This window comes from Streptomyces sp. NPDC090499 (genome assembly GCF_044769305.1).
In the GTDB taxonomy this organism is placed as follows: domain Bacteria; phylum Actinomycetota; class Actinomycetes; order Streptomycetales; family Streptomycetaceae; genus Streptomyces.
The window spans coordinates 112763-167446 of the sequence record NZ_JBIVXP010000008.1 but is presented as its reverse complement, the minus strand read 5'-3'; the positions used below and the strand labels follow the sequence as shown (position 1 = coordinate 167446).

Sequence of the window (54684 nt, the reverse complement as noted above, 5' to 3'; positions counted from 1 at the left end):
ACGGCACGTGCGGCACGCCCGCACGGGCCAGCAGCTCCGCGAACTCCTCGTCCGGCGGGGCGCACACCCGGGCCTCGGCGCCCAGCTCGCGCAGCGCCACCGCGAGTCCCGCCAGCGGCTCGACGTCGCCGCGCGACCCATATCCCATCAACAGCACACGCATGTCGCGCATCCCCCAAATACCGCGGTTCCTGGCTACGGCCTGCGATTCTGCGGGACCAGGGGGGCCTTGCCGCAAGCCCCCCGGTGCGCTATACGTTAAGAAGGGAGAGGAGAAGAACTCCTCCCTCCTGAGTGTTCTGCGGGCCGCCGACGAGCGGCCCTTTCTGCTGTCACGGGGCTGTCACGGCGCGCTCAGCCAGGGCCGGACCTGCTTGCGGGCCTCGTGCAGCCGGGACTTCAGGGTGCCCAGCGGGATCCCCACCCGTTCGGCGACCTCGGCGTAGTCCAGCTGGCAGATGTCCCGGTAGACGAGCGGCGCGACCAGCTGCGGGTGCTCCCGCTCCAGCCGGTCCAGCGCCTCCAGCAGATCGATGCGGGACCCGGCGATCACACTCGTCGTGCGCGGGTCGACGTGCTCGGTGGGTTCGATGGTCGCCGGCTGCTCCGCCGCCCGGCGCTTGAGGTCCCGGTACTTCTGCCGGGAGCAGTTGGCGACGACCGTGTACAGCCAGGTGCTGAAGCGGCTGCGGCCCTCGAAGGTGGAGATCTTCCGGGAGATCTGGAGCAGCACGTCCTGGGCCGCCTCCTCGGCGTCCTCCCGGCACGGCAGGAACCGCCCGCAGCGCCGTACGACGTCCGGCCAGACCTCGGACAGCAGCTGGTTGAGGGCCAGCTGGTCGCCTGCGGCGGCCCGCCGGGCGAGGTCTTCGGTCAGCGCGGCGTCCGGCACGGGAGGTCCCCCTCGAAGTCGATCTCAGGACAGGCATGATAGTCGTATGCAACCCCTGGAGCGGATCGGCCGCTATCGCCTCGAACAGCGCCTGGGCACCGGTGCCTTCGGGACGGTCTGGCTCGCCCACGACGACCAGCTGGACGCCTCGGTCGCGGTGAAGGTGCTCGCCGACAACTGGTCCCATCGCCTCGACATCCACGACCGGTTCCTGTCCGAGGCGCGGCTGCTGCGGCGGGCCGACTCGAAGCGTGTGGTGCAGGTCTATGACATCGGCGAACTCCCGGACGGGCGGCCGTACTTCGTGATGGAGTACGCCGACGCGGGCACCCTCGCCGACCTGCTCGGCGGCGGCCCGCTCCCGATCTCCGACGCGCTGCGGCTGACCGCGCTGGCGGCGCGCGGCGCGGCGGATCTGCACGAGGCAGGGATCGTGCACCGGGACATCAAGCCGACCAACGTGCTGCTGCGCACCGCGCAGGACGGCACCCGGCGGGTGCTGCTGGCCGACCTGGGGCTGGCGAAGAGCCTGGCGCAGGCGTCGGGACTGACCCTGGCCGCCGGTTCGGCGGGGTACCAGCCGCCGGAGCAGGCCGAGCCCGGCGAGGGCATCGACGCCCGCGCCGACGTCTACGCGCTGGGCGCGGTGGGCTACGAGCTGGTCACGGGGACGGTGCCGGCGGCGCCGGGAAGGGTGATCCGGCCGGAGCGGCTGCGTCCTGACCTCGGGGAGGACGTGCAGCGGGCGCTGCTGCGGGCCCTGGAGCCGGACCGGCAGCGGCGCTGGCCGTCCGCGCAGGCCTTCGCGGACGAGCTGGACCGGCTGGCGGCGGCCACGGCGGGCCGGAGGGCGCGCCGGCCCCGGCGCCTGGACGGTGTCCGCAGGCGGCTCAACGCGGTCACGCTGACCGTCGCCGCAGTCCTCGCGGCAGGCGGCACCGCGCTGGCGGTCACGATGATCGACCGGAACGGGTCGGCGGGGGACGAGACCCGGGTCGCCGACTCCACCGGGCGGGTGGTGGCCCGGGTGCCGTCCGGGTGGGCGGGCGAGCTGCGGAACTCCGGCTGGAACCCGCAGGCCCTGGGGCTGGCCTCCGGGCACGAGCCGGGTCTGGAGGTCGCCGACGACGTCTCCGAGTGGCAGGACCTGACGACCGCGGTGAACGGCGTCTTCATCGGCGTGAGCGAGAAGGGGGACGTCACCGCGAAGGTGGACGCCCTCTCCCACTCCGGCTGCCACTACGACGGCAGCCGTGCCTTCACCGGCACCGACTGGAAGGGCAGCGTCCGGAGCTGGAGCGGCTGTTCCGGCGCGGGCGGCTCGATCCAGGAGGCGGCCCTGCGGCCGGCCGGCGGGGACAGCCAGCCGCAGGTGTACGTGCAGGTGCGGCAGAAGGGCGCCGTCGACAAGAGCACCACGGACGGCATCCTGCGGTCCCTTCGGGTCACCTGACTCGGGGAATCCCGGCGTGCCCCCGAACTTTTCCGGCGTTTCTCGCATCGGATGGGAGTGACGGCGCACGTCGCGCCTCGGGCACGCCGCACGGGCGGGTCACGACACATCCAGGAGTGGTGAGACACATGGCGCACACGTCCCAGTCCTTGCGGCGCGGGGCGGCCCTGCTCGCGAGCACGGTCGCCGCCCTGGGCCTGCTGACCGCCTGCGGCAACGGTGGTCAGGGCAAGTCCCCGGAGTCGGTGTCGGGCACGGCCGCGCCGGCGACCGGCAACGCGTCGAGCGCGGACAGCTCGGGCACCTCCGCCGTCCCGTCCGGCAACGGATCTTCGGCGGCCTCGCAGAGCGGCGGCTCGGCGACCGGCGGTTCGTCGACGGGCGGCACCACGACGAGCAGCGCCGCCGCGACGCGCTGCCACACCTCGGAGCTGACCGCCTCGGTGGGCGGCAACGACCCGGGGGCCGGCCAGGAGAACTTCCCGGTCGTGCTCACCAACAAGTCGGGCCGCTCCTGCACGGTGCGCGGTTTCCCGGGCGCCGCCTTCGTGAACGCCTCCGGCACCCAGCTCGGCCCCGACCCGCAGCGCGAGTCCGGCACCACCGCCACGACGGTCACCCTCAAGCCCGGCCAGAGCGCCTGGGCGGGGCTGACCTTCTCCAACCCGGAGATCAGCGGCGCCAAGACGGCGACGCCTGCCGCGCTCCTGGTCACCCCGCCGGACGAGAAGGACTCGCTGAAGGTCACCTGGAAGAACGGCGCGGTCCCGGTCTCCGGGAACGCCTCCTCGGTGCGCCTGGGCGTCTTCAGCGCCGGTACCGGCGCCTGACCGCCCCCTGACCGGACCCCGCCGCCCACTCCCCCGGGCGGCGGGGTTCGTCATGTCCGGACCACAACTGTCACAGGCGTGCAACACGCACAGCCGGCTCCGATCTTTTTCGCCCGACCGCCCATCGAACCCGTCGACCACACGGAAACGGGGCTCCGCAAGGGGCCGGGACGACGGAATCGGGGACGGACATGAGCGGCATCTCTCGCAGGCGGGTGCTGACGGCGGGCGCGACGGCGGGGGCCCTGGGTGCCCTCTCCGCATGCTCGAACGGCAGCTGGACGCTGGGCGGCAGCAGTCCGGCCGGCGGCGGCAAGGGCGGCGCCGACGGCAGCGCGCCGGCGAAGCCGCTGAAGCTCATCGGCGACGGCTCCACCGCCGACACCGGCGCACAGCCGCACCAGCCGAAGGCGACGCGGATGGCACCCGGCAGCAAGCCGCCGCAGTTCGTGGTGTTCTCCTGGGACGGCGCGGGCGAGCTCAGCAACAAGCTGTTCTCCCGCTTCCGCAAGGTGGCCGCGGACCACGGCGCGAAGATGACGTTCTTCCTGTCCGGCATCTACACCCTGCCCGAGTCGAAGAAGGACCTCTACCGTCCGCCGCAGCACGCGGTCGGCGCGTCCGCGATCGGTTACCTCTCGGACGGGCACATCCACAACACGCTCCAGCAGGTGCGCGCGGCCTGGCTGGAGGGCCACGAGATCGGCACCCACTTCAACGGGCACTTCTGCGGCAGCGACGGCGTGCGCAACTGGTCCTCCGCCGAGTGGCGCAGTGAGATCGACCAGGCCATGGACTTCGTCACCAAGTGGAAGACGAACACCGGCTTCACCGATCTGGAGCCGCTGCCCTTCGACTACCGCAAGGAGCTGATCGGCGGCCGTACCCCGTGCCTGGAGGGCCAGGCCAACCTGCTGCCCACCGCGGCCGCGCTCGGCTGGAAGTACGACGCCTCCTCCCCCGGCGGCCTGCAGATCTGGCCGGGCAAGGTGCAGGGCAACCGCATCTGGGACTTCCCGCTGCAGTCCATACCGTTCCCCGGGCACTCCTTCCAGGTCCTGTCGATGGACTACAACATGATGTACAACCAGTCCGCCGGCAATCCGCTGGGCGACAAGACCCAGTACGACGCCTGGCGCACCCAGGCCCGCGACAGCTACCTGGCGGGCTTCGAGCGGGCGTACAGCACCAACCGGGCGCCGTTCTTCATCGGCAACCACTTCGAGCGCTGGAACGGCGGCATCTACATGGACGCCGTCGAGGAGGCGATCGGCAAGATGGCCGAGCACGACGACGTGCGCTTCGTCTCCTTCAAGCAGCTGGTGGCGTGGCTGGAGGCGCAGGACCCGGCGGTGCTGCGGACGCTGCGCACGCTGAACCCGGGTCAGGAGCCGACCGGCGGCTGGGGCGAGTTCCTGGGCGCGGCGGGTACCCCGTCCTCGTAAGCCGGGTCCGTCTGCCTTCATCTGCTTTCATGGGCGGGCCGTACTTGATCACACCTGCGAGGGACCCGCCCTGAACACCCCGCTCGCCGAGACCCTGTCCGTCCTCCTGCTCGCCGCCGTGCTGGCCTGGGCCGTGATCCGGCCGCGCGGCTGGCCGGAGGCGGTGCTCGCCGTGCCGGCGGCGGGCATCGTCGTCGCCACCGGGGCGATCTCCCTCGACCACGCGCGGGCGGAGGCCGAGCAACTGGGGCCGGTCGTCGGGTTCCTCGCCGCGGTCCTGGTACTGGCCCACTTCTGCGACGTGGAGGGCCTGTTCCAGGCCTGCGGGGCGTGGATGGCCCGTTGGTCGGGCGGGCGGCCGGTGCGGCTGCTGACCGCGGTGTTCGCACTGGCCTCGGTGATCACCGCCGTACTGAGCCTGGACGCGACGGTGGTGCTGCTGACGCCGGTGGTGTTCGCGACGGCGGCCCGGTCCGGGGTGCGGGCGAAACCGCACGTCTACGCCTGTACGCACCTGTCGAACACCGCGTCGCTGCTGCTGCCGGTGTCCAACCTGACGAACCTGCTGGCGTTCGCGGCGAGCGGGCTGAGCTTCACCCGGTTCGCGGCGCTGATGGTGCTGCCCTGGCTGGTGGCGATCGGCGTCGAGTACGTGGTGTTCCGGCGGTTCTTCGCCCGTGACCTGTCCTCGGCGGCCCCGGGCGCCCGGGATCCCGGCGAGCCGCCCCGGCTGCCGGTGTTCGCGCTGGTGACGGTGGCCTGCACGCTCGCGGGGTTCGTGGTCACCTCGGCGGTCGGCATCGACCCGGCGTGGGCGGCGTGCGCGGGTGCGCTGGTGCTGGCCGGGCGGGCACTGCTGCGGCGGCGGGCGACGCCGCTGACGGTGGTGAAGGCGGCCGCGCCCGCGTTCCTGGCGTTCGTGCTGGCGCTCGGGATCGTGGTGCGGGCGGTCGTCGACAACGGGCTCGCGGACGCGCTCGGCCATGTGCTGCCGGGCGGGACCGGACTGCCGGCGCTGCTCGGCGTCGCCGCACTGGCGGCCGTCCTCGCGAACATCGTCAACAACCTGCCGGCGGTGCTGGTGCTGCTGCCGCTGGCCGCGCCGGCCGGGCCGGGCGCGGTGCTCGCGGTGCTGCTCGGGGTGAACATCGGCCCGAACCTCACCTACGCCGGTTCGCTGGCGACGCTGCTGTGGCGCAGGATCGTGCACCAGCACGACCACGGGGTGGACCTCGGCGAGTTCACCCGGCTGGGCCTGCTCGCCGTGCCGACCGCGCTGTGCGGGGCGGTGGTGGCACTGTGGGGGGCGCTCCAGGTGGTCGGGAGCTGAGCGGATCGCGGCACCTCCGGCGGAGTGCCCGGTCAGGAGTGGCTGGGAGGCCATGGACATGCGGGTGATCGTCTGGCTGGTCGAGGGGACCTGGCCGGCCTGTGTGGACGCGGTGCGCGGCTACGCGCCGGACGCGTCCGAGGTGGTGCTGCTGCACGTGGCCGAGCCCGGGGTGGCCGGGCTGGCGCACGGCGCCTTCGCGGGGCTGCTGGGCCGGGCCGGTTCGGAGCCGGACCCGGAGCGGCGGCTGGTGGAACTCGGCGACATGTCGGCGGCGGAACTGCTGGACGCGGCGGAGACCCGGCTGGGACGGCCGTGCACCCGGCTGGAGCGGGTCGGCCGGGTCGAGCGGGAGGTGGTGGCCGCCGCCGCGGACGCCGGTCTGCTGGTCCTGGCCCGGGACGGCGACCGGTCCCGGCTCGGGCCGCACAGCCTGGGCAGGGCGGCGCGGTTCGTGGTCGACCACGCGCCGTGCCCGGTGCTGCTGGTGTGGCCGGAGGGGGCGCCGGACCTGACGACGATGCCGCCCCCGCCGCCGCACCCCTGAGCCCGCGCGGGGTCAGTGCCCGTGGTGGCCCCCGCCGCCGTAGCCACCGCCGTAACCGCCGTCGCCCCAGCCGCCGCCGTACTGGCCGTCTCCGGAGCCGTAGCAGTAGCCCGGGTACTCGACGCACGGGTCGTAGCCGGCGGTGCTCGACGGCGTCGGCTGTGCGGTCGTCCTGGACGCCGACGGGGTGGGCGTCGGCGTGGCGGGCTTCGCGGCCTTGGTGGTCGGAGTGGCGGACGCGGTCGGGGCCGGGGTCGGCGTCGGGGTGGTGTCGGCGTCCCAGTTGACGATCTGCATCTGCAGGTCGGGCTGGGAGGTGTCCATCACCCACCGCTGGGCATTGGCGTTCGTCCGGTTCTTGACCACCAGGGCGCCACCGCCGTCGGTGGCGGCGGGGGCGAGCGCCAGGTCCTGGTCCCAGCGGGGCACCAGTGCGCCCTGGAGGGTGAAGTCGTAGTGGACGCTCTTGGCCTTGGTCCCGGCCGCCGACGTGCACGGGGCGAGCTGGACGGAGTAGCCGAGGTGCGAGTCGAGGCACAGGTCGGGGGCGGCCGCGTTGCGCAGCAGTCCGTCGCCGTCGTACGTCCACTGCTGGCTGGCGACCGAGGAGCACTCGGCGAGCTCGGTCTCGGCGCCCTTGACGGCCTTCTTGCCGACCACGCCGATGCACAGGCCGGAGGCGATGTTGTGCAGGCGGCCGCGCAGGGTGCCCTGGGTGGTGCGGCTGGTGCCGACCCAGGACGGACCGGAGGAGGCCGAGCCGGCCGGCGTGGCGGACGGCTTGGCGGTGGCCGAGGTGGAGTCGTCGCCGGAACCGAGCACGGACCACAGCACCAGCGGCAGCACGACCAGGCCGCTCACGGTGCCCACCGCCACGGCGAGGTTGCGGCGGCGGACCCGGCGGGCGGCCCGCTGCTTGGCGCGTCGGGAGGCGGCCGGGTGCACGACCAGGTCCTTGCCCGGGGCGCTGGGCGGCGCGAAGTCCTCGCCCCCCGCGAACCCGCCCGTGAAGCCGCCCGCGAACCCGTCGGCGGGTGCGGCCGGGGGTGCGGCGGGCTGTTCGGCGAGCGCGGCCCGGGACTCCATGTAGGCGCGGGCGCCCCAGCCGAGCACGGCCTCGGCGAGGGCGATGCCGAGCCCGCCGTTGAACTGGTGGAGCTGGTCGGCGGTGTACCGGCAGTGCTTGCAGCCGTTCAGGTGCTGCTGGAGGTCGCGGTCGACGTCGATGCCGCCACGGCGGAAGGTCACGTCGATCATCCGGACGTAGCGCTGGCACTCGTCCTCGTGGGCGAGTTCGCGGTGCACCTGGAGGCACTCCTCGCGCATCCGCTCGCGGGCCCGGCGCAGTTCGACCTGCGCGTCCTGCTCGTCCAGGCCCAGCAGTGCGGCGGGTGCCACCAGGGGCTCCGACTCGACCTCGGTGTGCCACAGCACGGTCCGCGAGGACGGGGTGAGCCGCTGGAAGGCCCGGGAGAGCAGCCGCCGGTTCGCGGGTGGCAGCAGCCGGGCGGCGGCCCGTTCGCCCTTGCCGGCGCGCAGCTGGGGGTGGAGCAGTTCGCCGCGGCCGTCGTTGTCCCATTCGGCCGCGATACGCCGCACGGTGACAAGGAGCTGGGGGCGCCAGGCAGCGGTCGGGCCGGCCTGGCGGAGGGATTCACCGAAGAGCCGGGTGAATGCGGCGGTGGTGAGCATTCCCGCGCCGCGTGTCCCGTCGGCGCACAGACGGGCGTAGGCGAAGGCCGCTTCCCAGTGCCGGTCGAGGAGTTCACCGACGGGGTGCAGGGCGGGTGCCGTGCCCGTCCACTGCTTGAGCTCGGCGCTGAGCTGCTCGTCGGTGACGTCGAACGGCCGGGCGGGGGTAGGGGAATTCCCCAGGCCTGCGTCATTCACGGCGGCATTCCTTCCAGACGCAACGCGGGATTCGGCCCATACCGTCTGGTATGCGACCGGTATGCGGCCCGGCCGACGCCAAGGCCGGATGGGCTTGTTGGGGGGTTCGGCACGCGGGGAGCGGCCTCGCGCACGCGGCGGTCGAAAATAATTGTCCGCATGCCGACACGCCACACCTTTGCACAGGCCAGCACGGCAGAACAAGAGATCCCAGGGTTTTGCGCATTGCCCGCCGCCGGCGATAATTTGACGATTCGTCAATGACCGAGACCGCGCTTTGTCGCCGTATCGACATCGCAATTGGCGCGGGGATTCAGGGCCTACCGTCCCGGTATCGACACCAACCATTGAACCATGCCCCGACCTGCACAAGCCGCCGGGCGCCCGGCGCCCGGGAACCAATGACCGGGCGCATTACAGACGTTCGCCGGAGCGGTAGGCACCGGGCGGGACACCGTATCGTTCTCGGAAAACCCGGTTGAAGTGGAACGGGCTGGGAAATCCGGACGCGGCGGCGACCCGCTCGACGGTCAGGTCGCTGCTCTCCAGCAGCCGGGCGGCGTGTCGCAGCCGCGCCTCGCGCAGCGCACGCATCGGCGGCACGCCGGTCCGGGCGGTGAAAAGGTGGGCGAACCGGGACGGCGACAGCGCGACACGCGCGGCGAGCGAGCGGACCGTGTGCGGAGCACCCGGATCGGCGGCGATCAACTCCTCGGCGCGGCGCACCCGTTCGTCCCCGGCGTCCCGGCCGGGCGCCGCCGGGTGCGCGCCGGCGGTCGCGAGCAGGATGACCTCCTCCAGTGCGCACAGGGCGAGTTCGCGGGCCGCGCTGCCGTGCGCGACGGCGACGGGGTCGCCACCGGCTGCCGGGGCGGGCGGCGCGCCGGTGCCGGTCCAGCGGGAGTCGGCGAGCACGCGCTGGAAGGCCGCCTCGATCCGGGCGCGGTTGCCGTCCGGGGCGCCGACGGCGTACACGCCGTCGCCCAGGGCGCGGGGAGCAAGCCACGGCATCCAGTGCGGGCGGACCTGGCAGTGCGTCCACCAGAACCGCCAGCGGTGCGCGCCGGGCCCGACGGCGTAGCCGTGCGGGACGCCGGGGGCCAGGACGACGAGGTCACCGGCGCGCGCGGGGGTCTCCACGGCACCCTGCCGGAGCAGGCCGCTGCCGTCCGTCGTCCAGGTGAGCAGCCAACTGCTCGCCCCCTCGGGGCGGTTGATCCGGTAGCCCGGTCCCTCGTCGTAGCGGCCGGTGACGACCATCCCGGGCGGCGGGGCCGGGACAGCAGTGCCGGGCAGCTCCGCAGCGCTCATGGGCATCCTCTCCGCGGTGGCGTCGCCCTAGCGTGGCAGGTCCAGGGCACCGGACCGAGGAGGGCGGGCATGACAGCCACGGGCATCGACACCACCGTCTCGCGGCAGTTCGAGGAGGACGGGTTCACCGTCGTGCGGGGGTTGTTCGGGTACGACGAGATCGACCGGCTGTGTGCGGAGTTCGCGGCGCTGCACGCGGCGGGACGGGTCGTGCCGGGCCACTTCGAGCCGAGGCCGGCGGGGGATCCGCTGCAGCGGTACCCGCGGGTGATGCAGCCGCACGAGATCAGTGCGCTCGCACGGCGTTTCCTGCTGGACGCCCGTCTGCGGGTGGTCCTGGAGGCGCTGTTCGGGGAGGAGGTGCTGGCCGCGCAGAGCATGTTCTACTTCAAGCCGCCGGGGGCCCGGGGGCAGGCGCTGCATCAGGACAACTTCTATCTGCGGGTGGAGCCGGGGACGTGCGTCGCCGCCTGGGTCGCCTGCGAGGCGATCGACCGGGAGAACGGCGGCCTGGAGGTGGTGCCGGGGACGCACCGGATGGACCTGTTCTGCCCCGAGGAGTCGGATGCGGAGCTGTCGTTCGCGCGGGAGTACGTGGCACCGCCGGAGGGGCTCGCGGCGGTGCCGGTCGACATGGGGCCGGGGGACGTCCTGTTCTTCAACGGGAGCCTGGTGCACGGGTCGCAGCCCAATCGCTCCGCCGGGCGCAGCCGACGGTCGTTCATCGGGCACTACGTGGGGCGCTCGGCGGAGCGGATCGGCGGGTACTACCGGACGTTGTCCATGGGTGGGGAACCTGTTCCTTTGCCGGAGAGCGAAGGGGGCGGTCCTTGCGGGACGTCGCGGTTGTGATTCGGGTGCGGGTGCGATGCGGTTGCTCGCGCCCACGCGGCGGAGCCGCAAATCGCAACAGCCCCGCGCCCCCGAAGGGGCGCCCTTCAGTGGCCGGAGATCGGATGGGGGCCGTAAGGCTCCTGGAGCTCTTCGAGTTCCTTGTCGCTGAGTTGCAACTCGACTGCTGCCACGGCGTCCTCGATGTGGTTCGGCTTCGAGGCGCCGATGATCGGGGCCGTCACCGTGTTCTGGTGCAGGAGCCAGGACATGGCCACCTGGGCGCGCGGGACGCCCCGGTCGTCCGCGATACGGGTGACCGCCTCGACGATCGCGCGGTCGCCCTCCTGGTAGAGGCGGCCGCCGAAGTTGTCGTTCGCGCTGCGCTCGGTGACCGTGCCCCAGTCGCGGGTGAGGCGGCCCCGGGCCAGCGGGCTCCACGGCAGTACGCCCACGCTCTGGTCGGCGCAGAGCGGCAGCATCTCGCGTTCCTCCTCGCGGTAGAGGAGGTTGTAGTGGTTCTGCATGGACACGAACTTGGTCCAGCCGTGCCGTTCGGCCGTGTACTGGGCCTTGGAGAACTCCCAGGCGTACATCGAACTCGCCCCGATGTAGCGGGCCTTGCCGGCCTTGACGACGTCGTGCAGCGCCTCCATCGTCTCCTCGACCGGCGTGGCGTGATCGTAGCGGTGGATCTGGTAGAGGTCGACGTAGTCGGTGCCGAGGCGGCTGAGGCTGTGGTCGATCTCGGTGAGGATCGCCTTGCGGGACAGCCCGCCGCCGTTGGGGCCGGGACGCATCCGGCCGTGCACCTTGGTGGCGAGGACGATCTCGTCGCGCTGGGCGAAGTCGCGCAGCGCCTTGCCGACGATCTCCTCGCTGGTGCCGTCGGAGTAGACGTTGGCGGTGTCGAAGAAGTTGATGCCCGCCTCCAGCGCCTGCCGGATCAGCGGGCGGGCGGCCTCCTCGTCGAGGGTCCACTCGTGGGTGCCGCGGTCGGGCAGGCCGTAGGTCATGCAGCCGAGGCAGATCCGGGACACGTCCATACCGGTTCGGCCGAGCTTCACGTACTCCATCGTTGTCTCCCACCGTCGAGATCACGTCGTACAGAGGCGAGCGTACGTCGGCCCGCCGTCCGGTCTCCCGCCGTGGCGGTGGTTATCGGACGTCGGCAGGGCGTCGTCAGGGGCGGTCCAGCAGGTCCAGCGCGCGCTCCCAGGCGAACTCGGGGCGGCCGCCGTCCGCGTCGGCCCCGCCGGCGTAGGGGTCGCCGAAGCGCACGCCGAGGGCGCGCAGCCGGGTCAGGCTCTCCTGGTAGGCGGGGTGTGCGGCGAGCGCGCCCGCGACGCAGGGCAGGACCGCGATCGGGACGTCGAGTCCCAGGGCCTCGCACAGCGTGCCGACGGCGAGGGTGTCGGCGAGCCCGGCGGCCCACTTGTTCACGGTGTTGAAGGTCGCGGGCGCGACGACCACGGCGTCCGGCGCGGGGAAGGGACGCGGATCGGAGGGGCGGCGCCAGGCCGACCGGATCGGGCGCCCGGTGCGCGCCTCCGCCTCCGCGGTGTCGAAGAAGCCGTTCACGGCCACGGGCGTGGCGATGATCCCGACCTCCCAGCCGCGTTCCTGGGCCGCGGTGACGAGTCTGCCGACGCCCGCGGCGATGCCGGCGGCGCAGACGACCAGGTAGAGGAAGGGCTTCCGGGGCTCGTCGGTCATCCGGGAACCCTATGCGGGGGGCTATCGGAGCGGGAAGGACAGGCCCCGCTCGGAGTCCGGGCGCGGACCGTGGATCCGGCGCTCGTGCTCCTCGATCCGCACGTCGTTGATGCTGGCCTCGCGCCGGGTCATGAGCCCGTGCCCGTCGAACTCCCAGAGCTCGTTGCCGTACGAGCGCCACCACTGGCCGTCCGCGTCGTGGCACTCGTACTGGAAGCGGACCGCGATGCGGTCGCCGTCGAAGGCCCACAGGTCCTTGCGGAGCGCGTAGTCGAGTTCGCGGGCCCATTTCGCGGTGAGGAACTCGACGATCGCGGCGCGGCCGGTGACGAAGGTGCCGCGGTTGCGCCAGACCGAGTCCTCGGAGTAGGCGAGCGCGACCCGCTCGGGGTCACGGGTGTTCCAGGCGTCCTCGGCGGCCTGGACCTTCTGGACTGCGGTCTCCCGGGTGAAGGGCGGCAGGGGCGGGCGGGCGGTCATGGTCTCCTCCTCGTCGAAGAGAGAACGTGCGTTCTCCGCGTCGCTGCTACCGTAGGAGAACGCACGTTCTCTCGTCAAGGAGTGGCCCATGGACAGCGCGGTCGCGCGTGAGCAGGCTCTGGACGCCGCCGAGCGGCTGTTCTACGGGCGCGGGGTGCAGTCCGTCGGCATGGACGACATACGCGGCGCCTCCGGCGTCTCCCTCAAACGGCTCTACCAGCTCTTCCCCGCCAAGGAGCAGCTCGTGGCGGCCTATCTGGAGCGGCGGGACGTGCGCTGGCGGCAGCGGCTCGCCGACCATGTCCGGCGGCACGAGGACCCCCGCGAGCGGATCCTCGCGGTCTTCGACTGGCTGGAGGGGTGGTTCGCAGAGGCGGACTTCCGGGGGTGCGCCTGGATCAACGCGTACGGCGAGCTCGGTGCCACCTCCCCGGGGGTGGTGGCCCAGGTCCGCGGCCACAAGCGGGCGTTCCGGGACTACCTGGCGGAGCTGGTGGCCGACGCCGGGATGGACGCCGCGCTGACCGGGCCGCTGTTCCTGCTCGCCGAGGGGGCGATGGTCACCGCGGGCGTCACCGGGAGCACGGAGCCCGCGGCGGAGGCCCGCGCGGCGGCCCGGGTGCTGCTGCGCGCCGGATGAGGTCAGGCCACGGCGGCCAGCCGGGACAGGGCGGTGCGGGCCCCGGTGAGGGAGGCGGCGGCCGCCTCCTCCTGACCGGCCAGGAAGGGCAGCACGTCGACGCGGGTCAGCTCGGCGGCCACCGGGTGAAAGTGCTCGGGCCGGACGCCGAGCCGGGCCGTCCAGGCCCTCAGGTACGGCAGCTGGAAGTCCAGGTCCGCCCGGCGGGTCTCCGGGCCGTAGGCACCGCCGCGCGCCAGGACGGCCACCACCCGGGTGCCGGACAGCAGGCTCTCCCCCGTGTCCGGGTGCACGAAGGCGCCGGGGAAGGTCACCCGGTCGATCCACGCCTTGAGGGCCGCGGGCACCGCGAAGTTGTACATGGGGACGCCGAGCAGCACCGTGTCCGCGGCGGCCAGCTCGGTGATCGGAGGCAGGGTCAGTTCCCACTCGCGGGCCTCGGCCCGGCTCTCGATCAGCGCGGGCACCTTGGCGGGCGGCACGAAGCCCTCGCGCTCCACCCGGCGGCCCAGGGTGGTGTAGGCGCCGGTGAGCGGGGCCACCGGGGTGGCGGTCAGGTCGCGGCGGCGGTACTCCCCCGCCGGGTGCCCGGCACGCCAGGCGCGGGCGAAGTCCGCGGTCAGGCGCCTGGTCACGGAGTCGGCGGTCGCGTCGGCGCTGGAGTCGATGTGCAGCAGCATGGGGTGGTCACCTCGGTCGGTCCGGATACGTCGACGGGGTGACGGAGCACGGAACGGAAAGGTGACCCCATGGACCGGCACGACGACCTGGCGGCGGAGTTCGAGGCGCGGCGCGCACGACTGCGGGCCATCGCCTACCGCATGCTGGGCTCGGCCGGGGACGCCGAGGACGCGGTCCAGGAGGCCTGGCTGCGGCTGAGCCGCGCGGGCAGTGCCGACATCGGCAACCTCACCGCCTGGCTGACGACGGTCGTCTCCCGCGTCTGCCTGGACTTGCTGCGCGCCCGCACCGCGCACCGCGAGGACCCGTACGGCGCGGACCTCCCGGAGCGCGCGGCCGGCGGCGGGCCCGAGGAGGAGGCCGTGCTGGCCGAGTCGGTGGGGCTCGCCCTGCTGGTGGTGCTGGAGACACTGAGTCCGGCGGAGCGGGTGGCGTTCGTGCTGCACGATGTGTTCGGGGTGCCGTTCGAGCGGATCGCGGCGATCACCGACCGTTCGCTGCCGGCCGCGAAGAAGCTCGCCAGCCGGGCCCGGCACAAGGTCCGCGGCACGCCCGCGCTGCCGGCCGCCGAGCAGGACCGGCACCGCGGGGTCGTGGAGGCGTTCCTGGCCGCCGCCCGAGGCGGTGACCTGGGCGCGCTGCTCGGCCTGCTCGCCCCGGACGTGGTCCGGCACGCCGACCCCGCAACCCTGCCGCCGGGGGTGGCGGCGGAGCTGCGGGGCGCGCGGGCCGTCGCGGAGGGCACGGTGCTGCTGCGCGACCGCGCCCGCTCGGCCGTACCGGCCCTGGTGGACGGCCGGGTCGGCCTCGTCGTCGCTCCGCGCGGACGGCTGCGGTACGTCCTGCGGTTCACCGTCGAGGGCGACCGGGTGGCGGCGTACGAGGTGGTCGCCGACCCGGTGCTGCTGCGGCGGCTGGAAGTGGCGGTGCTCGACGTGCCGGCGGCTGTCTGAGGCCGGCAGGTCGAGGCGGCCCAGCCCAGGCCTAGCCCGTCGGTTCCTTGACCGTGATGGCGTGCACCGGGCAGGCTCGGGCCGCCTCCTTGACCAGCGGGTCGCCGCCGCCGTCCTCCTTGCCGGGGAGCAGGGCGCTGAAGCCGTCGTCGTCCTGGGTGAAGACGTTCGGGGCGGTGAGGGCGCACTGCCCCGCGCCGATGCAGACGTCCGTGTCGATCTCGATGTGCATGGCAGGAGCCTCTTACCAGGTCACGGGGAGTTCCAGCATCCCCTGGATCGTGTCGCCGGGTTTGAAGGGGATCTCCTCCGGCGGTGCGGCGAGCCGCAGGTCCGGGAGCCGCTCCCACAGGGTGCGCAGGGCGATCTCCAGCTCGGTGCGGGCCAGGTTCTGGCCCAGGCACTGGTGGATGCCGAAGCCGAAGGCCACGTGGTGGCGGGCCGGGCGGTGCCAGTCGAGGGTGTCGGGGTCGTCGTACACGGACTCGTCGCGGTTGATGACCGAGGTGGCGAAGAGCACGCCGTCGCCCTTGCGGATGGCCGCGCCGTCCAGCTCGATGTCCTCCAGGGCGACGCGCAGCAGCCCGTCGGCGATGGACAGCATCCGCATCAGTTCCTCGACGGCGGCGGGTACCAGCGCGGGGTCGGCCCGCAGCTCGGCGAGCCGCTCGGGCTGCTGGAGCAGGGTGAAGGTGCCGAGCGAGATCATGTTGGCGGTGGTCTCGTGCCCGGCGACCAGCAGGATGAGGGCCAGTGAGACGACCTCGGCGCGGTCCAGGGCGCCCTCGCGCAGCCGCTCGTGGACAAGGTCGTCGAGGACCCCGTCGCCGGGCGCCCCGTCCCGGCTCTTGCGGTCGGCCAGGTCGCCCAGGTAGGCCTCCAGCTGGTCGCGCGCGTCCAGGGAGTCGGCCGGCTCCGGACCGCGCAGCAGCCGCCGGGACTGCGCCTCGAAGAACTCGTGGTCGGCGTAGGGCACACCGAGCAGGTCGCAGATGACCATGGACGGCACGGGCAGCGCGAAGGAACTCACCAGGTCGGCGGGCGGTCCCGCGGCGATCATCCTGTCGAGCAGATCGTCGACGATCCGCTGGATGGCCGGGCGCATCACGGTCGCCCGCTTGAGGGTGAAGTCCGGGATCAGCATGCGGCGCTGGGTCTGGTGCTCGGGGTCGTCGAGGCCGAGCAGGGCGACCTGGCGGCGTTCCCGGGCCGCCGCGAACCGGGCGTTCGGCATCGGGAAGTCCTCCCGCCGGCGGTCGCTGGAGAGCCGGGGGTCGGCGAGCAGTGCCCTGGCCGTGCCGTGGCCGGTGACCGCCCAGACGGTGCGGCCGTCGTAGAGGGTGACGCGGGACAGCTGGGTGCCGTCGCGCAGTGGGTCGTAGCCGGTGGGCGGGTGGTAGGGGCACGTGCGGTCCTGCGGCCAGGCAACGGGGTCGGCCCGGCCGCCGGGAGAGGTGGGTTCCGTCAGGTCCGTCAGTTCTTTCATGGAAGACCTCGCAGACGAGTGTCGTACGTCGTGCCGATCTTCATTAGATGCTCGGGGCACCTATGTGGCGACCTGAAGTTCGGCCAGATCGCCGCATCGGGTGATCTGGCCGAACCCCGTTCGGTCGGGGGACGATTCCGCGCCGAAATTCGCTTGCCGGTGCGGCGACGCGGACCCCAGGATCTGCGCATGAACTCTCCTGACGCCATCGTGCCGCTGACCACCGCGACCCTCCGTCGGGTGCGGGTCCAGCAGCAGCCGGGGCGTCCCCGGAGGCCCGAGCCCGCACGCGCGTGACGGCCGCGCTCGTCGCCGGCCTGCTCGCCGGGTACGGGATCGCCGTCCCGGTCGGTGCGGTCGGCACGTATCTAGTGTCCCTCACGGCTCGCACGTCACTGCGGACCGGCGCCTGCGCCGCGCTCGGTGTGGCCAGCGCCGACGGCCTGTACGCCCTGCTGGCGGCGGTCGGCGGTGCCGCGCTCGCGGCGGCGCTGGTACCGGTCCTCGGACCGCTTCGGCTGGCGTCGGCGCTGGTGCTGGTGGGGCTCGCCGTGCGCGGTGCGGCGGTCGCGCTGCGCCAGTACCGGGAGCGGCGGCTCGCGACCCGGGCCGCGCGGCCGGTACCCGGCCCCGGACGGGCGTATCTCGGCCTCCTCGGGATCACGCTGCTCAACCCCACGACGGTGATCTACTTCGCCGCCCTGGTGGTCGGCACGCGTTCCGCCGAGGCGGTACGGCCGCTGGAGCAGGGGGTCTTCGTCCTCGCGGCCTTCGCCGCGTCCGCGAGCTGGCAGCTCCTGCTGGCCGGCGGCGGAGCGCTCCTCGGCCGCGGCCTGACCGGCCACCGGGGGCGCCTGGTCACGGCGCTGCTGTCGAGCTGCGTGATGCTGGGGCTGGCGGCCCGGATGGTGCTGTCACCGGGCTGACGTCCGGCGACCTCGACGGGGGGCGAGATCCCGTCACGGGAGCGGTGTCGTACGGATGATCCGGGGCACTTCGCGTGTTGAATCATGACGTCAGTCTTGGAACCGACGAGGGGACGGACCTCATGCCTCTTGAGGGCGAGTACGAGCCCAGCCCGGCCGCCTGGGTGCGCGAGCAGGTCGAGTTGTACGAGAGCTCGGGCGGGAAGGAGGGCACGACCCTGATGGACACCGGGATGCCCGTCATCCTGCTCACCACCCTGGGGGTGAAGAGCGGGAAGATCCGCAAGACGCCGCTGATGCGGGTGGAGCACGGCGGGAAGTACGCCATCGTCGCCTCCCAGGGCGGCGCGCCCAAGCACCCGGTCTGGTACTTCAACGTCAAGTCCCACCCGCTCGTCGAGCTCCAGGACGGGGCGGTCAAGCAGGACATGACCGCTCGGGAGGTCACCGGCGCGGAGAAGGCCGAGTGGTGGGACCGGGCGGTCGCGGCGTACCCGCCGTACGCCGACTACCAGGAGAAGACCAGCCGGGAGATCCCGGTGTTCGTGCTGGAAGCGAAGTAGCCGAACCGCAGTAGCCGTAACCGGAGCAGTAGCAACCGCAGTAGCCGGAACCGGAGCGGTCGCAACCGCTGCGGCCGGAACCGCAGCACGGGGAATTGGCGGTTCCGGGAATTCATTCCGGCCGGGAACCGGCGGAATTTAGAAAAATCTGTTTCGGGGAGGCATGAACCGGCTTCGGGCCGGGCAGCCGAATATCAGGCCCCGCCGCGTTCCCCCGTCGCGGCGGGGCTTTCATGTGCCTCCTGCGCGGAGCGGTCGGTCACGTCCAGGAAGACCTGGTCGGTCTCGTGGAACGTCTCGTTGAGCGCGCTCTTGATGCGCACCAGGACCTCCTCCACCTCCTCGCTGTCGAGACCGGGCACCAGGTCGACCCGGGCCGCGACCAGGGTCGATTCGAGCCCCATCTGCATCGTGAAGAGCGCCTCCACGCTGTCGATCTCGGACTCCGCCTCCAACTGCTCCCGGATCCTGCCGCTGAGCTCCGGATCCGCGGCCTCCCCGATCAACTGGTCGCGGGCGTCGGCGCCCAGCCGGTACGCGACGAACACCAGCAGGGCGCCGATCGCCTGGGAGGCCGAGGCCTCCCAGGCCACCTGGCCGGTGACCATGTGCAGCACCATGCCGACGATCGCGAGGCAGACGCCGAGCACGGCGGTGCCGTCCTCGGCGACCACCGTGCGCAACGCCGGATCCCGCAGCCCGCGCGCCTCCCTGCGGGCCTGGTACAGGGCCCGGAGCAGGGACGCGCCCTCGGCGAGCAGGGCGACGCCCAGCACGATCAGGCCGGCCACATAGCCGCCGGGCTTCTCGTCCGCGCCGTCGCGCAGTGCCTCGATCCCCTGGAAGAAGGAGAAGCAGCCGCCCATGACGAAGATCCCGACGGCCGCGAGCAGGGCCCAGAAGAAGCGCTCCTTGCCGTAGCCGAAGGGGTGCCGGGCGTCGGGCGGGCGGCGGCTGCGGCGCAGGGCGGCCAGCAGGAACACCTCGTTCAGGCTGTCGGCGACGGAGTGCGCGGCCTCGGACAGCAGGGCGGGCGAGCCGGCGACGACTCCGCCGACGGCCTTGGCGACCGCGATCACCAGGTTGGCGGCGAGCGCCACGAACACGGTGACGCGGGTCCGGCGGTCGGCATGCGGCTGCTCCGCACCCTGCTGCTCCGCACCCTGCTGGTCCGGAGCCTTCTGCTCCGGACCCTCCTGCTCCGGACCCTGCTGCTCCGGACTCTCCTGTTTCAGATGCCTGTGCTGCTTCTGCGACGGTGTCCTGCTCACGACCGCCGACTGCCCCGACGCACGCTGATCACTCCGTGCGAGAGGCGGAAATGGGGGAACGCATTCCCTCAGGGCTGCCGGTCGACCGTGGCACGGCCCCCGGGCGAGGAGGACGCATGAGCAGCGGCGACGGCAACAGCGCGCTGGGACGCAAGGCATTCAAACGGTCCCCCAGTCACTTCGCGGACCGGATCACCGCGGACGGACGGGACGGCTGGCCGGTGGCGGCCGGACGCTACCGGCTGGTGGTCAGCCGTGCCTGCCCGTGGGCGAGCCGGGCGGTGATCTCCCGGCGGCTGCTCGGCCTGGAGGACGCCCTGTCGCTCGCCGTGACCGACCCGATCCAGGACGACCGCAGCTGGCGCTTCACCCTCGACCCCGGCGGCCGTGACCCGGTACTCGGCATCCGGTACCTCAGCGAGGCGTACGACCGCCGGGAGACCGGCTACCCCGGCGGGGTGAGCGTGCCCGCGGTCGTGGACGTGCCGAGCGGCAGGCTGGTCACCAACGACTACCAGCAACTGACCCTGGACCTGGCCACCGAGTGGACGGCACTGCACAGGGACGGGGCGCCGGACCTGTACCCGGCACGGCACCGGGACGAGATCGACGCGGTGACGGCGGAGGTGTACGAGGACGTCAACAACGGGGTCTACCGGGCCGGGTTCGCGCACGAGCAGGAGACGTACGAGGAGGCGTGCGCCGGGGTGTTCCGGCGGCTGGAGCTGCTCGCCGGGCGGCTGGCCGGGCGGCGCTACCTGGTCGGGGACACGATCACGGAGGCCGACATCCGGCTGTTCACCACGCTGGTGCGGTTCGACGCCGTCTACCACGGCCACTTCAAGTGCAACCGCTACAAGCTCGCGGAGAGCCCGGTGCTGTGGGCGTACGCCAGGGACCTCTACCAGACGCCGGGATTCGGTGACACCGTCGACTTCGACCACATCAAGCGGCACTACTACCAGGTCCACACCGGGATCAACCCGACCCGTGTCGTGCCCCTCGGTCCGGATCCCGCCGGATGGCTGACGCCCCATCACCGGGCGGAGCTCGGCGGCCGGCCCTTCGGGGACGGCACGCCGCCCGGCCCGGTGCGGGCGGCCGAGGAGGTCGCGGTCGCCGGGCGGCCCTGAGAAGGCGGAGGCAGGCATGGCCAGGAGCAGGAAGAAGCTGAAACTCCCCCTCGTCTACGCGCCTCTCGGTTTCCTGCTGAGCTGGGCCGGCGGGGCGCTGGGCGCGCTGGCCTTCCGCCGCACCTGGAAGGCGCTGCGTGGCGAGGACGACGCGCCGGACGCCCTGGACCGCGACCGCGGCTGGGGCGAGGTGCTCCTGGCCGCCGCGGTCCAGGGCGCGGTCTTCGCGGTGGTGCGCAGCGCGGTGGACCGTACCGGCGCGACGGCCATAGAGCGCTCCACCGGGGTGTGGCCGACGGCCGGCAGGGGCGGCCGGGACTGAGCGGTCTCAGCCCTGCTTGGGCGCCGGTGTCGGCACCAGGCGCAGGGTGAAGGAGTGTCCGGCCGGGTCGGCGTACCCGCGTTCCTCGTACGGCCCGGCCGCGTCCTTCGTCTCGATCGGCCGTCCACCCAGGCCGATCACCCGGCGCTCGGCCTCGTCGAGGTCCTCGACCACGAAGTCGAGATGAGCCTGGAGCGAGTTCTCGGGCCGCGGCCAGCTGGGCGGGGTTGCGTTCACGTCGCGCCGGAAGGCGATCCGGAAGCCGCCGGTGGCCCGGACCTCGAACAGGTTGGCCGAGACCTCGCCGTCCTCGCCGTCCAGGAACTCCCGGTAGAACTGGGCGGTCTTCTCGGGCTCTGCGCAGTCCAGCACCACGACGGCCGCGGTCACCAGTGCCATGTTTCCTCCCTCGGCAGGTTCTCCCGGCACGTCTGTCCCCGATCGGCGGATTCAGTCGCCCACCGGCCGCTGCCCGACGCCCAGTTGTGCGAGCCGGGCCTCGGCCGCGGTCAGCAGCAGATCGAGGGCGGCCGGGTAGGAGCTGCCCCGCATCGAGGCCACGAGATGGCGGGCGGTGGCCGCGATGTTCGGGTGGCTGGTGGCGGGCAGCCGGGCGTAGGTCGCCCGCCACACGTCCGCCTCGGCCTCCCGGGCAGGCTCCGGCAGGGCGGTGTTGGCGGAGTCGAGGGCGCCGTACGCGAGGGCCTGGTCGACGAAGGCGTGGTAGACGCGGACCGCCTCGGCGTCCGGGAAACCGGCGTCGCGGAGTATCCCGAGGATGGTCTCGACGGCCTGGATCTCGTACGTCCGTCCGGTCACCCGGTGGGCGCTGAGCACCGCCGCCCGCGGCTGGGCGAGGGCACCGGCGTGCATCCGCAGGCCGAGGTCGCGCAGGTCGGTGCGCCAGTCGCCGGTGGGCCGCCAGACGCGCAGGGTACGGCCGATCAGTTCGTCGGCGACGGCGAGCATCAGGTCGTCGGTGTGCCGGAAGTAGCGGTAGAGGGAGCTGGGATCGGCACCCAGGGCGCGGCCGAGGCGGCGCACCGACAGGGCGTCCGCGCCGTGCTCCTCGATCAGCCGCATCGCGGTCTCGACGATCAGCTCCTCGGAGAGCACCACGCCCTGTTTGGTGGGCCGCCTGCGCTGCCGGGCGGCGGCCGGGACGACACGTTCGCTCAACGGACCTCCTCATGACGTGCGGGCACCTTATGACAACACCGTTGACCTGTGAAGGGCACCGGCAGTTTCATGTCCCGTCACCGGGGCCGACCAGTCCGGCCCCCTGGTGCGAGCGGAGTGTGCCGGCCATGACCGACCAGCCCTACACAGCGGACCCCCCTGAATTGCGCAGATCCCTCGGCGTCCTCGACGGCGTCGCGGTGGCCGCGTCCAGTACGGCGGCCACCACCAGCATCGGCATCGGTCTGGGGGTGACGGCCGGGGTGGTCGGGCTGCATCTGCCGGCCATCATGCTGCTGGCGTTCGTGCCGGTCCTCGGCATCGCGGGCGCCTACTCCCGGCTGAACCGGGTGGAGCCCAACGCGGGCAACGGCTACGTGTGGGTGGGCCGTTCGCTCAATCCGTGGCTCGGCTTCCTGGTCGGCTGGGTGAACATCGTGGCGACGGTGGCCTTCCTGGCGTACACCACGGCGGTCACCGGATCGGCGTTGCTGCAGCTGGCGGGCGAGGCCGGGGTGCACCGGATCGGCTCGCTCGCCCTCGACCCCGGCTCGACGGCGCAGACCACGGCCCTCGGGATCGTGGTCCTGGTCGCGGTCACCCTCACCGCCGTGACCGGCATCCGTACCGCCGCGCGCCTGCAGACCGGGCTGCTGGTCTTCGAGTACGCGGTCCTGCTCGGGTTCTGCGGCTACGGCATCGTCGAGGGACCGCACCCCTTCAGCCTGAGCTGGTTCGACCCGTTCGCGATCCCGTCGGCCACCGCGCTCGCCCAGGGCCTGCTGCTCTCGGTGTTCTGCTACTGGGGTTTCGAGGCCGCGTTCAGCGTCAACGAGGAGGTCCGCGACCCGCGGGACGCCTCCCGGGCCGGGCTGATCACCCTGGTGACCATGCTGGGCCTGTTCCTGCTCGGCTCGGTGGCCTTCCAGCGGGTGCTCTCGGAGCAGGAACTGGCCGGGCACGGGGCCGAGGGGCTGGCGTTCTTCGGCGACCGGCTGGCCGCGCAGCCGTGGGCCGCACTGCCGCTGGTGGCCCTGATGTTCTCGGCGGTGGCCTCGCTCCAGGCAGGGGTGATCCCGACGGCCCGCGGCATGTTCGCGATGAGCCGGGACCGTACCCTCGGGCCGGTGTGGTCCAGGGTCAGCGCCCGGTACGGCACCCCGGCGGCCGGCACGCTGCTGATCGGCGCGCTGGCCACGGCGGTCGCCGGGCTCGCCCTGGTGATCCCGCGGCTCGCCGACATGATCATGGCAACGGTGAACGCGGTCGGCATCGTCGTCGCCCTGTCGTACGCGCTCACCGCGCTCGCCGCCGCCGCGCGCTTCCGCTCGCTGCTGCGCGAGGACTGGCGGCAGGGGGTACGGGCCGTGGTGCTCCCGGCGCTGAGCGCCCTCGCCCTGCTGGGTCTCGGCGGCTACCTCGGCTGGTCCTTCTACACCTCCGCCGACCACTTCGAGGTCAGTGCGGACAACGGATGGTTCCTGCTGGCCACCCCGCTGGCGATGATCGGGTCCGGGTTCGTCGCGGCAGGGTGGGCGAAGTACGTGCGCCGCTCGCCGTACTTCCGCACCGGCCGGGGCACCGACGCCGACGCGCCCCAGCTGCTCACGACCCCCAACTGAGGAACAGGAAACATGCACGCAGATCTGCTCTTCACCGGTGGCCGCGTCCTCACCTACGAGGACCCCGCGGCCACCGCCGTCGCCGTCACCGGTGAGCGCATCACCGCCGTCGGCTCCGCGGGGGAGCTGCGGGAGCTCGCCGGGCCGCGCACCGAGGTGGTCGACCTCGCCGGGCGGCTGCTGCTGCCCGGGTTCCAGGACGCGCACGTCCATCCGGTCCCGGCGGGCCTCGAACTGACCCAGTGCGACCTGTCCGGGCTGCGGACCGCGGCGGAGACCGTGGCCGCCGTGGGCGCCTACGCCGACGCGCATCCGGAGCGGGCGTGGATCCTGGGCGGCGGCTGGTCCATGGAGGCGTTCGAGGGCGGTACGCCGACGAAGGAGCTGCTGGACGCCGTCGTACCGGACCGGCCGGTGTACCTGCCCAACCGGGACCATCACGGGGCGTGGGTCAACAGCCGGGCGCTGGAGCTGGCCGGGATCGGCCGCGACACGCCCGACCCGGCGGACGGGCGGATCGAGCGGGACGCCTCCGGCGCGCCGGGCGGCACGCTCCAGGAGGGCGCGATGCAGCTGGTCGGCCGGCTCGCCCCGCCGGCCGGCCCGCCCGACCGGCTGGCGGCGCTGCTGCACGCGCAGCGCCATCTGCACGCGCTGGGCATCACGGCCTGGCAGGACGCGCTGATCGGGGACTTCCTCGGCATGGACGACCCGGCGTCGGCGTATCTGGCGGCGGCCCGGGACGGTTCGCTGACCGCGCGGGTGGTCGGGGCGCTGTGGTGGGACCGGGAGCGCGGGGCCGAGCAGATTCCCGAACTCGTCGAGAGGCGGGCCGCGTTGAGCCACGGCAGGTTCCGGGCGGGCACGGTGAAGCTGATGCTGGACGGGGTCGCCGAGAACGGCACGGCGGCGCTGCTCGACCCCTACCTGGACAAGTGCGGCTGCGCGACGCGCAACCGGGGCAAGAGCTTCATCGACCCGAAGCAACTGCCCGAGTACGTCACCGAGTTGGACGCGCTCGGCTTCCAGTGCCACTTCCACGCGCTCGGCGACCGGGCCGTACGGGACGCGCTGGACGCGGTCGAGGCGGCACGGGCCGCCAACGGGATGAGCGACACGCGGCCCCACCTGGCGCATCTCCAGGTCGTGCACCCCGCCGACGTACCGCGTTTCGCCCGGCTCGGCGCCACCGCCAACATCCAGGCGCTGTGGGCCGCGCACGAGCCGCAGATGGACGAGCTGACGATCCCCTTCCTCGGCTCGGAACGGGCCGGACGGCAGTACCCGTTCGGGTCGCTGCTGCGCTCCGGGGCGCGGCTCGCCGGCGGCAGCGACTGGCCGGTGAGCAGCCCCGACCCGCTCCAGGGCATCCATGTCGCGGTGAACCGGGTCGAACCGGGCGGCGACGCGCCGGTGTTCCTGCCGGCGGAACGGCTGGAACTCGCGGCGGCGATCAGGGCGTACACGGCCGGTTCGGCGTACGTGAACCACCTCGACGACACCGGGCGGGTGGCCGTCGGCATGCTCGCGGATCTGGTGGTCCTGGACCGCGACCCGTTCGCCGGGCCCCCGGAGCGCATCGCGGACACACGCGTCGCGCACACATACGTCGGGGGCGCGCGAGTGTACTCGGCTCAGGAGGTATGAGCAGTAACACACGTCACGGCCAGGTCACGCGTAGATCATTTACGCTCTGGGCAGCCTCGTAGCGCTTCACGGCTCAACTTTCGAGCCACGAAGGCCAGTTCGAGTGCACGGGTGGCTGACAGGCCACCCGTTCGCAGGGACGGGGGGACTCTGCGCACTGTCGCCCGAAAGGAAACACATGCCTCAGGACGTCACCTCCGACCTGCCCTTCGAGTCCCCCGTCGGTGAGCATCCGGAGTCCGCGCGCCCGTCATCGGCGCCGGCTCCGGGACATGGACCTGGTGCGCAGCCTCATCAGCACGGCTGAGGCGGCGCACCAGGTCCTCGTCGTGTAGCAGGAGCGCTGCGGGGAGGCCGGGCCGTTCACGGCAGACCGGCGGCCCCGAGGACGCATCCGCCGCGGACCAGCGCCCCGCCGGGCGACCCGCACCGCTTCCCCGGCCCGCCACCTCGGCCTGCGCGCCCCTCCCGGTCGTCCGCGCCAGGAGCCGGAACCGGTCGTGCGCGTCCGGCCGCCCGGCGAGGCCGTCACGGAGGGGGCCGCCCCTTCCCCGGACACGGCTGCCGGCGACCGCAGCCGACCGAGTCCATTGTCATGACCACAACTTGAAGGAGATCGCTGTGAATTCCCGAGGCGCAGGTGCTGTTCCGAAGGCGTCCGCCGACAGCCTGCTCCCGGCGCAGCCGAGCGCCCAGTTGCAGCCCACGGAGGCGGGGAACGCCCTGGCCGGCCTCTTCGTGAAACGCGTGAACGGGAGCACGGACCAGTACCGGACCTTCCAGAACGCCGCGCGGCAGCGACTGGACGCGCTCGGATCCCGGCATTCCGGCACCACGCTGCATCTGGCGGGAGCCCTCCATCAGGCGCCGCGCGAGTTCCTCCCGCCCGACGAGGAGGGCCGTGCCAGGCTGAGGCACCTCGACACCAGCCTGCGCATGATCGAGGCGGCCTTCCCCGAGGTCGGCACCGACGCCGAGATCTGCCGGCTGACCTGCGCGATGCTGGAAGGAGCCTGGCGGAGCCGGGCCCTGGCCCCGCCGCGTGCGGAGGAGCAGGCCACCGCCTGCACCTGCCCGTTGTGCCGTCGGCTGCCCGCACCCCCCGCGCGCACGCTGGACGACTACCGCTGGCGGCAGAGCGCCGGCCGTCCCCTCGCCGTCAAGACCTGGCCGTACCGCCGGGAGCTCGACAGCGTCCTGACCGGTGGCTGGTCCTGGACCCGTCAGATGAACGACCTGGAACACGATCTCGGCCACCGCCACCGCTTCGAGGACGACATCCTCGTCTTCCACGAGTACAAGCGCGTGATCGAGACCATCGACACCACGCGCCTCACCCAGCACGTCGAAGACCGCCTGGCCGAGAGTTTCAGCACCAACAGCGCACGGGCCCTGGTCTCCGGACTCTTCGCAGCCCACAAGCGGTCCGTCGACGAGTACTGGCTCCGCCAGCACGACGCGGGCAGCGTCACGCTGCCCCAGACCAACCCGCTGGACCACAGCTCCTACTCGGCCCTGCAGATGCTGGACTGCCTGTTCTGGCACGTCGCACCCGACACCGAACTGTGGCAGGAGGAGAACCTCGCCTCCCTGCTGCTGTGCCGCGTCATCGACGACATGGCCGACGTCCGGGCCGACGCCCTCACCGGCGAGATCAGCAACTTCTGGCTCGCCGAGATGCCCGCCCACACCAAGGCCTTCTACGCCGCCTGCGCGATAGCCCTCGTCAAGTACGGCTGCACGCCCGAGGCGCATCGCCCGATGTGGAACACCTGGCTGCTGACCACCACCGTCGTCTGGATGGGGCTCACGGGACGGCACGCGCTGTGGTTCGACGGCATCACCGAGGGTCTCCCCCCGGCCGCCGGGTGCCCGCTGTGCGACCTCCAGCCCAACGCCTGCACCGGCATCCTCACCCGCGGCACGACCCTCACCATCGCCCCGCGGCCCACCGTCGCGGCGCTGAGCGCCCGGACCGCCGAGCTGTCCGCCCGCTGCCGGGCCCAGCACCCCGGCGCATGGCCCCTTTTCGACGCCGAGCTGCATGCCTTCGAGGCGGTGCACGGCCCTTGGCACGGCGACACCGACAACGCCTGGGAGATCCTGCGCCGCACCTACGTCGCCGCCGTGGAGGCATCCGGCGCCGAGCCGTCCCCGGACCGCGCTCGTCAGGTCCAGCAGGACGCCGGTGTGGTGGGATCCGAAAGGTTCCACGCCCTGCACGACCCGCTGACCGGGCGGGAGGACACCACGCTGCTCGCCTACATGTTCGGCTGCGCGCACCCGCATTTCCTCTGGAACGCCACGGGCTACCGTCCCACGGACGTCGCGGGCGACTGGCTCGACGGCTGACGCACGGACACGCCGTTGCCCGGTCGGACGACCCGACCGGGCAACGGCGTGTGCGGACCTACGCCGCGAACTCGACCGGCAGGCTGTCCAGCACGGACATCCAGGTGGACGCGGTCGAGGTGAGTTCCTCCGCGGGCACCGCCAGACGCAGGCCCGGCAGCCGGTGCAGCAGGACGTCCACCGCGATCTGGATGATGGACAGCCCGATGCTCTGCCCGGGGCACTCGTGCGGGCCGGCGCTGAAGGCCAGGTGCGACTCGTTGCCCTGCATCGAGACGTCCGGGTCGGGCCGGACCTCGGGGTCGAGGTTGCCCGGTGCGAGACCGAGGACGAGCAGGTCGCCCTCCTCGATGCGGTGCCCGCCCAGTTCCACGTCGCTGACGGCGAAGCGGCCCGGCAGGACGGACAGCGGCGGGGAGTTCCACATGACCTCCTCCACCAGCGCGGTGATGGTCACCTGCCCGCTGGTCAGGCCGGCGAGCCGCGAGGCGTCCGTGAGGACGAGCTGCAGCACCCGGGCCAGCAGATTGCTGGTCGTGCTGTGCCCGGCCATCAGCACCAGGCGCAGGTGGCTCACGACCTCGTCGTGGTCGAGGGCCGCGTGATGGTCCAGCAGGCCGGTGGTGAAGTCGGAGCCGGGCTCGGCCCGCTTGCGGTCGACGAGTTCGCCGAGGATCTCCCGGATGATGCCGTCGTGCAGGATCGCCTCCTCGCCGCCCCGGAACACCATGGCGTTGGACTCGACGAGCCGGCGGCCCTCCGCCTCGGTCAGGCCCAGGACGCGGGCGAGGATCAGCATCGGCAGGTAGCCGGCGTAGTCCGCCACCAGGTCGGCGCGGCCCGTGTCCGCGAACGCGTCGATCTGCTTGTTGGCGAAGTGCGTGGCATGGCGCCGGATACCGCGGCCCACGGCGGCCTGGAGCCCGTCGTTGACGGCACCGCGCAGCCGGCGGTGTGCCTCGCCGTCCTGGGAGACGCAGTCGGGGCGCCAGGCGACCATCGGAACCAGCGGATGGTTCTCCGCGACCCGGCCCTCCTGCCAGTCCCGCCAGATCCGCGCGTCCCGGGCGAACTGGCGGGGATTGTCGAGCACCCGCCGGCCGTCCCGGTAGCCCAGCACCAGCCAGGCGTTGATGTCGCCCTCCAGCAGCACCGGCGCGACGGAACCGTGCTCCTTGCGCAGCCGTTCGTAGATACCGGCCGGGTCGGTCGCCGCCTCCGGCCCGTACAGCCGGGTCAGTTCGGCCGAACCGTGCGCGACCGGGCAGCCGCGCGGGGCGTCGGAGCTGTCGGCGTTCTGGTCGTTCATCGGGACTCCAGTACGACGGCGGACCGTTCCTTCAAATGACGGATCAGGGCGATCAGTACGTCACGGCTGGAGGCCCGGTCGCGGGCGTCACAGGCCACGATGGGGGTGTGCGGGGAGATGTCGAGGGCGTCCCGGATCTCCTCGATGGGGTGTTCCTTGCAGTCCGGGAAGACGTTCAGGGCGATGACGAAGGGCACGTTCTGCCGCTCCATCTCCTCGATCGCCCGGAAGCTGGAGGCCAGCCGGCGCGTGTCCACCAGGACGATCGCCCCGAGCGCCCCCTTGAACAGGCCGTTCCACAGGAACCAGAACCGCTCCTGTCCGGGGGTGCCGAACAGGTACAGCATCAGGTTCTCGTTGATGCTGATCTTGCCGAAGTCGAGGCTGACCGTGGTCTCGGCCTTGTCCGCGACGCCGATGAGGTTGTCGACGCCGACGGTCGCCTGGGTGAGTGTCTCCTCGGTGGTGAGCGGCTTGATGTCGCTGACGGAGCGGACCATGGTGGTCTTCCCGGTGCCGAACCCCCCGGCGATCATCACCTTGACCGAGCGGGTCCCCCCGGCACCGGGGTCGCCGGAATGGTCAAAGCCTTTCAAGTCCACTGAGTACCTCCTGGAGGAGCGCGAGGTCAGGCCCGCGTCCGGCGTGGTGCGCCGGAATGGGATCACGGGCTTCAATACGGCCTGCGTCCAGCAGATCCGCCAACAGCACCGCGAGAATGTTGAAGGGCAATCCGAGATGGGCGGTGAGTTCGGCCACCGACAGCGGATCACGGCAGCGCCGGACTATCTCCTCGTACTCGTGCTGCATCCCCGGGACGGGAGCGGTGCGGGAGACGACGAGGGTGGCCACGTCGAGGCTCGACGCCGACCCGCCCGGTCCGCTGCGCCCCCCGGTGAGGACGTAATAGCGTTCGAGACCGGACGGATCCGACGGTCGGCGGGGAGCACTCATCCAGAGTGCTCCTCCAGGCGCGGAGAGGTGCCGAGCAGCTCGCCCATCCGCCTGGACAGGTCCCGCATCTGATGGCCGAGCAGCCCCTGGTCGAGTCCCTCGCGGGCGAGGACCCCGAGATACGTCTCCACACCGGCCCGTACGACGAAGAGGTGACCGCCGTCGACCTCGATCATCGCCAGCCGCAGCTGCCCCGCGTACTTGGGGAACTGCTCGGCGACCGGCTGGGCCAGGGCCTGCAGCCCGGCCACCACGGCCGCGAAGCGGTCCACGTCGTCGGGGTCCTCGGCGCCGAAGGAGGTGATGGCCTTGCCGTCGCTGGAGGCCACGAGGGCGAAACGGATCTCCGGGATGCTCTCCACCAGATCACGGAGCGCCCAGCTCACGTCGGTTCCCTGTTGCGTCATGTGGACTAGTCGCTCTCTTCAGTGCGGTGCTCGGCGGACTCGCGTCCGGCGGCGGCGTCATCGGCGCCGGCCGGGGTCGCGGGTGCCGCGTCGTCTACGTCTCCGGTCAACTCGGCCTCGCTGTCCGCCTCTTCGCCCGCAGCAGGCACGCGGCCCGCGGTGGCGAAGGCGGCCAGACCCGCGAAGGACTCCTCGGGCGGGACCGCGGGGAACGCGGTGCCCTCCGTGCGCTCCGTGCGGGCGGTGCGCTCCTCGGGCTGGTCCTCCTCGCGGCGCCGGCTGCGCCGCCGGGGCAGTCCGCCCGGGGTGGTGTCCAGGGCCTCGCCGGACTCCGGCTGAGCAACGGTTTCGACGGCGACCGGGCCGTGCGCCTGCACCGGGGACGCGGCGGCGGGGGCGGCCGTCACGGGGACCGGGGCGGCGGGGGCCGCGGGCAGCGGGCTGAAGAACTTGTGCGGGACCACGACGACCACCGAGGTGCCGAGCCAGGGCGAGTCCGCGAAGGTGACCCGGATGCCGTAGCGGCGGGCGAGGATGCCGACGACCCGCAGGCCGATGTTGGCGTCCTCGGAGATGCCTCCGATGCCGGGTCCGGCGTCGGTGCCGGCCAGGGAGTGCTCGGCCTCGCGCTTCTTCTCCTCGCTCAGGCCCTTGCCGGAGTCCTGGATCTCGATGCCGACGCCGTTGGGTACCTCCTTGCCGGAGACGACCACCGGCTCGGTGGGCGGCGAGTAGCGGGCCGCGTTGTCCAGCAGGTGGGCGAAGATCAGCGTGAGGTGGTCCACCAGACCGCCGTCGACGCCGAGTTCGGGCAGATGCCGGACCTCGACGCGGTGGAAGTCCTTGATCCGGCCGATGCCGCCGCGCACCACGCTGAGCAGACGCTGCGGCTCCTGCCACTGACGGCCGGGGCGGTCCGAGCCGCCCAGTACGCCGATGCTGCCGGCGAGCGAGTCGGCGGGGCCGAGCTCCTGGTCGAGCTCCATGAGACCGCGGGCCACGGCGGGCAGCCGGCCGTGCTCACCCTGCATCTCGTGCAACCGGCCGCGCAGCTTGCTGGTCAGGACGTGGATGCGGTTGCCGATGCTGATCACGGCCTGCTCGGCGGAGGTGGAGCGGTTGAACTCCTCCTCCACACCGATCAGCGACGTGCGCAGGATGCGGCGCAGGTCGGCCTGGACGTCCTTGTCCACCTTGGCGCACTGCTCGGTGGCGGGCAGCAGGTCGTCGATGGCGTCGCCCGCACGCAGCCGGTTCAGCGCGTCGGGCAGCTGCTCGTCGGCGAGCCGGGAGATCGCGGCCCGCTGGTGCGTGACCTGCTCCTGCCAGACCTCGGCCTGGTCGGTGAGCTGTGCCTCGGAGGCCCTCAGCTGGTCGGCGAGCCGCTCCTCGTACGCCCGCGCCTGTTCGGCCAGTTGGGCGTCGTAGTGGGCGGTCCGGTCGGCGAGCCGGCTCTCGAAGGCGGACACCTGCTCGGTGAGCTGGGCGTCGAACGCGGCCGACTGCTCGTCGAGCCGGCCCTCCAGGGTGGCGCGCTCGGCGGAGAACTTCCGCTCCAGACCCGAGACATGCTGCTGCCACTGCTGGGAGTGCTCGGCCTGCGAGCTGTGGAACGACCCTTCGGCGCTGCGCAGTTGGCGCTGCGAGCGGATCAACAGGCGCACGCACACCGAGCTCGCGACGGTGGCCGCGGCACCGGCGACGGCCGCGGTTATTCGCTCCGAACTCATGAACGTGGCGGCGACCGTCCCTCCCCCTAAGGCCAGCGGCATCAGCCACCAGCTGTACCAGGCGACAGGGGCCCGCGCCGCCGGCGGCGGAGTGGCGAGTTCCATCTGCATCCCTCGAAGCAACACGATCGAACAACAGCGAACAGGGGCGGTGTGCGAAGGCCGCACTCACACGTACACACGGCGGGACGGACCCACCTTGGGGTACGTCAACTCGCTGTGACGGAAGGGAGCTTATCGGGTTTGAACCCGAAAGGATCAACCTCGGTGAACAGAGGAAGTGAGGGTTCCGTCACGCTCCGCCAGGTGGCGGCAAATCAACAAATACCCATTCCTGCCCCTGACTTCCGGACATGCCCCCCGCGCCCCGACCGAAGGGCCTCTCGACTTCATGGACAGCCGTCCAGCTATAGTGGACACCTGTTCAAGAGATGGGGAGAATCACCGATCATGGAAACCCTGGCGAACGTGCTGGTCGGACTGGTGGCCGCGCTGCACGCGTACATCCTGGTGATGGAGATGTTCCTGTGGCAGAAGGGCCCCGGGATGCGCTTCCACGGCTTCGACGCGGAACTGGCCCGGCGGACCGCGCCGCTCGCCGCCAACCAGGGCCTCTACAACGGTTTCCTGGCGGCCGGCCTGGTCTGGGGGCTGGTCGCGGCCGACCCGACCGGCTTCCGGGCCCAGGTGTTCTTCCTGTCGTGCGTGGTGGTCGCGGGGGTGTACGGCGCGGCCACCGCCAACCGGCGGATCCTGTTCGCACAGGCGCTGCCCGGCGCGCTCGCCCTGGCCGCCGTCCTGGCCGCCCGATGACCGGCCGCCCGGCCGCGGAGGACCCGCGGGCCGCCCGCACCCGGGCACGGCTGCGGGCGGCCCTGCTGGCGGAGTGCGCCGAACGGCCGCTCGCCGAGGCCGGGGTGGCCGCGGTGGTCCGCCGGGCCGGGGTGGGCCGGGCCACCTTCTACGTCCATTACGACGGCCTGGAGGCGCTGGCGGTCGACGCCTGCGCGGACGTCGTACGGGAGGCCGTCGACGCGCTGCACGCCTGGCGCGGCCGGCCGGACCCGGTGCACGCGCCCGATGCACTGCGGGAGTTCTTCGCCGGGCTGGTCCCGCACGCGGCGCTGTACCGGGAGCTGCTCGCACCGGGCGGCGGGGGGCCGCTGGGCCGGGTGCTGCACCGGGACCTGCGGGCGCGCAGCCTGGCCGAGCGGGAGCTGGCGGGCGCGGCGGACGCCCCGCTGGTGGCCTCGGCGGTCGCCGCCACCTTCGCCGGGGTGCTGGCCGACTGGCTGCACGGCCTGCTCGACGCCGGGCCGGACCAGGTGGCCGACCAGGTCTGGCAGTTGCTGGTCGCCCTGCACATGAGCCGCTGAGCCGTCCGGGGGCCGCCGGGCCGTCCGCAGGCAGGGCTGGCACGATTCCATCGAAGCTTGGCCATCGTGCCATTTTCCTGCCGGGCGCATCCCGGCAGGCTGGGTGACCATGAACGATGTGAACACGATGCGCGCGATCAGCCAGGACGTGCTCGGCGGCCCCGAGGTACTGAAGGTGATCGAGACGGCGCGGCCGAAGCCGCGCCCCAACGAGGTGCTGGTCCGGGTGCGGGCCGCCGGCCTCAACCCGACCGACTGGAAGCACCGGGAGACCGGCGGCTTCCTGGGCAGGCCGCCCTTCGTCCTCGGCTGGGACGTCTCCGGCACGGTCGAGGAGACCGGGATCGGCGTCGCCGCCTTCAAGCCCGGTGACGAGGTCTTCGGGATGGCGCCCTACCCGTTCGGGCACGGCACGCACGCCGAGTACGCGATCGTCCCCGCTCGGGCCCTGGTACCGAAGCCCGCCGTGATCGACCACGTGCAGGCGGGCGCGCTGCCGCTGGTGTCCCTGACCGCCTGGCAGGCGCTGGTGGAGAACGCCGACGTACAGCCGGGGCAGCGGGTGCTGGTCCACGCGGCGGCCGGCGGGGTCGGGCATGTGGCGGTGCAGATCGCCAAGGCGCGCGGTGCGTACGTGATCGGCACGGCGAGCGCCGGCAAGCACGGCTTCCTGCGCGAGATCGGCGTGGACGAGCCGGTGGACTACCGGTCCGTGGATGTCACCGAGACGGTGCGGGACGTCGACGTCGTGCTGGACACGGTCGGCGGGGACACGTCGGTCGGTTCGCTGCGGGTGCTGCGGCCGGGCGGGATCCTGGTGTCCATCCTGCCGGTGGGCTCGCCGGCGCTGTACGAGGAGGCCGAGCGGCTGGGTGTGCGGGCGGTGCGGATGCTCGTGGACGCCGACCGGGCCGGGATGCGGGCCGTCGCGGACCTGGTGGCGGCGGGGCGGCTGCGGGCGACCGTCGCGGGGACCTTCCCGCCGGCCGATGCCGCCAAGGCGCACGAGCAGGGCGGCACCGGCCGGACCACCGGGAAGCTGGTCCTGGTCATGGACTGACCTGACCGGCGCGGTCAGAAGGTGAGCACGGGCTTGATCGCCTTGCCCGTGCTCATGTCCCGCACGGCCCGGTCGATGTCGGCGAACGGGTAGGTGCTGATCAGCCGGTCCAGCGGCAGCCGCCCCTCGCGGACCAGCCGGACCAGGGCCGGGATGAAGGCCTGGGTCTCGCTGTCGCCCAGGGTGAGGCCGACGATCCGCTTGCCGGCCAGCAACCCGTTGACGTCGAGGGGGACTTCGGCGCCGAAGGGCGGAGCGCCGACGACGACCAGGGTGCCGCGGGCGGCGAGCGCGTCGACGCCCTGGCGGAGGACGCCGACGTTGCCGGTGGTCTCCACGATGCCGTCGGCACCGGCCCCGTTCGAGATCCGGCGCAGAGCCTCGGGCACGTCCTCCCGGGTCGCGTCGACGGTGTGGGTGGCGCCCACCTCCCGTGCCAGCTCCAGGCGTTCGGGCACCCGGTCGACGGCGACGACCGTGGTGGCGGGGGTGAGCGCGGCGGCCATGACGGCCGAGAGGCCGACCGCTCCGGTGCCGAGGACGACGACCGTGCTGCCGGAGGCCGGCTCCAGGACGTTCCACACGGCGCCGACCCCGGTCTGCACCCCGCAGCCCAGCGGGGCGATCGACTCCAGCGGCACGTCCGGGTCGACCTTGACCAGGCTGCGCTCGTCCACCAGCGCCCGTTCGGCGAAGGAGGACTGGCCGAAGAAGTGGCCGCCGAGCGGCTCGCCGTCCCGGCTGACCGTGGCGGTGCCGTCGGCGCGCCGGCCGCCGATCAGGTTGAGCGGCAGCCAGGTGGTGCAGTAGGCGGGGTGGCCGCCGCGGCAGTTGCGGCAGGTGCCGCAGGAGGTGAAGGACAGGACGACATGGTCGCCCGGGGCCACGCCGGTCACGGCGGAGCCGACGGCCTCGACGACGCCGGCGCCCTCGTGGCCCAGGACTCCGGGCAGCGGGAAGGGCAGTCCGCCGCTCGCCACGCTGAGGTCGGTGTGACACAGGCCGGCGGCGACCATGCGGACGAGCGCCTCGTAGGGCCCCGGCTCGTCGAGTTGGACGTCGCGGAGGGTGAAGGGGGCGCCGCCGGACTCGACCACGGCGGCTCGGGTGGTGAGGGACATCGTACGAACTCCTGGTCTGCGGGGCTCAGTCGAGCGAGACGACGACGGACTTGGTCTTGGTGTAGGCGGCGAGGGACTCGGGGCCGTACTCGCGGCCGAAGCCGGAGGCCTTGACCCCGCCGAAGGGGACGGCGGGGTCGAGCAGCGCCCAGTCGTTGACCCAGACGATCCCGGCCTGGAGGCGGGCGGCGACCCGGTGCGCGCGGGCCAGGCTGCCGGTCTGGATGCCCGAGGCGAGGCCGTACGGCGTGGAGTTGGCGAGAGCGACCGCCTCGTCCTCGGAGTCGAAGGGCTGCACGGTGAGGACCGGGCCGAAGATCTCGTCCTGGACCACCCGGGAGTCGTTGGGCAGGTCGGCGACGACGGTCGGCCGGTAGTAGAACCCGCCGTTCAGGTCGAGGCGTTCGCCGCCGCAGACGATGCGGCCGCCCTCCTTGCGGGCGAGCTCGACGTACTCCTCGACCTTGCGCAGGTGCTTCTCCCCCGCCATCGGGCCGACCACGGTGGCGGGGTCGCGCGGGTCGCCGACCGGGACGCCGGGGACGGCCTCGGCGAGGATGCCGAGCAGGGTGGCGAGAACCGGTCGGGCGACCAGGAGGCGGGGGCCGCCCATGCAGAACTGGCCGGTGTTGAAGACGAAGGCCTTGATGACGGCGGCGACGGCCTTCTCCAGGTCGGCGTCCTCGAAGACGAGGTGGCCCGCGTTGCCGCCGAGTTCCACGGTGACCGGCTTGAGCGCCTCCCCGGCCGTGCTCGCGACGTGCCGGCCGACGGCGGTGGAGCCGGTGAAGGCGACCTTGTCGACGCCCGGGTGGCGCAGCAGGGCCTCGCCCGCGACCGGTCCGGCGCCGGTGACGACGTTCAGCACGCCGTCGGGGAGCCCCGCCTCCTGGAACAGGCGGGCCATGTAGAGGGCGCTGAGCGGGGTCTCGTCGGCGGGCTTGTGGACGACCGTGTTGCCGGCGGCGAGGGCCGGGCCGATCTTCGAACCGGCCAGGATGAGCGGGAAGTTGAAGGGGGTGATGGCCGCGACCACGCCGATCGCCTCGCGCCGGGTGTAGGCGAGGGCGTTCATCGGTACGTCGCGGACGGCGCCGTCGAGCGAGTGGGCGAGGGCCGCGAAGTGCTCGTAGTCGTTGGCCGCGTTGGTGACGTCGACGGCACGGGCGAGCGTGATCGGCTTGCCGACGTCCAGGCTCTCCAGGGCGGCCAGTTCCTCGGCGTTCGCCCGGATCAGCTCGGCGACGCGGTGCAGCACGCGGCCCCGCTCCCGGCCGCTGAGCCCCGGCCACTCCCCCGCGTCGAAGGTCTCGCGGGCGGCACGTACGGCGGCGTCGGTATCGGCGGCGCCGGCCTCCGCGACGGTGGTGACCACCTGGCCGGTGGCGGGGTCGGTCACCTCCGTCCGGGCCCCGTCGGCGGCCTCCCGCCACTGTCCGCCGATGAACAGCTGCCCCGGTCCGGTCTCGAAGGTGGTCGTCATTGCCCACTCCCAGCGTCGATCGCCAAGCCTTCAACAAACAGGATTCCTGTTGGTTGCATCCCTGGACCGCAGTCTGATTACAGACAGGATTCCTGTCAATGGTCTAGGGTGATCGCATGGTCGGTACAAGGACACGCCCCTCGCTGCTGTACATGGTCAAGCAGGTGGAACTGGTGGTGCGCTCACACCTCGACGAGCTGGTGAAGCCCGCCGGGATCACCGCGCTGCAGTACACGGCCCTGACCGTGCTGGAGCGCCACGACGGTCTGTCGGCGGCCCAGCTGGCCCGGGACTCGTTCGTCACCGCCCAGTCGATGGCCGACCTCGTGCGGTCACTGGAGACGCGCGGGCTGATCCGACGGGAGCGCAATCCCCGCAACCGGCGCGAGCTGCTGATCCTGCTGACGGACGCCGCGCGCGAGCTGCTCGCCGAGGTGGCCGGGCCGGTGCGGGAGCTGGAGGAGCGGATGGTCCGCGAGCTCACCGGACACCAGGAGGAGCAGTTCCGTCAGGCGCTGAGCAAGGCGTGGCACGCACTCTCGTAGCCCGCGCCCTCGCAGGCCGCGCTCTCCCGGCCCGCTTTCTCCCTGCCGGGTGGTAGCGCTCCCACGTGCTCGTTCCCCGACTGTCGCGCACGCCACAGAAAATGGCGAGCCGAAGCAGCAGACATATGTCAATCGAACATGCTCAAATTCCCTCCATCGAGGGTAACTTGCAAGGCGGGGAACGGAATTGAACCGGCAGGGGTGGGAGGTGATGTCGCCGTGCGCCAGGAACCCCGGCAGGATCCCGCGCCGCTCTCCCGGCACCTGCGCATCCACCAGGACCGCGGCCACACGGTGCTGGAGCTGCGGGGCGAGATCGACATCGCGGCGGCGACGGAGATCGCGCCCCATCTGGACCGGGTGACCGCCCAGGAGAACGCCCGGGTGGTGATCGACCTGCTGCCCGTCGAGTTCTTCGACTGCTCGGGGCTGCGGCTGCTGTACCGGGCGCGCGGCCGGGTGCTGGAGCGCGGCGGGCAGCTGCAGCTGGTCTGCACCCACCCGCTGACCCTGCGGGTGCTGAAGGTGACCGGCCTGTCGCGGCTGCTGCCGCCCAGGCCGACGCTGGACGCGGCCCTGGGCCAGCCCGAGGCCACGTCCGGCACCTTATGACACCGTTGCCACCGTGCTCACCCCCGAGTCCGGTGCCACCGCGGTCACTTGAGGATCCTGGTCACCTGGCCGGCGCCGACGGTCCGACCGCCCTCGCGGATCGCGAACTTCAGGCCCTCCTCCATCGCGATCGGCTGGATCAGCTGGACGTGCACGGTGGTGTTGTCGCCCGGCATCACCATCTCGGTGCCCGGGGGCAGGGTGACGACGCCGGTCACGTCGGTGGTGCGGAAGTAGAACTGGGGGCGGTAGTTCTGGAAGAACGGGGTGTGCCGGCCGCCCTCGTCCTTGGAGAGGATGTAGGCGCGGGCCTCGAACTCCGTGTGCGGGGTGACCGATCCGGGCCTGATGACGACCTGGCCGCGCTCGACGTCGTCCCGCCTGACCCCGCGCAGCAGCAGCCCCACGTTCTCCCCGGCCCGGCCCTCGTCGAGCAGTTTCCTGAACATCTCGACGCCGGTGACCGTGGTCCGCGTCTTCTGCGGGTGGATGCCGATGATCTCGACCTCGCTGTTGACCCGCAGCACACCGCGCTCGATCCGGCCGGTGACGACGGTGCCCCGGCCGGTGATGGTGAAGACGTCCTCGATCGGCATCAGGAACGGCCGGTCCACGTCCCGCACCGGCTCGGGCACGAACTCGTCCACGGCGTCGAGGAGTTCGAGCAAAGCCGCGGTCCACTGCGGGTCGCCTTCCAGGGCCCTGAGCGCGGAGACCCTGACCACCGGGACGTCGTCGCCGGGGAACTCGTACTCGGTGAGCAGTTCGCGCACCTCCAGCTCCACCAGTTCCAGGATCTCCTCGTCGTCGACCATGTCGGTCTTGTTGAGCGCGACGACGATGTACGGCACCCCCACCTGCCGGGCCAGCAGCACGTGTTCCTTGGTCTGCGGCATCGGCCCGTCGGTGGCGGCGACCACCAGGATCGCCCCGTCCATCTGGGCGGCCCCGGTGATCATGTTCTTGATGTAGTCGGCGTGGCCGGGACAGTCGACGTGCGCGTAGTGCCGGCGTTCGGTCTGGTACTCGACGTGCGCGATGGAGATGGTGATGCCGCGCTGCCGCTCCTCGGGTGCCTTGTCGATCTGGTCGAACGGCGTGAACGGGTTGAGCTGGGGGAACTTGTCGTGCAGCACCTTGGTGATGGCCGCGGTGAGTGTCGTCTTGCCGTGGTCGATGTGCCCGATGGTGCCGATGTTCACATGTGGTTTCGTCCGCTCGAACCTGGCCTTCGCCACTGGGGCCTCCCGTTCGCCTCGGTGCCGCCGAGCGCGGTGCAGCGCTACAACTCCTCCTTCCTGTCTAGAGGTTGCGCGGCTCGTCGAACAGGGCGCTCACGGACTCACCGTTGTGAATACGGCGTACGGCCTCCGCCAGTGCCGGGGCGATGGACAGGATCCGCAGCTTGTCGGTGTGCTCCTCGGCGGGCACCGGTACGGTGTTGGTGCAGACGATCTCCAGTACGTCGGGCTGCTCGCTGAGCCGCTTGAGCGCCCCGGCTGCGAACAGCCCGTGGGTACAGGCGATCCGGATCGACCGCGGCGGTCCCAACTCCCTGATTTTTTCCAGGAGTTCGACGACCGTGCTGCCCTTGGCGATCTCGTCGTCGAGCACGATGACGTCCCGGTCGGCCACCTCGCCGATCACCGAGCTGATGGTGACCCGGTCGTCCGGGTACCGCTGCTTGGCACCGGCCGCCACCTGGGCGCCGATCAGCCGGGCGAAGGCCGCGGCCTCCTTGGCGTTGCCGAGGTCGGGCGAGACGACGGTGGTGCGCGACAGGTCGTACCGCCGGAAGTGCGCCGCCAGCTCGCGCAGCGCGTGCAGGTGGTCGACCGGCACCGAGAAGAAGCCGTGCACCTGAGGGGCGTGCAGGGTCATGGCGAGGACCCTGCCGGCGCCCGCGGCCACCAGCAGGTCGGCGACCAGGCGGCCGCCGAGCGAGATGCGCGGGGCGTCCTTCTTGTCGGAGCGGGCGTAGGAGTAGTGCGGCATGACGACGGTGATCCGGCCCGCGGAGGCGCCGCGGGCCGCGTCGCACATCAGCAGCAGCTCCACCAGGTGCTCCTGCACCGGCCGGACCAGGGGCTGGATCAGGAAGACGTCCCGCTCCCGGCAGTTGGCCTGGAGCTGCACCTCCAGGCAGTCGTTGGCGAACCGGCTGACCCGCGTCGGGCTGAGCGGCACCCCGAGGTGCGCGCAGACCTCCTCGGCCAGCTCGGGGTGGGCGCTGCCGCTGAAGACGGCGATGTCTCGCACGATCCGCTCCTCGCATGATCAATACGGGCTACGGGCTCATGCTACGGACCGTGCGGCTCTCACCACGGCACGGGTGTGCCGTCCCAGGAGAAGAATCCGCCGGTGGGGCCGTCGTCGGGCAGCAGCGCCAGCCGTACGGCCCCCCGCGCACCCTCGGCCGGGTCGCCGCCCCGGCCGGCCAGCCCCGGCACCAGTCCCGTCGACCGCGCTCCCGGGGCCAGCGCGTTCACCTTGAACCCGGCCTCGGCCAGCTCCTGGGCGTAAAGGACGGTCAGCGCGTTGAGCGCGGCTTTGGAGGAGCGGTAGGCGGCGGACCTGGGGACGCCCTCGGCGAACTGCGGATTGGGCCCGGTACTCCAGGCGAGGGACGCGGTACCGCTGGAGACGTTCACGACGCGCGGGTGGGCGGAGCGGCGCAGGGCGGGCAGGAAGGCGTTGGTGACCGCGACGACGCCGAAGACGTTGGTCTCGTATGTCTGCCGGAAGCCCTCGACGCCGGTCTCGGAGGGGGTGCCGGTCACCGGCTGGACGCCGGCGTTGTTGACCAGGACGTCGAGGCGGCCGACGCCGGCGGCGGCCCGCTCGACGCTGCCGGGGTCCGTGACGTCCAGGACCAGGAGCCGCGCGTTCGCGCCGATCTCCGCCACGGCCCGCGCACCGCGCTCGGCGACCCGGGAGCCGACGTGGACCTGGAAGCCCTCCTCCGCCAGCAGTCGGGCGACGTGGAATCCGATGCCCGTGTTGGCACCGGTGACGAGTGCTGTGCGATCGTTCATGACAGCCACGGTCCCCCGGCCGCGTCCGCCCTGCCAGGGACCGTCTGTACCAGGCGGACCGAGGAGGCGACGACGGCATGGCGAGGCAGGAACTGGCCCGCTTCCTGCGCGAGCGCCGGGCGGGGCTCCGCCCGCAGACGGTGGGGCTGCCGCCCGGCACCGACCGCCGCACCCCCGGACTGCGCCGCGAGGAGGTCGCCGAGCTGGCCCACATGTCGGTCGACTACTACATCCGTCTTGAGCAGGCCCGCGGCCCCCGCCCCTCCCCGCGCGTCCTGGACGCCCTGGCCGGGGCGCTGCGGCTGGCCCCCGCCGAGCGCAGCCACCTCTTCCGGCTGGCCGGCTCCGGCGCGCCGCCGCCCGGCACCGCGGCGGTACGGCGGGTCCGACCGCACGTGGCCCACCTGCTGGAGCGGCTTCCGGACACCGCCGCGATCGTCACCGACGCTGCCTACGGCGTGGTGGCCTGGAACCCCCTCGCCCAGCTGCTGCTCGGCGGGGATCTCGGACACGGCACGACCAACCTGGCGCGGCGCCGCTTCCTCGGCCAGGGGCGGACGTACCAGAGCTCCAGTGCCGAGGAGTTCGGGCACATCGTGGTGGCCCGGCTGCGGCGGGCCGCCGAACGCTATCCGCACGACGCGCAGCTCGCTGTCCTGCTGGACGACCTGCGCACCGGAAGCGAGGACTTCCGGCGGATCTGGGCGACCCATCCGGTGCACGCCCCCGGCCACCGCACCAAGGTCCTCGACCATCCCGAGCTGGGGCGGCTGCGCCTGAACTGCGACGTCCTGCTGGTGCCGGAGGACGACCAGGAGGTCGTCCTGGTCACCGCGGACCCGGGTTCCGCGTCGGCGCACCGGATCGCGGAGCTGGCCGCGGGGGCCTGACCGGCCTTCCGCGCGCGCTGCTCACGGGTGGCCGTCGAACACGTTTCGGCACCGCGTGTATCAGTCCTGACCCAGCTGTCTCAATCAGCCGACAACGCGGTCTGACAAGGCTGTTGGCGGGCATTCGTCTCGTTGGAAAGGAGGACCGTCACATGGCGAGTTCCACCAAGGAGAGCAAGGCGAGCTCCACTCAGGAGGCTCCCGTCACGGCCCGGCCCCGGCGCATGCCCGGCTGGGCGAAACTGGTCACCGCGCTGGTGCTGGTGCTCGTGGTGCTGTTCGCCGGGATCAAACTGGCGGTGCTGCCCGGGATCAAGGACCTGTTCGGCACGGAGACCCGCGACAACACCGGCCCGGCGCTGCTCAAGTCCATCCAGGACATGAGCCGTTACGACGCGGCCTCCGGCAACTTCCAGGTCGTCGTCGACCTGGAGAAGGACGCCAAGTACCTGCCCAGCGCGATCCGCGGCACCCGCACCCTGTACGTCGGCGCGGGCACCGTCGACTCCTACGTCGACCTCGGCAAGATCGCCCAGAAGGACGTGACGGTCAATGACGACCGGACCGAGGCCACCATCCGGCTGCCGCACGCGCAGCTGGGCAAGGCCACCCTGGACGCCGACCACTCGTACGCCGTCTCCAAGGAGCGCGGTCTGCTGGACCGGCTCGGCGACCTGTTCTCGGACAACCCGAACAGCGAACAGGCGGTACAGAAGCTCGCGGTGAAGCACATCTCGGACGCGGCCAAGAGCAGCGGGCTGACCACCCGCGCCGAGACCAACACCACCGACATGCTGGAGGGCCTGCTGCACTCCCTCGGCTTCACGGAGGTGCACGTGTCCTACGGGACGGTCTGACCGGCGCCGCACGGTCAGACCGATCGGCGCCGGGCGACGTGCGGTGCGATCAGCCGGGTGATGTGCCGGCTGATCAGCCGCCCGGCAGCACCCCGGCCGAGGCGACGAGCGCCGTAGGCCTGGTCATGCGCCGCCTCGGGCCTTGGCGCAACGAGATGTCCGCTTCGCCTCTTCTGTTGTCCGGGCGCCGCTCCGGGTGGCCGGAGCGGCGGCACGCGGGAGCGCTGCCGCAGTGCCCGGGGAGCGCGGGCGGAATCCGGCGGTGTGCCCCAGGGGCCGCCGGGAGGAGGGCATCTTGGGGCGCTTCGCGGGTAACAGCGTTACCACGCCGCCAAGTTCACGAGTGGAGGACCCGATGGCCAGCGCCGCCTCACGCCTGCGTACCACCAAGGGCGACCCGATCGAGGAGAGGGAGAAGGGCAGGGGTCCCGGCAGGAGCGCCGGGCTGTTCACCAGGGCCGCGGGCCTGGTGAAGGTCCGCCGCACCGCGGCGGGGGCCGCCGCGGGGAAGGGCGGCGCCACGAAGGCCGCGAGCACCGGCGGGAAGCAGGGGGCCACCGGGAAGAAGGGCGCCGCCGGGAAGGCTCGCGGCTTCGGCAGGAAGCCCGCCCCGGGAAAGGCGACGCCCGGCAAGACCTCCGCCAAGACCTCCGCCAAGGCGGGCGCCGACGAGCGCCGTCCGCTCCCCCTCCCGCTGCGGCTGCTGGCCATGACGTGCGCCTTCGTCGTGATGGTGGCGTTCGCGGTCGTCCTGGCCAAGCTGACCCTCGATCCGTCCCCCGCGTCGGTGTCGATCGCGCACACCAATCTGCACCCCGGCGCCACGCTCAGGATCTATCTGGACCAGCCGGCGTTCCGTGACGCGGTGAAGCAGATCGGCGGCAACGTCCTGCTCGGCGTCCCGTTCGGGATCCTGGTGCCGGTCCTCGCGCCCGGCGCCCGGGGCGTGCTGCGGGTGCTGCTGCTGACCGCGATCGTAATGCTGCTGGTGGAGATGGCGCAGGGTGCGCTGGTCACCGGCCGGGCGTTCGACGTGGACGACGTCATCCTCAACACCACGGGGGCGCTGGTCGGTTGGCTGCTGCTGGGCCGCCGGCTCGGTCGCGCGGTGCACGCCCGCAGGCGCAAGGCCTGACGGCCGGACGGGCGTCCGGTTCCAGCCATCGGATCGTCCTGTACTGGTCCGTACCAAAGTATTGACGCACCACTTATCTCACTCCTTAAATCAACAGGCGTAACCCTTACCCCCCCACTCCGGCCGGACGCCTCCCCGCGCCCGGCCGCCGGACGGAAGGGAGCGCCATGGCCTCCCCACGACTGCTCCGCAGATGTCTCTTCGCCGCCCTGTCCGCCGCCGCCCTGGTCGGGTCCCTCGCGGTAGGCCCCGCGCACCGGGCCGAGGCCGCCGACGCGAGCGCGGCCGCCGTGACCTTCTCCGACACCTTCGACGGGGCCGCCGGTTCACCGGTCGACTCCTCGAAGTGGTCGCTGGAGACCGGCGACAACGTCAACAACCACGAGCGCGAGTACTACACCTCGGGCACCAACAACGCGGCTCTCGACGGCCAGGGGCACCTGGTCATCACGGCCAAGAAGGAGAACCCCGCCAACTACCAGTGCTGGTACGGCACCTGCCAGTACACCTCGGCCCGGATGAACACCTCCGGGAAGTTCAGCGCCCAGTACGGGCACGTCGAGGCCCGGATGAAGATCCCGCGCGGGCAGGGCATGTGGCCGGCCTTCTGGATGCTCGGGACCGACATCGGGTCGGTCGGCTGGCCGAACTCCGGCGAGATCGACGTCATGGAGAACGTCGGCTACGAGCCGTCGACCGTGCACGGCACCATCCATGGCCCCGGCTACTCCGGCTCCAACGGGATAGGCGCGGCCTACTCGCTGTCGAACGGGCAGGCGTTCGCGGACGCCTTCCACACGTTCGCCGTCGACTGGGCGCCCAACTCGATCAAGTGGTCGGTCGACGGCGTCGTCTACGAGACCCGGACCCCCGCCGACGTGGGCGGCAACACCTGGGCGTTCAACAAGCCGTTCTTCCTGATCCTGAACCTGGCCGTGGGCGGCTACTGGCCGGGCGACCCGGACAGCTCCACCGCCTTCCCGGCGCAGCTGGTCGTGGACTCGGTGTCGGTGACGACCAGCGACAGCGCGACCGGGGTCGCGATCAAGGGCCTGGCCGGCAAGTGCGTGGACGTGGCCGGGGCGAACACCGCCAACGGCACGCCCGTCGACCTCTACGACTGCAACGGCACCGCCGCCCAGCAGTGGACCGTCGGCAGCGACGGCACCATCCGCGCGCTGGGCAAGTGCCTGGACGTGACCGGCGCCGGCACGGCGGACGGCACGCAGGTCCAGCTCTACGACTGCAACGGCACCGCCGCGCAGCAGTGGGCGGTCTCCTCGGCGCACGACATCGTGAACCCACAGGCGAACAAGTGCCTGGACGTCACCGGCAACAACTCGGCCAACGGCACCCGGCTGCAGATCTGGACCTGCTCGGGCGGCGCCAACCAGAAGTGGACGGTCGGCTGAAATCAGGGCACGCCGGCTAGCGGCGTGCCGGGCGGGGCGTCCAGGTGAACTTGTCCCCGCCCACCCAGCGGACCACGTCCGGGTCGTCCAGGTCGTGGACCGGGATCCCGAAGGACGCGGCCACCTCCAGTACGTCCGTGACGGTGCGGGCCTGGCAGACCACCTCTCCGTCGATCTCCACGATGCGGAAGGGCGGGGTGCCGGGCCTGCCGGTCATGACCCCGAGCACCAGGATCCGCGGCTGGGAGATGTACGGGCTCGCTATCTCGGTCATGCAATCGAGGGTAGATCTCCCGGGGCGGAAGTGACCGGGCCGAGTCACCCGGACGGCGGAGGCGGCCATGGACCCCGTCTATGCGCTGGAACGCGCCACCTGGCCCGAAAACGGCCCAGGTGGCCGAGGAGACACCGACCGGAGATTTGCCCCGATATTTGCGCAGGCTTGAGGAAGTCCCGGGCGAATCCGCGGCTCGCACCGCCGGCGGGCGTCGGCGAGCCGCCCACCGGCCGCCGAGTGACACGCGTCACGCGCGACCCCGGAACACCCAGGGGTGGTTGCCCGTTAAACCAACCGTGGGTGCGGATGGGACAGTGTCCCCGGGCCTCACCTTTAGCCCACAGGGACGATCGTTCGGCTGAAGCCCTGTGGAGCCCTTCGCCGAGAGGCGACCGCCATCCGCGCCCACCACCTGACCGCCCCGGCCGCGAATCCCCCGTCGCGACCGGGGCTTTCCCCTGTCCGGAACCGCTCCGGACACTCCGGGAGGACGCGCTTGACTTCGAGCGCACTCCAATTCGTAGCGTTCGGGACATGAGCACAACGACTCCTCAGCACAAGATCGGTTCCGGCTTCGGCGCGGACAGCACGGCCGACGAGGTCCTGGCCGGGCTCGACCTCGGCGGCCGGCTCGCCATCGTCACCGGCGGCTACTCCGGGATCGGACTGGAGACCACCCGGGCCCTCACCGAGGCCGGCGCCCACGTCGTCGTCCCCGCACGGCGCACCGAGACCGCCCGCGAGGCGCTGGCCGGGCTCGACGGGGTGGAGGTGGACGAACTCGACCTCGGCGACCTGGAGAGCGTCCGCGGCTTCGCGGAGCGGTTCCTGGCCTCCGGGCGGACCGTCGACTTCATGATCGACAGCGCCGGGATCATGGCCTGCCCGGAGACCCGGGTCGGGCCCGGCTGGGAGGCCCAGTTCGCCACCAACCATCTCGGGCACTTCGCCCTCGTCAACCGGCTCTGGCCGGCCGTCGAGCCCGGCGGCGCCCGGGTCGTGTCGGTCTCCTCGCGAGCCCACCACTTCTCCGGGATGCGCTGGGACGACGTCCAGTGGCGGCACGGCTACGACAAGTGGGAGGCGTACGGCCAGGCCAAGACCGCGAACGTGCTGTTCGCCGTGCACCTCGACCGGCTGGGCCGGGACTCGGGCGTACGCGCCTTCGCCCTGCACCCCGGCGGCATCATGACCCCGCTGCAGCGGCACATCCCGCTCGCGGAGAAGATCGAGCGCGGCTGGACGGACGAGCAGGGCAACCTGCTGGAGGTCGCGGGCATGAAGACACCCGAGCAGGGTGCGGCCACCCAGATCTGGGCGGCCACCTCCCCGCAGCTGGCGGAGCTGGGCGGGGTGTACCTGGAGGACTGCGACATCGCCGAGCCCGCGGTGGAGGGCGAGCCGACCGGTGTGAAGGCCTGGGCCATCGACCCGGAGCAGGCCGCCCGGCTGTGGGACCTCTCGGCCGAGCTGACGGGCGTGAACGCGTTCGCCTGAGCACCTGGCGGGTCGGGCGGCTTCGGCGCGCCCCCGTTGCCGCTACGGGACCGCCGTGCGCTGCGGGCCGGCCGTCGGATCCTCAGGCCGACGGCTCGTCGGGGACCGGTTCCTCGGGGTGCACCGAACCCGAGCGCGGGGTCCCGCCGGGGCCCGCCCCGGCCTCGTCGGGGTCGGGGAGGTCGCCGTCGCCGCGGCTCTCGGGCCGTCCGCTCTGCGCCGCCTCCCAGGGGTCCCGACCGGGCCCGGCCTGCTGGTCCGGCAGGTCCCGGGGCACCGGCTTGCCGTCCTGCTTCTCGCCCACGGCGTACTCCCCTCGCGTCGTCCCACGCATCGTACGAAGCTTCGTTCCGAGGCCTCGCCCCGAGGCCTCGTTCCGGGCGTCGGGCGGGTACCGCGGCGGAACCGGGTGAAACGCGGGGGCGGCAAGGCGCGTGGGGTCAGCGCGGGCTGCGTTCCTCCAGGGCCGCGCGCCAGGCGGGGAGCCGGTCCTCGGTCGCCGGTTCCGCGCGGCGGCCGCCGCGGCTGAAGAAGTCGGCGAGGGGCAGGATCGCGGCGCCCACGGTGACCGCGTCGGGGCCCAGCCGGCCCAGGTCGATGGTGACCTGCTCGGCGGGGTGACGCAGCGCGTACGTGGTCGCGTACCGGCGTACGGCGGGCAGGAAGCGGGCGCCGAGCTGGAGCCCGGCCCAGCCGCCGATCAGGATGCGCTCGGGCTGGAAGAGGTTGATCAGGTCGGAGAGGCCCGCGCCCAGGTACTCGGCGGTCTCCTCGAGGACGGCGAGCGCGACCGGGTCGGGCTCGGTGCCCTCGGCCGGGTAGGCCGCGGCGAGCATCGCGGTGAGCGCGCTCTCCTCGTCGATGCCCTCGTCGGGCCGGCCGCCCTCCTCGCGCCAGCGGGCCAGCAACGACTCGGCGCCGGCATAGGCCTCCAGGCAGCCGAGCGCTCCGCAGCGGCAGCGGCGGCCCCGCACCCGTACGGTCAGGTGCCCCCATTCGACCGCCCGGCCGTTCTCCACGTCGGCGGTGACCAGACAGGCGCCGACGCCCGAGCCGAAGAGGACCACGACCGCGTTGTCCGCGCCGCGCCCGGCGCCGAACCACATCTCGGCCTGGCCCAGGGTCTTCGCGCCGTTGTCGATGAAGTAGCGCACGGAGTCCGGGAGCCGGCAGCCGGAGCGGAGCAGCTCCTCCAGCGGGACGGCGTCCCAGCCGATGGTCTGGCCGTGCACGAGGGCACCCCGGTCCTCGGTGTGCTCGATGATGCCGGGTACGCCGACGCCGACGCCGAGGAGCAGTTCGGGCGAGGCGCCCTCGGTGGCGAGGACCTCGTCGATGCCGTCCCGGATGTGGCCGACGATCACCTCGACGTCGTAGCCCTGCTGCTCCAAGGGGCGCTCGACGCGGGCCAGTTCGGTGAGGTTGAGGTCGAACAGCTCGACGCGGACGCGGGTCTCGCCGACGTCCACGCCGATCATGTGACCGCTGTGCGGGGCGACGCGCAGCAGGGTGCGGGGGCGGCCGCCGTCGGAGTCGACGCTGCCGGCCTCCTCGACCAGGCCGTCGGCGACCAGGTCGGCGACCACGTTGCTCACCGAGCCGGAGCTCAGGCCCGTTGCCGGGCCCAGCTCGAAGCGGCTGAGGGGGCCGTCGAAGTAGAGCCGCTGCAGTACGGCCGTGCGGTTGGCCCTTCTGAGGTCGCGTACCGTGCGCCCGTTCCGCCCCGCCATGTGGCTCCGCTCCCTTCACGAACCCTGCCCGACCTGCAACATACTCCTTCGGGGGGCCGGAAGCGATATTTTCCCAACCCTTAGTTCACGCTGTGAGCTAAGGAGGGGTCAATGCCGGGTCGCGCGATCGTGGTGGAGATTGTACGCGGGCGACGGGTTCGTCGCGGCTGCTCGCGCCCACGCGGCGGGGCTGCACATCGGTACAGCCCCATGCCCCTTGCGGGGCGCTGCGGCCCGGGGTGTCGATCAGGACGCCGCGTATACATCCTCCACAAAACGGCCCTCCGCCACCAGGGAGTTCAGCCATTCGTCGGGATTTCCCCCGGGCCTGCGGTCACGGAACGAGGAGGCCACGGGTGGCGGACCCGGGCCGGGAGGGCAGTCGTCGGGTGCGGGTCGTGGGCGGCCGTCGGCCGGGCGCCCGGCAGGGGCGGGTGGACGCGGTCGGCGGGGGTGCACGGGGTGAGGGTGAAGCCCTCGGGCTTGAGGGTGAGGGTCTCCTTGACGGTCAGCGCGTAGTCGGCGCGCTCGCGCGGCCGGTAGCGGTGCACCAGCACGGCCAGCAGCACGGTCGCCTCGTGCAGCGCGAACCGCCGCCCGACGCAGACGCGTTCACCGGTGCCGAAGGGCTTGAAGGCGTGCCCCGGCCGGGCCGCCGCACAGGAGGGGCGAATCGACCCGTGCGGAGACTCGGTGCGAAGGCCAGGGGGCCACGCCATGACCGTCGCGGCGGAAGCGACCCGACGCCGGGTAAAAATCGTCCGAGCTGCCGCCCGGCTCGTCGACGAGAAGGCATACCACAACACCGGCCATCGCGACGTCCCCGAACCACTGCGCACACCGGCCGTTCGCAGCCGGGATCGCCACCGGTGGCTGGTCGAGGCCACCATCAAGGACGGCATCCCGCAAGGCATCTTCCGCGATGTCCGCGTCCGCCCCGCGACCCTGGCCCTGTTCGGCATCACCAACTGGTCCTGCCAGTGGGACAAGCCGCCGCGAACTCGCCGACGAGCTACTCGACTCCTTCCTCAAGGGCCTCGGGCAGCGGTGACTTCGACAGGTGTCCTGCGGGTTGCGGGTACCGGGCGGCTCCCCTTTCGACACCGCCGGCCGGGGCATCGCACCACGGTCACGGCGCCTTGCTATCCTGCCTGACCGCTTGTCGGGCACGTAGAACCTGAGCGGTCTGGTTGCACCAGTCGGCGTGCTCCTGTTCGAAGCGGAGCCCCCGCAGACAGGTCAGATACGGACCGATCCTGTCGCTGGTCGCCAGGAAGGTCTCCTGGTCCAGGTCCCCGCGCAGGCTGCGCAGGTACCGCGAGAAGATGTCGATCTTCGCGGCGGCGACCGCCGCTCGCTCCTGCAACTGTTCGATCACCGCGCCCGCGGAGACACTGTCCACGACCTGCACCTTGACCAAGAGGTCGTCGCGGACGAAGGACGGCTTGACAGCGGCGGCGGCGAAGCGTTCGAGCTCCGCGTGGCCGGCGGCGGTGAGCGTGAAGAGACGTTTGGTCGGGCGGGACTCCCTGACCACGTTGCGGCCCTCGACCAGGCCGTCCCTCTCCATCTTGGTCAGCTCCAGATAGAGCTGCTGTGGCACCGCATGCCAGAAGTTGGCCATACCGACGTCGAACTTCTTGGCCAGGCTGTAGCCGCTCGACTCCCCGTCCAACAACGAGGCAAGCACCGCGTGCCGCAAAGCCATGGTCGCCCTCCGCCCTCTCTGTCAGCACAGTTCACATCCACCCGTTACAGGGTTCCAGGGGTTGACGCGTCCAGGATACTCAACAATATTAGTAGTCATTCTATTGAGTGTTGCGGGAGCGCTGCGCCCTGCGGCTTCCCACTCGCACCCAGGCTTCTCCCTCCCCAGGAGTCGGCATGAAAGCCTCCTCGAAATCCCCGTACGACGGCGTCCTCGCGCCCGCGACCGAGGAGGTCACGGCGTTCGATCTGCCCGTCACCGGGCGCATACCCGCCGAGCTCAACGGCCGCTATCTGCGCAACGGACCCAACCAGATGAACCTCGACGATCCGCTGCTGCATGTCTTCGTCGGCGACGGCATGGTGCACGGCGTGCGGCTGCGGGACGGCAAGGCGGAGTGGTACCGCAACCGATGGGTTCGCTCCCAGCACATAGCCAAGGCGCTCGGCGAAGAGCCCCGGCCCGGCGAGTACCGAAGGAACGACCTCGGCGCCAACACCAGCGTCATGAGCCTCGGCGACCGCACGTTCGCGCTGATGGAGGGCGGCACCAGGCCGTACGAGCTCACCTACGACCTCGACACCGTCGGCACCTGTGACTTCGACGGGACCCTGCGCGAGGGCTTCACCGCGCACCCCAAGGTCGACCCGAAGACAGGTGAGATTCACGCCGTCACGTACGACATCGGCGGCGACACCGTGTCCTACCTGCTCATCTCGCCGTCGGGCCTGGTCACCCGGACGGTGCAGATCCCCACACCGCACGGGCCGATGATGCACGACTTCTCCCTCACCGAGAAGTACGCGGTGCTCTACGACCTGCCCATCGCCTTCAGCCTCGAGGCCGCCAAGGCCGGCAAGCGACTTCCGCTGGTGTGGCACGAAGGACGTGGCGCCCGTATCGGCCTGCTGCCCCGCAACGGCACGGAGGTGCGTTGGTTCGACATCGCCCCTTCCTGGGTCTTCCACACCCTCAACGCCTACGACGAGGGCGACAACGTCGTCCTTGACGTCGTCAGCTATCCGAAGATGTTCGTCAACGCCGAGTTCAGCGGCAACAGCCTGCCCACGCTGGACCGTTGGGTGGTGAACTCGGCCACGGGCAGCGTGACAGAGACCCGCATCGACGACCGCCCCCAGGAATTCCCGGTGGTCAGCCCGGCCGTCGTCGGCGGCGCCCACCGCTACGGCTACACGGCCGTCACCGCTCCCCTGATCCGATTCGCCGGCCCGACCGCCGAGTTGGAGGACCTGTCCGACGACTCGTTCGGGGACGCGATCCTCAAGCACGACCTCACCCGCCAGGTCACCGAGGCACATCACTTCCGCAAGGGATGCTATGCGAGTGAGGCGTTCTTCGTGCCCTCCGAGGGCGGCCGGGACGAGGACGACGGCTATCTCATGGCGTACGTCTTCGATCCGGACCGGGGGGCCAGCGACCTGGTGATCCTTTCTGGTCAGGACTTCACCGGCGCTCCGGTCGCCACGGTGCATCTCCCCGCCCGTGTGCCGTTCGGCTTCCACGGTCGGTGGATCCCCGACGCAGCGTAGTGCCCCACTCCCGACCGCGCGTGGATGTCCGGCTCAACCGGCATCCACGCGCGGTCGTCACCGCAGCGTGGGCCGGCATCGCCCAAGCGTCACCGCATGGTTTGAGCGGGCGCACGGCGAGACATGCACAGGCCTCGGCCGTGCCGCGGCACAGACAGCAGACCGCAGAGAGCGAGTGACGATGACCGGCTTTCCCCATCTGCTCCGCCCCCTCGACCTCGGGTTCACCACTCTCCCCAACAGGGTGGTCATGGGCTCGATGCACACCGGCCTGGAGGACGGCAGCGGCCCACTCGACCGGCTCGCCGCGTTCTTCGCCGAGCGGGCGCGCGGTGGCGTCGGCCTCATGGTGACCGGCGGATACTCACCCAACGAGGACGGGATGTTCTATCCGGGCGCCTGCATCTTCAGCACGGTCGACGACGCGCGCCGCCACCGCACGGTGACCGATGCGGTGCACCGGGAAGGAGGCCGGATCGCACTGCAGTTGCTGCATGCGGGGCGGTATTCCGATCACCCCGGCGCGGTGTCGGCTTCCGCGGTGCGGGCACCGATCAAACGGTTCACGCCCCGAGCGCTGACCGACGACGGAATCCGCACCACCATCGCCGACTACGGCCGGTCTGCCGCTCTGGCCCGCGAGGCGGGATACGACGGCATCGAGATCATGGGCAGCGAGGGCTACCTGATCAACCAGTTCCTGGCGCCGCGCACCAACCACCGCACCGACGCATGGGGCGGCACGCCCGCGAAGCGGCGCCGTCTCGCCGTGGAGACCGTCCGGTCCTGCCGGAAGGCCGTCGGGCACGACTTCGTCATCATCTTCCGGTTGTCGATGCTGGACCTGGTCGAGGACGGTCAGACCTGGGACGAAGTCGTCGCTCTGGCCAAGGAGACCGAGGCGGCCGGCGCCACGATCATCAACACCGGCATCGGATGGCACGAGGCACGGGTGCCCACCATCGCCACGTCCGTTCCGCGCGCCGCCTTCACCTCCGTGACGCACAGGCTGAAGCAGCACGTCGACATCCCCGTGATCGCATCGAACCGGATCAACATGCCGGACGTCGCGGAGCAGGTGCTGGCTCGCGGCGACGCTGATCTGGTCTCCATGGCCCGGCCACTGCTCGCCGACGCCGAGTGGACGGCCAAGGCATCCACCGGCCGGGCCGATGAGATCAACACCTGCATCGCCTGCAACCAGGCGTGCCTGGACCACACGTTCACCCGGACCGCCGCGTCCTGCATGGTCAACCCGCGCGCGGGCCGCGAGACCACGCTGCGCCTCGCGCCGACGCGGCGGGTCAAGCGGATCGCTGTGGTGGGTGCGGGGCCGGCCGGACTGTCGTGTGCCGTGTCCCTCGCCGAGCGCGGCCACCAGGTGGAGTTGTTCGAGGCAGCCGACAGGATCGGCGGGCAGTTCGACATCGCCTCCCGTATTCCGGGCAAGGAGGAGTTCGCCGAGACGATCCGCTACTACCGCCGGCGGATCGACATCACGGGAGTCGGCCTCCGCCTCGGCACCCGGGCCACCGCGGACCTTCTGGCCGGCGGCGACTTCGACGAAGTGGTGGTGGCGACGGGCGTCGTCCCGCGCGTGCCGGAGATTCCCGGAATCGATCATCCGTCGGTGCTGTCCTACGTCGACGTGGTACGACACGGAGCACCGGTCGGCGACCGGGTGGCCGTGATCGGCGCGGGTGGCATCGGTGTCGACGTCAGCGAGTTTCTGACGCACGCCGAATCCCCCACTCTTGATCCCCGGGCATGGCGGGCGGAGTGGGGCGTCGACATGGACGCCGAGGACCTGCGCGGTGGCCTGGTCGAGCCGAAACCCCGACCGTCGCCGCGGAAGGTCTTTCTTCTTCAGCGCAACACGTCGTCCATCGGCAAGGGCCTCGGGAAGACCACCGGCTGGATACACCGGGCAGCACTGCGTGCCAAGGGTGTCGAGCAGATCGCCGGGGTCGGCTACGAGTTGATCGACGACGCCGGACTGCACATCACCTACGGTCCGGGGCAGGACCGGCCCACGGTGCTCGACGTCGACACCGTCGTGATCTGCGCCGGCCAGGAACCGCTGCGCGATCTCGTCGACGGACTGACGGAACGGGGCATCGTCACCCACCTCATCGGCGGCGCCGACGTGGCCGCCGAACTGGACGCCAAGCGTGCCATCGAGCAGGGCACGCGGCTCGCCGCCGAGATCTGAGCCCGGACCGGCACGGGGCGTCGGTGGGTCGGCGACCCGTGCACCCCCGTCGTTCCCGCCGAGCCGCCGAGCCGCCGAGAGGACACAGCGCCATGCCCAGCCCAGCACGATCGCAACACCCCGTGGGGTTCGCGGAGGTGGCCGCCGCCGCCCCCGACCGGACCGCCCTCGTCGAACCGGACGGAGACTCACTCACCTACGGTGAACTGAACAGCCGCGTCAACCAGTTGACGCATGCGCTGCACGCCGTGGGCCTGCGGACCGGAGACGGCGTCGCGGCGGTC

56 protein-coding genes and 1 pseudogene (2 of these 57 only partly in view) are annotated in these 54684 nt (G+C 72.0%); 29 read left to right on the top strand and 28 right to left on the bottom strand.

Annotated elements, in window-relative coordinates; genetic code table 11:
• Positions 1–163, bottom strand: the 5' portion of a protein-coding gene (locus ACIQVL_RS28430; RefSeq protein WP_403476717.1) for a glycosyltransferase. 1037 nt of this gene lie to the left of the window's left edge; 163 of the gene's 1200 nt are visible here — the first part of the coding sequence; it begins with the start codon at positions 161–163; the stop codon falls past the left edge of the window.
• A 180-nt stretch (positions 164–343) separates the two neighbouring features.
• Positions 344–892 (bottom strand): RNA polymerase sigma factor, encoded by a 549-nt coding sequence (locus tag ACIQVL_RS28425; protein WP_403426134.1) that lies wholly within the window; start codon positions 890–892, stop codon positions 344–346.
• A 46-nt stretch (positions 893–938) separates the two neighbouring features.
• On the opposite strand from ACIQVL_RS28425, the gene ACIQVL_RS28420 reads away from it, so the two are divergent.
• From ACIQVL_RS28420 to ACIQVL_RS28400, 5 genes are all read left to right on the top strand, one after another.
• The gene (locus ACIQVL_RS28420; RefSeq protein ID WP_403426136.1) at positions 939–2345 is read left to right on the top strand and encodes a serine/threonine-protein kinase; all 1407 of its coding nucleotides are present in this window, start codon (positions 939–941) and stop codon (positions 2343–2345) included.
• Positions 2346–2473: 128 nt separating this feature from the next.
• Complete coding sequence (locus ACIQVL_RS28415) at positions 2474–3175, top strand: DUF4232 domain-containing protein (protein WP_403476716.1); 702 nt, start codon at positions 2474–2476, stop codon at positions 3173–3175.
• Between the two features lie 191 nt (positions 3176–3366).
• Positions 3367–4620 (top strand): hypothetical protein, encoded by a 1254-nt coding sequence (locus tag ACIQVL_RS28410; protein WP_403426140.1) that lies wholly within the window; start codon positions 3367–3369, stop codon positions 4618–4620.
• A gap of 70 nt (positions 4621–4690) precedes the next feature.
• Positions 4691–5950: an arsenic transporter gene (locus tag ACIQVL_RS28405; RefSeq protein WP_403426273.1), complete on the top strand. Its 1260-nt coding sequence runs from the start codon at positions 4691–4693 to the stop codon at positions 5948–5950.
• Between the two features lie 58 nt (positions 5951–6008).
• Positions 6009–6497, top strand: coding sequence for a universal stress protein (locus ACIQVL_RS28400; protein ID WP_403426142.1), 489 nt, complete (start codon positions 6009–6011; stop codon positions 6495–6497).
• Positions 6498–6509: 12 nt separating this feature from the next.
• Here the strand turns inward: ACIQVL_RS28400 and ACIQVL_RS28395 are convergent, their stop codons facing one another.
• A complete protein-coding gene (locus tag ACIQVL_RS28395) occupies positions 6510–8387 on the bottom strand; it encodes an RICIN domain-containing protein (protein ID WP_403476715.1) in 1878 nt (625 codons plus the stop codon).
• 414 nt (positions 8388–8801) lie between these two features.
• Entirely contained in the window at positions 8802–9698 is an 897-nt protein-coding gene (locus tag ACIQVL_RS28390; protein WP_403426145.1) for a helix-turn-helix domain-containing protein, read from the bottom strand.
• Between the two features lie 69 nt (positions 9699–9767).
• Here ACIQVL_RS28390 and ACIQVL_RS28385 point away from each other — a divergent pair, with 69 nt between their 5' ends.
• A complete protein-coding gene (locus tag ACIQVL_RS28385) occupies positions 9768–10550 on the top strand; it encodes a phytanoyl-CoA dioxygenase family protein (RefSeq protein WP_403426147.1) in 783 nt (260 codons plus the stop codon).
• A gap of 86 nt (positions 10551–10636) precedes the next feature.
• Here ACIQVL_RS28385 and ACIQVL_RS28380 read toward each other — a convergent pair whose 3' ends face one another.
• From ACIQVL_RS28380 to ACIQVL_RS28370, 3 genes are all read right to left on the bottom strand, one after another.
• Entirely contained in the window at positions 10637–11605 is a 969-nt protein-coding gene (locus ACIQVL_RS28380; protein WP_403476714.1) for an aldo/keto reductase, read from the bottom strand.
• Positions 11606–11711: 106 nt separating this feature from the next.
• Complete coding sequence (locus tag ACIQVL_RS28375; protein WP_403426151.1) at positions 11712–12245, bottom strand: flavoprotein; 534 nt, start codon at positions 12243–12245, stop codon at positions 11712–11714.
• A 21-nt stretch (positions 12246–12266) separates the two neighbouring features.
• The gene (locus ACIQVL_RS28370; RefSeq protein ID WP_403476713.1) at positions 12267–12725 is read right to left on the bottom strand and encodes a DUF1348 family protein; all 459 of its coding nucleotides are present in this window, start codon (positions 12723–12725) and stop codon (positions 12267–12269) included.
• Positions 12726–12813: 88 nt separating this feature from the next.
• On the opposite strand from ACIQVL_RS28370, the gene ACIQVL_RS28365 reads away from it, so the two are divergent.
• Entirely contained in the window at positions 12814–13365 is a 552-nt protein-coding gene (locus ACIQVL_RS28365) for a TetR/AcrR family transcriptional regulator (RefSeq protein WP_403476712.1), read from the top strand.
• Between the two features lie 2 nt (positions 13366–13367).
• Here ACIQVL_RS28365 and ACIQVL_RS28360 read toward each other — a convergent pair whose 3' ends face one another.
• Positions 13368–14045, bottom strand: coding sequence for an FMN-dependent NADH-azoreductase (locus tag ACIQVL_RS28360; RefSeq protein WP_403476711.1), 678 nt, complete (start codon positions 14043–14045; stop codon positions 13368–13370).
• Between the two features lie 69 nt (positions 14046–14114).
• On the opposite strand from ACIQVL_RS28360, the gene ACIQVL_RS28355 reads away from it, so the two are divergent.
• A complete protein-coding gene (locus tag ACIQVL_RS28355; protein ID WP_403476710.1) occupies positions 14115–14999 on the top strand; it encodes a sigma-70 family RNA polymerase sigma factor in 885 nt (294 codons plus the stop codon).
• Between the two features lie 31 nt (positions 15000–15030).
• On the opposite strand, the gene ACIQVL_RS28350 is transcribed toward ACIQVL_RS28355, so the two are convergent.
• Entirely contained in the window at positions 15031–15231 is a 201-nt protein-coding gene (locus tag ACIQVL_RS28350; RefSeq protein ID WP_133022756.1) for a ferredoxin, read from the bottom strand.
• A 12-nt stretch (positions 15232–15243) separates the two neighbouring features.
• Positions 15244–16485: a cytochrome P450 gene (locus ACIQVL_RS28345; RefSeq protein ID WP_403476709.1), complete on the bottom strand. Its 1242-nt coding sequence runs from the start codon at positions 16483–16485 to the stop codon at positions 15244–15246.
• A gap of 293 nt (positions 16486–16778) precedes the next feature.
• On the opposite strand from ACIQVL_RS28345, the gene ACIQVL_RS28340 reads away from it, so the two are divergent.
• Positions 16779–17411, top strand: a complete 633-nt coding sequence (locus tag ACIQVL_RS28340; protein ID WP_403476708.1) for a LysE family transporter — start codon at positions 16779–16781, stop codon at positions 17409–17411.
• 122 nt (positions 17412–17533) lie between these two features.
• Positions 17534–17974, top strand: coding sequence for a nitroreductase family deazaflavin-dependent oxidoreductase (locus ACIQVL_RS28335; RefSeq protein ID WP_403426163.1), 441 nt, complete (start codon positions 17534–17536; stop codon positions 17972–17974).
• Between the two features lie 194 nt (positions 17975–18168).
• Here ACIQVL_RS28335 and ACIQVL_RS28330 read toward each other — a convergent pair whose 3' ends face one another.
• Positions 18169–19080: a cation diffusion facilitator family transporter gene (locus tag ACIQVL_RS28330; protein WP_403476830.1), complete on the bottom strand. Its 912-nt coding sequence runs from the start codon at positions 19078–19080 to the stop codon at positions 18169–18171.
• A 281-nt stretch (positions 19081–19361) separates the two neighbouring features.
• Here ACIQVL_RS28330 and ACIQVL_RS28325 point away from each other — a divergent pair, with 281 nt between their 5' ends.
• Together ACIQVL_RS28325 and ACIQVL_RS28320 are read left to right on the top strand one after the other, a co-directional pair.
• Entirely contained in the window at positions 19362–20378 is a 1017-nt protein-coding gene (locus ACIQVL_RS28325) for a glutathione S-transferase family protein (protein WP_403426166.1), read from the top strand.
• 16 nt (positions 20379–20394) lie between these two features.
• The gene (locus ACIQVL_RS28320) at positions 20395–20700 is read left to right on the top strand and encodes a DUF4235 domain-containing protein (protein WP_403426168.1); all 306 of its coding nucleotides are present in this window, start codon (positions 20395–20397) and stop codon (positions 20698–20700) included.
• Between the two features lie 6 nt (positions 20701–20706).
• Here ACIQVL_RS28320 and ACIQVL_RS28315 read toward each other — a convergent pair whose 3' ends face one another.
• Together ACIQVL_RS28315 and ACIQVL_RS28310 are read right to left on the bottom strand one after the other, a co-directional pair.
• Positions 20707–21099 carry a VOC family protein gene (locus ACIQVL_RS28315; RefSeq protein WP_403476707.1) on the bottom strand — a complete coding sequence of 131 codons (393 nt, stop codon included), beginning with the start codon at positions 21097–21099 and terminating at the stop codon, positions 20707–20709.
• A gap of 51 nt (positions 21100–21150) precedes the next feature.
• On the bottom strand, positions 21151–21879 hold the full coding sequence (locus ACIQVL_RS28310) for a helix-turn-helix domain-containing protein (protein WP_403476706.1): 729 nt from the start codon (positions 21877–21879) through the stop codon (positions 21151–21153).
• Between the two features lie 128 nt (positions 21880–22007).
• Between ACIQVL_RS28310 and ACIQVL_RS28305 the strand changes: the two genes are divergently transcribed.
• The 3 genes from ACIQVL_RS28305 to ACIQVL_RS28295 all read left to right on the top strand — a co-directional run bounded on the left by ACIQVL_RS28305 (position 22008) and on the right by ACIQVL_RS28295 (position 27500).
• On the top strand, positions 22008–23501 hold the full coding sequence (locus tag ACIQVL_RS28305; RefSeq protein ID WP_403476705.1) for an APC family permease: 1494 nt from the start codon (positions 22008–22010) through the stop codon (positions 23499–23501).
• Positions 23502–23513: 12 nt separating this feature from the next.
• Positions 23514–25148 carry an amidohydrolase gene (locus tag ACIQVL_RS28300; RefSeq protein ID WP_403476704.1) on the top strand — a complete coding sequence of 545 codons (1635 nt, stop codon included), beginning with the start codon at positions 23514–23516 and terminating at the stop codon, positions 25146–25148.
• A gap of 621 nt (positions 25149–25769) precedes the next feature.
• Entirely contained in the window at positions 25770–27500 is a 1731-nt protein-coding gene (locus ACIQVL_RS28295) for a hypothetical protein (RefSeq protein WP_403426179.1), read from the top strand.
• Positions 27501–27558: 58 nt separating this feature from the next.
• Here the strand turns inward: ACIQVL_RS28295 and ACIQVL_RS28290 are convergent, their stop codons facing one another.
• The 5 genes from ACIQVL_RS28290 to ACIQVL_RS28270 are packed head-to-tail and all read right to left on the bottom strand — an operon-like array spanning position 27559 to position 32005.
• A complete protein-coding gene (locus ACIQVL_RS28290) occupies positions 27559–28809 on the bottom strand; it encodes a cytochrome P450 (protein ID WP_403426181.1) in 1251 nt (416 codons plus the stop codon).
• The gene (locus ACIQVL_RS28285; protein WP_403426183.1) at positions 28806–29411 is read right to left on the bottom strand and encodes a GTP-binding protein; all 606 of its coding nucleotides are present in this window, start codon (positions 29409–29411) and stop codon (positions 28806–28808) included. The genes ACIQVL_RS28290 and ACIQVL_RS28285 overlap by 4 nt, the downstream gene beginning before the upstream one ends.
• Positions 29392–29763, bottom strand: coding sequence for a DUF742 domain-containing protein (locus ACIQVL_RS28280; protein ID WP_089103419.1), 372 nt, complete (start codon positions 29761–29763; stop codon positions 29392–29394). The genes ACIQVL_RS28285 and ACIQVL_RS28280 overlap by 20 nt, the downstream gene beginning before the upstream one ends.
• Positions 29760–30170 carry a roadblock/LC7 domain-containing protein gene (locus ACIQVL_RS28275; RefSeq protein ID WP_046733906.1) on the bottom strand — a complete coding sequence of 137 codons (411 nt, stop codon included), beginning with the start codon at positions 30168–30170 and terminating at the stop codon, positions 29760–29762. Before ACIQVL_RS28275 ends, ACIQVL_RS28280 begins: the two co-directional genes overlap by 4 nt.
• A gap of 5 nt (positions 30171–30175) precedes the next feature.
• Positions 30176–32005, bottom strand: a complete 1830-nt coding sequence (locus tag ACIQVL_RS28270; protein WP_403426187.1) for an ATP-binding protein — start codon at positions 32003–32005, stop codon at positions 30176–30178.
• A 345-nt stretch (positions 32006–32350) separates the two neighbouring features.
• Between ACIQVL_RS28270 and ACIQVL_RS28265 the strand changes: the two genes are divergently transcribed.
• The 3 genes from ACIQVL_RS28265 (at position 32351) to ACIQVL_RS28255 (ending at position 34336) form a co-directional block, all read left to right on the top strand.
• Entirely contained in the window at positions 32351–32713 is a 363-nt protein-coding gene (locus tag ACIQVL_RS28265) for a DUF1304 domain-containing protein (protein WP_403426189.1), read from the top strand.
• Positions 32710–33276 carry a TetR/AcrR family transcriptional regulator gene (locus ACIQVL_RS28260; RefSeq protein WP_403476703.1) on the top strand — a complete coding sequence of 189 codons (567 nt, stop codon included), beginning with the start codon at positions 32710–32712 and terminating at the stop codon, positions 33274–33276. Before ACIQVL_RS28265 ends, ACIQVL_RS28260 begins: the two co-directional genes overlap by 4 nt.
• A 109-nt stretch (positions 33277–33385) precedes the next feature.
• Positions 33386–34336, top strand: a complete 951-nt coding sequence (locus tag ACIQVL_RS28255; protein WP_403426193.1) for an NADP-dependent oxidoreductase — start codon at positions 33386–33388, stop codon at positions 34334–34336.
• 14 nt (positions 34337–34350) lie between these two features.
• Here the strand turns inward: ACIQVL_RS28255 and ACIQVL_RS28250 are convergent, their stop codons facing one another.
• Both ACIQVL_RS28250 and ACIQVL_RS28245 read right to left on the bottom strand, forming a co-directional pair.
• The gene (locus tag ACIQVL_RS28250) at positions 34351–35457 is read right to left on the bottom strand and encodes an NAD(P)-dependent alcohol dehydrogenase (RefSeq protein WP_403476702.1); all 1107 of its coding nucleotides are present in this window, start codon (positions 35455–35457) and stop codon (positions 34351–34353) included.
• A 25-nt stretch (positions 35458–35482) separates the two neighbouring features.
• Entirely contained in the window at positions 35483–36940 is a 1458-nt protein-coding gene (locus tag ACIQVL_RS28245; RefSeq protein ID WP_403476701.1) for an aldehyde dehydrogenase family protein, read from the bottom strand.
• A 116-nt stretch (positions 36941–37056) separates the two neighbouring features.
• On the opposite strand from ACIQVL_RS28245, the gene ACIQVL_RS28240 reads away from it, so the two are divergent.
• Positions 37057–37485, top strand: coding sequence for a MarR family winged helix-turn-helix transcriptional regulator (locus tag ACIQVL_RS28240; RefSeq protein ID WP_403426198.1), 429 nt, complete (start codon positions 37057–37059; stop codon positions 37483–37485).
• Positions 37486–37704: 219 nt separating this feature from the next.
• Positions 37705–38097 (top strand): anti-sigma factor antagonist, encoded by a 393-nt coding sequence (locus ACIQVL_RS28235; RefSeq protein ID WP_403426200.1) that lies wholly within the window; start codon positions 37705–37707, stop codon positions 38095–38097.
• Between the two features lie 44 nt (positions 38098–38141).
• On the opposite strand, the gene tuf is transcribed toward ACIQVL_RS28235, so the two are convergent.
• The 3 genes from tuf to ACIQVL_RS28220 all read right to left on the bottom strand — a co-directional run bounded on the left by tuf (position 38142) and on the right by ACIQVL_RS28220 (position 41132).
• Positions 38142–39335 (bottom strand): elongation factor Tu, encoded by a 1194-nt coding sequence (gene tuf, locus ACIQVL_RS28230; protein ID WP_403426202.1) that lies wholly within the window; start codon positions 39333–39335, stop codon positions 38142–38144.
• 64 nt (positions 39336–39399) lie between these two features.
• Complete coding sequence (locus tag ACIQVL_RS28225; RefSeq protein WP_403426204.1) at positions 39400–40356, bottom strand: ribose-phosphate diphosphokinase; 957 nt, start codon at positions 40354–40356, stop codon at positions 39400–39402.
• Positions 40357–40415: 59 nt separating this feature from the next.
• Positions 40416–41132: an SDR family oxidoreductase gene (locus ACIQVL_RS28220; protein WP_403426206.1), complete on the bottom strand. Its 717-nt coding sequence runs from the start codon at positions 41130–41132 to the stop codon at positions 40416–40418.
• 77 nt (positions 41133–41209) lie between these two features.
• Between ACIQVL_RS28220 and ACIQVL_RS28215 the strand changes: the two genes are divergently transcribed.
• The 4 genes from ACIQVL_RS28215 to ACIQVL_RS28200 all read left to right on the top strand — a co-directional run bounded on the left by ACIQVL_RS28215 (position 41210) and on the right by ACIQVL_RS28200 (position 45426).
• Positions 41210–42022, top strand: coding sequence for a helix-turn-helix transcriptional regulator (locus tag ACIQVL_RS28215; RefSeq protein WP_403426208.1), 813 nt, complete (start codon positions 41210–41212; stop codon positions 42020–42022).
• Between the two features lie 224 nt (positions 42023–42246).
• Positions 42247–42879, top strand: coding sequence for a DUF4230 domain-containing protein (locus ACIQVL_RS28210; RefSeq protein WP_403426276.1), 633 nt, complete (start codon positions 42247–42249; stop codon positions 42877–42879).
• A 469-nt stretch (positions 42880–43348) separates the two neighbouring features.
• A complete protein-coding gene (locus ACIQVL_RS28205) occupies positions 43349–44014 on the top strand; it encodes a VanZ family protein (protein ID WP_403476829.1) in 666 nt (221 codons plus the stop codon).
• Positions 44015–44181: 167 nt separating this feature from the next.
• Positions 44182–45426 (top strand): ricin-type beta-trefoil lectin domain protein, encoded by a 1245-nt coding sequence (locus tag ACIQVL_RS28200; RefSeq protein WP_403426209.1) that lies wholly within the window; start codon positions 44182–44184, stop codon positions 45424–45426.
• A gap of 16 nt (positions 45427–45442) precedes the next feature.
• Here ACIQVL_RS28200 and ACIQVL_RS28195 read toward each other — a convergent pair whose 3' ends face one another.
• Complete coding sequence (locus ACIQVL_RS28195; protein WP_403426211.1) at positions 45443–45700, bottom strand: hypothetical protein; 258 nt, start codon at positions 45698–45700, stop codon at positions 45443–45445.
• A 537-nt stretch (positions 45701–46237) separates the two neighbouring features.
• Between ACIQVL_RS28195 and ACIQVL_RS28190 the strand changes: the two genes are divergently transcribed.
• Positions 46238–47200: an SDR family NAD(P)-dependent oxidoreductase gene (locus ACIQVL_RS28190; RefSeq protein WP_403426213.1), complete on the top strand. Its 963-nt coding sequence runs from the start codon at positions 46238–46240 to the stop codon at positions 47198–47200.
• A gap of 82 nt (positions 47201–47282) precedes the next feature.
• On the opposite strand, the gene ACIQVL_RS28185 is transcribed toward ACIQVL_RS28190, so the two are convergent.
• The 3 genes and pseudogenes from ACIQVL_RS28185 to ACIQVL_RS28175 form a co-directional block, all read right to left on the bottom strand.
• Positions 47283–47534 carry a hypothetical protein gene (locus tag ACIQVL_RS28185; RefSeq protein WP_403476700.1) on the bottom strand — a complete coding sequence of 84 codons (252 nt, stop codon included), beginning with the start codon at positions 47532–47534 and terminating at the stop codon, positions 47283–47285.
• Positions 47535–47640: 106 nt separating this feature from the next.
• Positions 47641–48930, bottom strand: a complete 1290-nt coding sequence (locus ACIQVL_RS28180) for an ROK family protein (RefSeq protein ID WP_403476699.1) — start codon at positions 48928–48930, stop codon at positions 47641–47643.
• Between the two features lie 359 nt (positions 48931–49289).
• Positions 49290–49598: pseudogene (locus ACIQVL_RS28175) on the bottom strand (cytochrome P450); the annotation flags it as partial.
• Positions 49599–49647: 49 nt separating this feature from the next.
• On the opposite strand from ACIQVL_RS28175, the gene ACIQVL_RS28170 reads away from it, so the two are divergent.
• Positions 49648–50085, top strand: a complete 438-nt coding sequence (locus tag ACIQVL_RS28170; RefSeq protein WP_403476698.1) for a hypothetical protein — start codon at positions 49648–49650, stop codon at positions 50083–50085.
• Here ACIQVL_RS28170 and ACIQVL_RS28165 read toward each other — a convergent pair.
• Positions 50060–50638: a PadR family transcriptional regulator gene (locus ACIQVL_RS28165; protein WP_403426224.1), complete on the bottom strand. Its 579-nt coding sequence runs from the start codon at positions 50636–50638 to the stop codon at positions 50060–50062. The two genes, ACIQVL_RS28170 and ACIQVL_RS28165, sit on opposite strands and share 26 nt — an antisense overlap.
• A gap of 176 nt (positions 50639–50814) precedes the next feature.
• On the opposite strand from ACIQVL_RS28165, the gene ACIQVL_RS28160 reads away from it, so the two are divergent.
• From ACIQVL_RS28160 to ACIQVL_RS28150, 3 genes are all read left to right on the top strand, one after another.
• Positions 50815–52188 carry a carotenoid oxygenase family protein gene (locus tag ACIQVL_RS28160; protein ID WP_403426226.1) on the top strand — a complete coding sequence of 458 codons (1374 nt, stop codon included), beginning with the start codon at positions 50815–50817 and terminating at the stop codon, positions 52186–52188.
• Between the two features lie 181 nt (positions 52189–52369).
• Positions 52370–54400 (top strand): FAD-dependent oxidoreductase, encoded by a 2031-nt coding sequence (locus tag ACIQVL_RS28155; RefSeq protein WP_403476697.1) that lies wholly within the window; start codon positions 52370–52372, stop codon positions 54398–54400.
• A gap of 122 nt (positions 54401–54522) precedes the next feature.
• Positions 54523–54684, top strand: partial view of an AMP-binding protein gene (locus ACIQVL_RS28150; protein WP_403476696.1) — the start only. Its footprint extends 1356 nt past the window's final position; 162 of the gene's 1518 nt are visible here — the first part of the coding sequence; it begins with the start codon at positions 54523–54525; its stop codon lies off the right edge, out of view.

Bases quoted from the DNA above. Each gene is read 5' to 3' on its own strand.
- ACIQVL_RS28165 (WP_403426224.1), bottom strand. From the start codon at position 50,638: ATGGCTTTGCGGCACGCGGTGCTTGCCTCGTTGTTGGACGGGGAGTCG.
- ACIQVL_RS28245 (WP_403476701.1), bottom strand. From the start codon at position 36,940: ATGACGACCACCTTCGAGACCGGACCGGGGCAGCTGTTCATCGGCGGA.
- ACIQVL_RS28400 (WP_403426142.1), top strand. From the start codon at position 6,009: ATGCGGGTGATCGTCTGGCTGGTCGAGGGGACCTGGCCGGCCTGTGTG.
- ACIQVL_RS28185 (WP_403476700.1), bottom strand. From the start codon at position 47,534: ATGCGTGGGACGACGCGAGGGGAGTACGCCGTGGGCGAGAAGCAGGAC.
- ACIQVL_RS28390 (WP_403426145.1), bottom strand. From the start codon at position 9,698: ATGAGCGCTGCGGAGCTGCCCGGCACTGCTGTCCCGGCCCCGCCGCCC.
- ACIQVL_RS28385 (WP_403426147.1), top strand. From the start codon at position 9,768: ATGACAGCCACGGGCATCGACACCACCGTCTCGCGGCAGTTCGAGGAG.
- ACIQVL_RS28335 (WP_403426163.1), top strand. From the start codon at position 17,534: ATGCCTCTTGAGGGCGAGTACGAGCCCAGCCCGGCCGCCTGGGTGCGC.
- ACIQVL_RS28195 (WP_403426211.1), bottom strand. From the start codon at position 45,700: ATGACCGAGATAGCGAGCCCGTACATCTCCCAGCCGCGGATCCTGGTG.
- ACIQVL_RS28380 (WP_403476714.1), bottom strand. From the start codon at position 11,605: ATGGAGTACGTGAAGCTCGGCCGAACCGGTATGGACGTGTCCCGGATC.
- ACIQVL_RS28360 (WP_403476711.1), bottom strand. From the start codon at position 14,045: ATGCTGCTGCACATCGACTCCAGCGCCGACGCGACCGCCGACTCCGTG.
- ACIQVL_RS28350 (WP_133022756.1), bottom strand. From the start codon at position 15,231: ATGCACATCGAGATCGACACGGACGTCTGCATCGGCGCGGGGCAGTGC.
- ACIQVL_RS28375 (WP_403426151.1), bottom strand. From the start codon at position 12,245: ATGACCGACGAGCCCCGGAAGCCCTTCCTCTACCTGGTCGTCTGCGCC.
- ACIQVL_RS28200 (WP_403426209.1), top strand. From the start codon at position 44,182: ATGGCCTCCCCACGACTGCTCCGCAGATGTCTCTTCGCCGCCCTGTCC.
- ACIQVL_RS28280 (WP_089103419.1), bottom strand. From the start codon at position 29,763: ATGAGTGCTCCCCGCCGACCGTCGGATCCGTCCGGTCTCGAACGCTAT.
- ACIQVL_RS28190 (WP_403426213.1), top strand. From the start codon at position 46,238: ATGAGCACAACGACTCCTCAGCACAAGATCGGTTCCGGCTTCGGCGCG.
- ACIQVL_RS28240 (WP_403426198.1), top strand. From the start codon at position 37,057: ATGGTCGGTACAAGGACACGCCCCTCGCTGCTGTACATGGTCAAGCAG.
- ACIQVL_RS28305 (WP_403476705.1), top strand. From the start codon at position 22,008: ATGACCGACCAGCCCTACACAGCGGACCCCCCTGAATTGCGCAGATCC.
- ACIQVL_RS28170 (WP_403476698.1), top strand. From the start codon at position 49,648: ATGACCGTCGCGGCGGAAGCGACCCGACGCCGGGTAAAAATCGTCCGA.
- ACIQVL_RS28160 (WP_403426226.1), top strand. From the start codon at position 50,815: ATGAAAGCCTCCTCGAAATCCCCGTACGACGGCGTCCTCGCGCCCGCG.
- ACIQVL_RS28255 (WP_403426193.1), top strand. From the start codon at position 33,386: ATGAACGATGTGAACACGATGCGCGCGATCAGCCAGGACGTGCTCGGC.
- ACIQVL_RS28155 (WP_403476697.1), top strand. From the start codon at position 52,370: ATGACCGGCTTTCCCCATCTGCTCCGCCCCCTCGACCTCGGGTTCACC.
- ACIQVL_RS28370 (WP_403476713.1), bottom strand. From the start codon at position 12,725: ATGACCGCCCGCCCGCCCCTGCCGCCCTTCACCCGGGAGACCGCAGTC.
- ACIQVL_RS28270 (WP_403426187.1), bottom strand. From the start codon at position 32,005: ATGGAACTCGCCACTCCGCCGCCGGCGGCGCGGGCCCCTGTCGCCTGG.
- ACIQVL_RS28410 (WP_403426140.1), top strand. From the start codon at position 3,367: ATGAGCGGCATCTCTCGCAGGCGGGTGCTGACGGCGGGCGCGACGGCG.
- ACIQVL_RS28275 (WP_046733906.1), bottom strand. From the start codon at position 30,170: ATGACGCAACAGGGAACCGACGTGAGCTGGGCGCTCCGTGATCTGGTG.
- ACIQVL_RS28320 (WP_403426168.1), top strand. From the start codon at position 20,395: ATGGCCAGGAGCAGGAAGAAGCTGAAACTCCCCCTCGTCTACGCGCCT.
- ACIQVL_RS28265 (WP_403426189.1), top strand. From the start codon at position 32,351: ATGGAAACCCTGGCGAACGTGCTGGTCGGACTGGTGGCCGCGCTGCAC.
- ACIQVL_RS28220 (WP_403426206.1), bottom strand. From the start codon at position 41,132: ATGAACGATCGCACAGCACTCGTCACCGGTGCCAACACGGGCATCGGA.
- ACIQVL_RS28215 (WP_403426208.1), top strand. From the start codon at position 41,210: ATGGCGAGGCAGGAACTGGCCCGCTTCCTGCGCGAGCGCCGGGCGGGG.
- ACIQVL_RS28315 (WP_403476707.1), bottom strand. From the start codon at position 21,099: ATGGCACTGGTGACCGCGGCCGTCGTGGTGCTGGACTGCGCAGAGCCC.
- ACIQVL_RS28300 (WP_403476704.1), top strand. From the start codon at position 23,514: ATGCACGCAGATCTGCTCTTCACCGGTGGCCGCGTCCTCACCTACGAG.
- ACIQVL_RS28415 (WP_403476716.1), top strand. From the start codon at position 2,474: ATGGCGCACACGTCCCAGTCCTTGCGGCGCGGGGCGGCCCTGCTCGCG.
- ACIQVL_RS28345 (WP_403476709.1), bottom strand. From the start codon at position 16,485: ATGAAAGAACTGACGGACCTGACGGAACCCACCTCTCCCGGCGGCCGG.
- ACIQVL_RS28260 (WP_403476703.1), top strand. From the start codon at position 32,710: ATGACCGGCCGCCCGGCCGCGGAGGACCCGCGGGCCGCCCGCACCCGG.
- ACIQVL_RS28325 (WP_403426166.1), top strand. From the start codon at position 19,362: ATGAGCAGCGGCGACGGCAACAGCGCGCTGGGACGCAAGGCATTCAAA.
- ACIQVL_RS28250 (WP_403476702.1), bottom strand. From the start codon at position 35,457: ATGTCCCTCACCACCCGAGCCGCCGTGGTCGAGTCCGGCGGCGCCCCC.
- ACIQVL_RS28355 (WP_403476710.1), top strand. From the start codon at position 14,115: ATGGACCGGCACGACGACCTGGCGGCGGAGTTCGAGGCGCGGCGCGCA.
- ACIQVL_RS28210 (WP_403426276.1), top strand. From the start codon at position 42,247: ATGCCCGGCTGGGCGAAACTGGTCACCGCGCTGGTGCTGGTGCTCGTG.
- ACIQVL_RS28365 (WP_403476712.1), top strand. From the start codon at position 12,814: ATGGACAGCGCGGTCGCGCGTGAGCAGGCTCTGGACGCCGCCGAGCGG.
- ACIQVL_RS28420 (WP_403426136.1), top strand. From the start codon at position 939: ATGCAACCCCTGGAGCGGATCGGCCGCTATCGCCTCGAACAGCGCCTG.
- ACIQVL_RS28180 (WP_403476699.1), bottom strand. From the start codon at position 48,930: ATGGCGGGGCGGAACGGGCGCACGGTACGCGACCTCAGAAGGGCCAAC.
- ACIQVL_RS28290 (WP_403426181.1), bottom strand. From the start codon at position 28,809: ATGAACGACCAGAACGCCGACAGCTCCGACGCCCCGCGCGGCTGCCCG.